Here is a 57,671-nt window from a genome sequence, read left to right as displayed (position 1 = left end):
TGCAGTTATAAATTTGACTAAAGACGCCTGATTGCTATTGTGGCTTGCATGTTGGTAGGGCCTTACAAATAATCCTGCCAACATAATAATCAATTTGTAAGCACAATAATCGGTCACTAATGAATACTGTATTTTCTTCTCAGCCTCAATCGCGTCAATTTCAAAAGTTAAAATCACCTATAAGCCTTATGGTTTCTACTTTGGCCTTTGCGATTGCGCTGCAATCAAATGCCAGCAACGATGACATTGAACAAGTTATTGTGAGTGCGGAGAAAACGCCGCGCCTGCTGTCTGATCTTCCTCTAAGCGTCAGTCAACTTGGTCAGCAAGAGTTGCAGGGAATTGACGCTGTACACCTCAATGAAGCATTGGCTCGCGTCCCTGGGGCTTGGATTAGCCGTGGTAATGGGCAGGAGCAATTAACGTCTTTACGCTCTCCTGTGTTAACGGGCGCTGGCAGTTGTGGTGAGTTCTTTATCGCAGAAGACGGTATTGCCTCTCGCCCAAGTGGCTTTTGTAATGTAAACCAGTTATTCGAGTTAAACACTGAACAGGCCGCGGCCATTGAGGTAATTAAGGGGCCGGGTACCGTTTATTACGGTGGCAATGCACTACATGGAGTAATCAATGTTATTTCTCCAGAGCCAAGGGCCGGTGGTGAGTTAAAGCTTGAGGCTGGGCCCGACGATTTCGCTAGGGCACAAATGCGCATTGGCCATAAGGCCGATGAGCAGTCCATTGAACTACGTTTTTCAGGCAGCCACGATGGCGGCTATAAAGACGATTCTGGCTACGATCAGCAAAAGCTAGGCTTACGCCATGATTACAATGGTGATCAGTGGTCGGTTAAAACGCTATTTTCAGCCAGCAATCTTAATCAGGAAACTGCTGGTTTTATTTTGGGTAAGGACAGTTTTAAAGATTCCGATTTAAAGCGCAGTAACCCTAATCCTGAAGCCTATCGTGATGCTAGCTCTTGGCGTTTGAGTAGCGCTTGGAGTCGAGCTATTTCTGATGATGCTCAATTGACTATTACCCCTTATGCTCGCTCCAGCGAAATGGAATTTATTCAGCACTTTTTGCCGGGGCAGGCTTTAGAAGAAAATAAACAAACGAGTTTTGGTGTGCAGGCAAAATGGCAGCAAACCCTTAGTCGTGATTTAATTTGGACTCTTGGCTCTGAATTAGAATACGCGGATATGGAGTTGCGCGAATTTCAAGAGAACGACACGGATCATCCGAGTGCTTTTTTACGGGCCACGATTCCAGCAGGTCTTCACTATGATTACCAGGTCGATAGCAGTTTACTGGCGCTTTATAGCCAGTGGCGCTGGCAGTTAAGTGAGGATACTCTACTTGATGCGGGTGTTCGTTATGAGCGTTTAGAATACGATTACGATAATTTAACGACTGATGGAACATTGAAAGTAGATGGTAGCCAATGTTTGCTATTCGGCTCGCCTCGTACTTGCCGCCATGCTCGCCCTTCAGACCGAGAAGATAATTTTGACAATGTGAGTTATCAGTTAGCATTGCAGCAGGACTTTACTGAGCAGCTTAGCGCTTATGTAAGACTATCGAACAGTTTCCGTGCTCCGCAGACGGCTGAGTTGTACCGTTTGCAAAAGGGCCAAACCGAGGCAAATCTAGATTCTGAATCTTTGCAGAGTTTAGAGCTTGGTATGCGTTATTTCTCGGAGCCACTTAGTTTGCAGCTAGCGGCTTATACTATGCGCAAAGATGATTTTATCTTCCGTGACGGTGATGGTTTTTATATCGATGAAGGCAAAACTAAGCATAAAGGTGTTGAGCTTGATGCTAAGTTAAAGCTATCAGATCAGTGGCAGTTAGCTGTGGCTGCTAATTGGGCTGAGCATCTTTACGATAATAACCCTGATCCAAGTTTGGGTGAGATTAAGGGCAATGACATCGACACTGCGCCGAAAACTCAATTCAATACTCGTTTACGTTGGCAGCCTAATGCGCAATTAAGTACGGAGTTAGAGTGGCTCTATTTGGGCGACTACTATTTAGATCCTCAGAATTTGCATAAGTACAGTGGCCATTCCTTGTTAAACCTTCGTATGGCATGGCAGCAAGATGAATGGCGTTTAGCCGCTCGTTTAACGAATTTAACGGATAGGGATTATGCTGAGCGAGCGGATTTCGCTTTTGGTGACTACCGTTATTTTGTTGGGCAGAGCCGTGGTTTGTATTTGAGTGCGGCTTATAGTTGGTAATTTCCACTTTCAAGTTCTGTGATAGTGCGAGTGCAGACTGACCGTATGTTGTGGGTGGGGGAGGCTTTGCTGGGTACGCAAAATGCGGCATCCATGCCAGCTCGGCTCCTCCTCCAAGTCGGAGACGCCCCTGCAAAGCCTCCCCCACCCACAACATACGGCTAAATTGGCTTTCTCAAAATATTATTAGTTAGATTTCACTGTTTGTTTTTCTGCTGCCAAACCTAAATTAGATCCCCTTTTTGTGGTATCAAGGTGGTTTATGTCGTGAGCCATACTCTGTAAAGATCTGCCTTTGAAGCATAGAGAATAAAACTAAGTAGAATGTCATGGTTGGGATGGACTGTGTATGGACGTCTCCGACTTGACCAAATCCCCTGGAGGGATTTTGGGCTTGGCCGAAGGCTGAGCGCATGGACAGCGCGAATCCAAGAGGAGCCGAGCTGGCATGGATGCCGTATTTTGCGTTCCATACACAGTCCATCCCAACCATGGCAGGCGGTCAGGAATCGCTAACCTTTCAGAACTAGCTATACGGACTTGGCTAGCAATAAACCCTCCAAGCCAGCTATAATCGCGCTTTTGCCAGTTTCCCTTATGAGTCATACCCCCAGCCAGAACCCTGAGCTGCAATCCCTATTTGAACAGCTAAGTAACACTATGGATCGTGATGTCCATCGTTTGCGTCGACAGTTGCGTGATCTTCAAGCTCGCCTGAAAGACGACAAAGACATCGACCAGGGCTTAGCAAAACTGCATAAGGCTGTGGCCGCTTCCTGCGTGCTAAAAGAGCAGCGCCAGCAGGCAGTACCGGAAATTGAGTATCCAGAAAACCTACCCATTGCCGAAAAGCGCGAAGATATTGCCAAAGCCATTGCTGAAAATCAGGTGGTGGTGGTAGCGGGTGAGACTGGCTCGGGAAAGACTACTCAGCTGCCTAAAATTTGCCTAGAACTTGGGCGTGGTATTGGTGGCTTAATTGGCCACACTCAGCCAAGGCGAATCGCCGCAAGAACCGTTGCGAATCGTATCGCTGAAGAGCTTAATACGCCTTTGGGTGAAAAGGTGGGTTATCAGGTTCGTTTTAATGATCACTCAGGCCCAGATACCTACATCAAATTGATGACCGATGGTATTTTGCTTGCCGAAATTCAGCACGACCGCTTTTTAAATAAATACGATACCTTGATTATCGATGAGGCTCACGAACGTAGCCTTAATATTGATTTTCTATTGGGCTACATTAAAACCCTATTGCCTAAGCGCCCAGATTTAAAAGTTATTATTACCTCAGCGACCATTGATGTAGATCGCTTTAGTAAGCACTTTAATGATGCCCCTGTGATTGAAGTGTCTGGTCGAACTTACCCGGTAGAGGTGCACTATCGCCCCATGGGGGAAAGTGATGCCGATGATCTCGATCTAAATCGAGCCATCATTGATGCTATAGAAGAAATTCAGGATATCGAACGCAGTACTCAAAAGCGCGGTGGCGATGTTTTGGTATTTATGAGTGGTGAGCGAGAAATTCGTGAAGCTGCCTTAGCGATTCGAAAAGCCAATATTCCGCATTTTGAAGTGTTGCCTTTGTATGCTCGCCTGAGCTTAGCAGAACAAAATAAAGTTTTTCAAAACCATAAGGGCCGCCGTATTGTTTTGGCCACCAATGTGGCTGAGACCTCGATTACTGTACCAGGTATTCGTTACGTTATCGATCCGGGTACCGCTAGGGTATCTCGTTACAGTTATAAAACCAAAGTACAGCGCTTACCTATTGAAGCGGTTTCACAGGCTAGTGCCAATCAGCGTAAAGGCCGCTGCGGTCGAGTTAGTGAAGGCGTTTGTATTCGCTTGTATAGCGAAGAAGATTTCCTTTCCCGTCCTGAATTTACTGATGCCGAAATCCTGCGAACAAACTTAGCCGCGGTTATTTTGCAAATGTTGCAAATGCGTATCGGTGATGTACGCCATTTTCCCTTTGTCGATAAACCAGACTCTCGACTAATCAGTGACGGCTTCAAATTACTGCAAGAGCTGCAAGCTATTGATGCTAAGGGCAAGCTGAACCCTATGGGGAAACAGATTGCCAAGCTTAATGTCGATCCGAGTTTGGCGAGAATGGTATTGGCCGCAGGGAATTTAGACTGTTTGGAAGAGGTGTTGATTATCGTCAGCGCTCTTTCTATCCAAGACCCCAGAGAAAGACCAGCGGAGAAAAAGCAGCAGTCAGATGAAAAACATCGCCGCTTTAATGACGAGCATTCGGACTTTATTAGCTTGGTAAACCTCTGGAAGTACGCCGAAGAACAGCGTCAGGAGCTTTCCCAAAACCAGTGGCGCAAGCAATGTAAAAAAGAATATTTATCCTATTTACGCTTGCGCGAGTGGCGAGACATTCATCACCAGCTCCGTTTGGCGGTAAAAGATCTAAAACTCAAGAGCAATGGTGAACAAGCGGCCAGTTATGAAAATGTGCATCGTGCATTGATCAGTGGATTGCTTGGGCGGGTGGGTTTTCACGATGAAGAGCGTACCTATATCGGTGCACGTAATCGGCGTTTCACAATCTTTCCGGGCTCTGGACAATATAAAAAGCGCCCTAAATGGATGCTTGCTGCCGAGTTAATTGAAACCTCACAGCTATTTGCCCATACGGTCGCTAAGATTGAACCTGAATGGGTGTTGGCAGCCGCCAAGCACTTAGTAAAACGAAGCCATTCAGAGCCCCACTATGCAGGGCGCAGTGGCCAGGTTATGGCTTTTGAGAAAGTGAGCCTATATGGCCTGGTTTTGGTTGAAAAGCAACGGGTTAACTACAGCCAAATAGATCCGAAACTCAGTCGCGAAATATTTGTTCGTGAAGGTCTAGTGGAAGGAAAGTATCCGCAAAACCGTAAAGTTCAAGGCAACAAGGCAAAGTTCTATCAGCATAATCAGCGCTTAATAGCCGAGCTACATGAACTTGAAGCGAAAAGTCGTAGGCGTGACCTTTTGGTGGATGATGAAGTCATCTACGAGTTTTACGAACAGCGCTTGCCAGAATCGATCGTGAATTTGGCGGGTTTTGAGCATTGGCGTAAAGGTATTGAAAAAGAGCAGCCCCAATGCTTGTTCTTGCAGCGCGAAACTTTAATGCGCCATGCCGCCGAAGGCATTACTGAAGCACAGTTTCCCGATGAGTTGAATTGGGAAGGCCTAGGCTTTTTACTGAGCTATCATTTTGACCCTAAAGCGAATGATGATGGCGTTAGTCTGCATGTGCCGGTTGCTGCGTTGCACCTTGTGCCAGAGCATCGTTTGGATTGGTTGGTGCCAGGCTTGTTGCGTGAAAAATGTATTGCCCTAGTAAAAACTTTACCAAAGGCTATGCGTAAGCATTTTGTGCCAGTCCCCAATTTCGTGGATAAAGCACTAATGGGAATGGAAGCGCAAAACCGACCACTCACCGAGGTGTTGGCCGAGCAGCTTAAGCGGCATACCGCCGTTGATATCCCTAAGGAAGATTGGAAGGTCGATTCATTAGATGCCTACTATCGCTTAAATATTAAAGTAGAAGATGAGCGTGGTAAGTTGATTGAAGAGGGGCGTGATCTACTTGAGTTGCGCGAGCGTTATAAAGGCCAAGTTCAGGAACGTTTGGCTGATGCAGGCAGTAGTATCGAGCGTGAAACTATTGAAGAGTGGAATTTTGGTGAGTTAGCCAAGAGCTGCGATCTAAAGCGTGCCGGAGTTAGCATTCGGGCTTACCCGGCCTTAGTAGATGAAGGCAAACAGATTGCGCTGCGTTTACAAGATAATCCTGTTGAGGCCGAGGTGCTTAGCCGGCAGGGGATTCTACGCTTAGCCTTAAAAAGCATGCCTGCAACGGTTAAGTATCTTCATAAGAACACTTTAAAGCAAGGTAAGGACATCGGCTTGAGTGTGGCCAATATGGGTTCGCGCGATGGGGTTATTGATGATTTATTGCTTTGCGCCCTAGCCGAGCTTCTACCCACAGAGCTACCGCGCCAAGAGCAAGACTTTAAGCGATGGTTAGAACATGCAGAGCCCGCGCTAACGGCCAAAACCAATGAGCTTGCGGCAATATTTGAGCGTGTTCTTAAGGCCCTGGTAGACGTTAAGAAAACCCTTAAACAGCACAAATCCCAATTGGCGATGGCCTATGCGACCGCGGATATTAACGAGCAGATAAATAACTTGTTTTATCCAGGTTGCCTCTATCTTAATGGTGCCGAGCGGATTGCTGATTATTTGCGTTATCTTAAAGCGATTAGTCTTCGATTGGATAAAGTGGTTTTAAATGTGCAGCGTGATCGAGTGCATATTGCTGAGCTGCAACCCCTATGGCAGCAACACCTTGAGCGAATCAACAAGCTTGGCACGGCCAGTTTTAGCCAAGATACCAAATGGCAAGAGTATCGCTGGTTACTAGAAGAGCTGCGTATTTCACTGTTTGCACAAAGTTTAAAGACCCGCGCCCCAGTTTCCAGTAAGCGTCTCAATAAACTGTGGTTAGAAATTATTCAATAAAGTGGTTTTATCCTTCTATTGCACTCTTGTCGCTTATTCCTTTTGAGGTATTGGGTGACAAGATTGTTTTAGTGAGACCATTTTACTGCCTGAAAGCCGCACAAGCGTTTAGCTTTTATAGATAGACTTGTGCTGTGAAGGGTTTTTCCTCTATTCGTTAGTGGCTTGTGATAGAACCGTGACAACTTTTCCCAGTATCTTGAGTCATACTTCACACATCGCAAGTTTTTGCAATCGCCAAGCGCTTTAACTCGTTATACAGTGGCTTGGCAGAGTTAAAGCTTTTACTTATTCTGGTTTTGTTCTAACCTTCTAGAGCTGCTTTAGCCAGTAATGATGTGTAATTTCAATAACATGCGCCTTGTCGCATAACAGAACAGTACATACGCATATACAGAGGAAATGAATTATGTCTAAAAAAACTACAATGACTCCTATCGCTGCGGCTGTTGGTGCGGCAATGTTAGCATCAGCTTCCATGAGCACCGTAGCGGCTACTGAAAACCCATTTGCAGCTACTGAGCTAAGCAGTGGTTATCAGCTAGCTGCTGCCGATATGGAAGGCAAGTGTGGCGAAGGTAAGTGTGGCGAAGGTAAAAAAGCCGGTGAAGGTAAGTGCGGCGAAGGCAAATGCGGCGGCGACAAAAAAGCGTCTAAAGAAGGTAAGTGCGGCGAAGGCAAGTGCGGCGGCGACAAAAAAGCTTCTAAAGAAGGCAAGTGTGGCGAAGGCAAATGCGGTGAAGGCAAGTGCGGCGGCAAGAAAGCCGGTGAAGGTAAGTGTGGCGAAGGCAAGTGCGGCGGCAAAAAAGCTTCTAAAGAAGGTAAGTGCGGCGAAGGCAAATGCGGCGGCGACAAAAAAGCTTCTAAAGAAGGTAAGTGTGGCGAAGGCAAATGCGGTGGCGCTGCCTAAGCTTAGCTGAATAAATTCATTATTCAGTCTAAAAAAGCGCCGCAATAGCGGCGTTTTTTTATGGTCATGGATGACCTGTATCCAGCGGGCGCCTGAGCAATTCCCCTGGAGGGAATTTCGGCTTGGCCGCAGGCTGGACACCTTGGATGGTGTTCATCCACGGCGCAGGAGCAGGATATGGTCAGGACGACCGGCCTAAATTTGCTCCTGCAATTTAGGCATTCACCACATGCCTGTGGTTCGTATCCAGCGGGCGCCAGGGCGCTGTAAATAATAACAAAACATTCATCTAGCTTGTGAGATTAGCGCTGCTAAGGCAGCATCAAACCATTACCAGGAGACTAATATGTCAGTAATTGAAAACTTTCCTGTGCAAGGTGTCGGCGTTGGCTTGCGCCGCAGTATGCTAGATGATGCGCAAAAACTTAGTTTAGATGATGTGCAGTTTATGGAGGTCGCTCCTGAAAACTGGATTGGCGTCGGCGGCCGTTATGGTCGTATGTTTAAGGAGTATAGCGAACGCTTTCCTATTATCTGCCATGGGCTCTCCCTTTCAATTGGCTCTCCAGACCCTGTCGATGTCGATTTGGTGAAATCAATTCGCCAATTTATGAACGAGCACAATGTTCCATATTACTCAGAACATTTAACCTATTGCAGTGAGCAGGGGCATCTATACGATTTACTCCCCATTCCATTTACCGAAGAAGCTGTGCACTACACTGCTGAGCGAATTCGCCAAGTGCAGGATATTTTAGGCGAGCGCATTGCGATGGAAAACGCATCTTACTACTGCGCTCCCGGGCAAGAGATGAGTGAGATTGAGTTTATTCGTGCGGTGTTAGAAGAAGCTGATTGTGATTTGCTATTGGACGTCAATAATATTTATGTAAATAGCATCAACCACGGCTATAAGCCTGAAGAATTCCTTGATCAGCTTCCGGGCGAGCGAGCCAAGTATATCCATATTGCGGGCCATTACGATGAGGCCGATGATTTAAAAGTCGATACTCACGGTGCCGATGTGATTGATCCGGTATGGGGCTTGTTGGCTCGGGCTTATCAAAAATTTGGTGTATTGCCGACACTATTGGAACGCGATTTCAATATTCCCCCTGTTGATGAATTAATGATTGAAGTGGATAAAATTAAATCTATTCAGGCTGGTGCCGAGGCTGCCGCTCTTGCTACTACAAAGCAAGCAGCAGCGTCACTTGGAGGCAGTCAGCATGTCTGAGCAGAACTTAAGACAGCTGCAACATGAGATGGCCAGCCACTTGCGAGATCCCCTCAATGTGGCCGGCCCCCAAGATGTTGAACGGCGTCGTTTGAAAATCTACCAAGATCTTATTTTTAATAACATCGAAGGTTTTATATCTGGTGCCTTTCCGGTATTGCGCGAACTATATAGTGAGGAGCAGTGGCTCAACTTGATGCGTAAATTTGTTATCCAGCATGAGAGCCATTCGCCGTACTTTCTCCATATCAGCCAGGAGTTTCTTCGCTTTTTAGAAAACGAGTATGAATTGGGCCCCAATGATCCGCCATTTATGCTGGAACTTGCCCACTATGAGTGGACCGAGTTGGCACTGGATGTTTCCGAAGAGGAAGAGCCTGCGAACAGTGATTTACTGACAATGGTTGACGAAGCTTTACTCGACGCCCGCCCGCAGCTGTCGCCATTGGCCTGGCCGCTGTCTTATCAGTTTCCTGTGCATCAAATAGGGCCTGATTTCCAGCCTGATACATTGCCGGCAGAAAATACTTTTCTGGTGGTTTATCGCCAAGGCGAGGAAGTGAAGTTTATCCAATCTAATGCGGTGACAGTTCGCTTATTGTTGTTATTGGCTGAGCATGATGAAAAAAGCTTAAGGGATATTCTTTTACAGCTGGCTGATGAAATGCAGCATCCAGACCCTCAGCAAATATTAACTTTTGCGCTTGGTCTAGTTCGGGATTTACTGTCAAAGAATATCCTGTACTAGCCAAAATCTAGGCAGTTTGCTTTTTGATCAATCTTGCTCTATTCCTAGCTTTTTGAGTATTTTTTTGCTTTTCAAAGCGCATTCCGACAAGTGGTGCATTATTGAACGATTCGCAAAATGGCGCCTAAATTTTTAATTTTTGAAATTTAAGGCGTCAAGTTGCTGAAATAATGCGATTAGTTCCTTCTGTTCGATTTTCAAGCACCGTTTGTAAGCCCCTGATTTTACAGCTAATTTAATTTCTTCTAATTCCCCCACTAATTCCTTGCTTTGGTCATATAACTGAAATATTTCGCGAGTAGATTAGCTGCATTCATTTTTTGAGTCAGAGCCGGGCTTTAAAAAATCTGTAATGTTTCTGTCATAAACGCCGATAGCGGGCTTAAATGATAGTAGGTGGGCTCTGAATTGAGTTTTAGATGTACCGGGCGCCTTCACTACGGTGGCGCTTAAAAATATAAAAGCGCGTTAACTAGCGTTTGAACAGATAGCTGAAATAATCGATATAGGGGACTACTCCATGAAAAAAGCACTTTTGCCTCTGGCTATTGCTGCTGCACTGCCAATGTCAGCTCTAGCTGATGTAACCGTTTACGGTAAAGCAAACGTTTCTCTTCAGTCTACTGACGAGAAAGGTGATCGCACCACTGAATTAGTAAGCAACGCTTCTCGCATCGGCTTCAAAGGCAAAGAAGACCTAGGTAATGGTCTGAAGGCTATCTACAAGTTTGAATACGAAACTCAAATCGATGACGGTGACAAAGACGGTCAAACTTTCACTCAGCGTAACATCTACGTTGGTTTGGAAGGTGGTTTCGGTCAGGTTATCGCTGGTAAGTTCGACACTCCTCTGAAGAAAGCTCAGAAGAAAGTAGACCTATTCAACGACTTAGAAGGTGATATCAAGTCTATCATCACTAAGAGCGACAACCGTACTAGCAACACTGTTCAGTACACTTCTCCTAAGTCTTGGGGTCCAATCCAAGCTAAAGTTGCTTACGTTGCTTCTGAAGACGACAACGTAGATAACGGCATCTCTTCTTCTGTTGCTTATAACGACAAAGACGCTGGTGTTTACTTGGCTGTTGCTTACGACCAGGATGTTGAAAAAGAAGGCGCTGAAGTTGTACGTGCTGTTGGTCAGTTCAAGTTGAGCTCTTTGCAGTTGGGCGTACTTTGGGAAGATCAGGACGCTGGCCCATCTTCTTTGAATGACGGTGACGGCTGGGTTGTTTCTGCTAAGTTGAAAGCTTCTAAAGACGTTGCTCTTAAAGCTCAGTACGGTCAGTCTGACATCGTTAAAGACGATGCCAAGACTTGGAGCTTGGGTATGGACTACAAACTGTCTAAGAAAACCAAGTTGTTCGGTTTCTACACCCACGAAGAAGCTGATAACCTAGCGGAAGATAACGATTACGCTGGTATCGGCATCGAAATGAAGTTCTAAGATCCCTTTGTGATCAGTTCAGTACTCTAAATACTGAGCACTTCGTTTTAGAAAATGCCACTTGTATACAAGTGGCATTTTTGTATCCACTTTATAATAACTCTCTTTAACTTCGCTCGGAGTATCAATATGAAGCCCCTTCTACTCAGTCTATTATTGGCCATTAGCCTATCTTTTCCGGCCTGGGCCATAGCTCAAGAAGATGATGAAGACTGCGTATACGCTGTTGATATCGATGACGAAGATATGTCTGACTACAATATTTGCGGTAAGAATAGCGGCATCAATAAGGTATTGAACGATCTAATTGATGGTGGTGAAAAGAAGTCCACTGCATCAAAAGAATTTAAGCAAAAGGTCGAAAAGGTCGAGGCTGTGAAGATTGATTGGCTAAAGAGTGCCGATGCTCTGTCCCAGCGCCGTTTCGAACTTCTACAATTGATTGCCCAAGAATGCCCAAATGGCTTTGAGGTAAAGGGTGAAAAATATGCAGTTGGCCCAAATAACGGTCTAGATCTGCAGTTTGATTATCGTTGTAACTGATTTCCCCCTGAATTGTATACAATTAGCTCACTCATTGTCTGCTGAGTCGCCCCGCCTGTTGGAGTGAGCTATTAACAAATCTTATTAGAGCTATAGCGGAATCCTTACAAACTCGAATTGTCCAAACTGCCTAAGCAACCTACAATAGTTTAACGGTAAATATTAGGTGAAATAACGTGACGATTCGCAAAATGGCCGTTGCAGCACTACTCAGTATGGGTTTGGCTGCCGGCGCTTTGGCCGAAGAAGCCAAGCAAAAGGAAAATCCCGCCGATCCATGGGAAGGTTTTAACCGAGGTGTCTTTGCTTTCAATGACACCATTGATGGTGCTGTAGTGAAGCCCCTGGCCAAAGGCTATAAAGCGGTTACTCCAGATGTTGTGGAAACCGGGGTTAGCAATGTATTTAGCAACCTTGGTGAAGTAGGCAATATTGTTAATGGTTTGCTGCAATTCAAATTAGGCCAGGCCAGCAACGATACCGGCCGCTTATTGATCAACTCTACTTTCGGCTTGGCGGGTCTATTCGATGTTGCCAAGCATATGGGTTTAGAGAAGGGCACCGGGGAAGACTTTGGTCAAACATTAGCCGCTTGGGGCGTAGATTCTGGTCCTTATATCGTATTGCCACTTTTAGGCCCTACTACACTGCGTGATGGTGTTGGCTTGCCGGCAGATAGCTACCTGAACCCGGTAACTCATATTGATCATGTGCCAACTCGTAATACGACATTTGCAACAGAATTGCTTGATACTCGTGCATCCTTACTAGGAGCCGAAGGCGCAATTTCTGGCGACAAATACAGCTTCATTCGTGATGCTTACCTGCAGCGTCGTGAATACCTGATCAATGACGGCCAGGTGGAAGATGATTTTGGTGCTGATCTAGATGATGAAGAAGATTTTTAAGAATTATCTGCATTAGTGCTTTAAAAAAGCTCGTCCAATGGACGGGCTTTTTTATTGTCTATTGTTTAAGGGCGCTTAGACTATGTCGGTAAGCCTGCACCGCAGGTAAGCTAGCTGCGAGAATGGCCGCTAGCAAAATCCAAGCTGCCAGCATGATTGTTTCATACCCAATAAAATTCGCGCTGATATAAATTCCATACTCGCCGCTTAAAAGGCTCTGCCCTAGGCTTAATGCAATAAAAAGCATAAGCGCTCCGAATGCCATGCTTGTTACTGTGAGCAAAAGTGTTTCTAGCTGAACCAGTGAGAATATATAAATGGGCGAAGCGCCAATTACTCTTAGTAATTTTATTTCCTGCTTACGTTCACGTGCATTGGCCATCTGTAGGGCAAGTAAGCCAAGAAGAGCTGATATCAGCACGAGAGCTGAAACTAAGCGCAGGATATTTTCCAAGCTTCCCATCATATGCCAGAGTTCTTTTAAGGTGACTCCCGGTAAAATAGCTAACAGGGGCTCTTTGGGGTAGCTACTAATTAGCCTTTGCAGCTTGAAGATATCAATCTTTCTTTCTAAGCCCAGCATAAATGCGGTAATGCTGTGGCTCGTTATGTTACTATTTTCTAGTTTTAAGTGACTTAGATCCAATGAGTTTGCCAGCTGCTTATCATGAATAATCTCAATGCCGGCTAAGCTGCTAATTAAAGATTTGTCTACGGCAGTACCGGTAGCTTTGAGTATGCCACTTACGGTAAAACTGTAATCATCGTGTTGGTGAAAGCTGCTGGAACCTATGCCGTGGGCAATATGAAGTTTGTCTCCGACTTTATATCCTAGGCGTTGCGCAACTTCAGCCCCTAAAACCACATCCAAAACAGTCTCGTATGCATGGCCCTGCTCAAATTGCAGGGTTTGGTTTTGGCCATATTGGAAGTATTTAAAATAATCTTGATTGCTGGCGATCACACGATATCCCCGGTGTGAGTCACCCATCGATAGAGGAATAGACCACTTCACTTTTGGGTGCTGGGCTATCTCCTGATAGCTTTGCCAACTCAAATTATTATTAGGTGAACCGATATGGAATACAGAATACAAAAGAAGATTCAGTGGGCCACTGCGCGCACCGACTATAAGATCGGTACCTGAAATGGCCTTGGCAAAACTTTCTTTTGATTGTAGCCGAATATGCTCAACCCCCAGCAAAACAAAGATGCTTACACTAAGAGCGATGAGGCTGACGATTAAAGATTCTTTTCTATTCAATAGGCTCTTATAGGCTAAGCTGATAAACATTACTCGACGCCTCGCTGAACGATATTCTCAAAAGCTTGTATGTTTTTAAAATGCGCTTGCAAGGCCTCATCGTGACTCACCATTATCAAGCTGCAATCGCACTCCTCGAGTAATGACTTCAATGTGGTCATGAAATCATCTCGATTTTTCGCGTCCAGCGCAGAGCTTGGCTCGTCGGCTAAGAGCAGCTTTGGTTTTTTTAGTAGGGCGCGCGCTATCGCAACGCGTTGTTGCTGCCCTATACTGAGTTCTCTCACCGCTTGCTGCCAGCAAGGGTTTGGTAAATTTAAACGCTCAAGCATCTTTCCAGCAGAGTCATTGCTAGTCGGCTTATCATTGCCCGAAAACTGAGACTCCAGCTCAATATTCTCTATGGCGTTTAGGTAAGGAATTAAATTGAACTGCTGAAATATATAGGCGGTGTGCTGTGCTCTAAAGTGATCTTGCTGCCTACTGCTGAGCTTGGTGATATCTTGCCCCAGCATACAAATTTCACCTTTTTGCGGGGTAAGCATTCCGCTTAGTAAGTTGAGAAAAGTTGACTTGCCACAGCCTGAGGGGCCATGAATAAGCACTTGCTCGCCCTGCTTTAGCTGCCAATGGGGGATCTCAATAAAGGGCTTACTTTGCCTCGGGTGACGAAAGCTTAAATCTCTTATCTCAATCAAGACTGTCTACCGTTTGCTCAAAATTGTCTTACGCATGGCCTATTTTCACAGTGGCTATGCATTGTTATAGTGATGTTATAACATAACATATTGTGCTTGATTTGAATGCCTTTGATGGATTCATTAGTGGAATTTGGCGGTACTTATGCAGAGTGAAAAATGTACGGATTGATAACTTCAGTATTTTCTTTTAGTAAGCGCTTTGTTTTGAAGCTGACTCTCGCTTGTGTGGGATTTATATTGGTTTCGGCCTGCTCGACTGAGCGAGATGATAAGGCCGATGTGGCCGTGATTATGGAAGCTGGCGAGCTAAATAATGAACTGGAGGGGGAGTTGAAATCAGCCTCCAAAGTGTCGCAAGGCAAGGTTGGCGCAAAAAAAGTCGACTATTTTAAGCCCGTTGAGTGGATGGATCTGATTCCTGAAGACGATCTTAAGGTCTTAATGAGCCCGCCAGAATATATCGCAGATATAGAAGAGGGCAGTGAGGAAGATAAGTTTAGCTTATCTATTGAGGGCGCCTTAAAGGATGCCATGGATGATGACTACATGCGCGCCATGACATCAACAAAAACGGTCGCCGAGCTAGATGGTCTGGCAGTACGAATACCGGGCTTTATTGTACCTTTAGATATGGATGAGGAGCAGAGAGTAACGGAATTGTTTTTGGTGCCGTATTACGGCGCTTGCCTACATATGCCTCCGCCCCCGCCAAATCAAATGATCTATGCCAAACTAGATCGGGGTATAAAAATGGATACGCTCTATGATCCATTTTGGTTGTCAGGCGTTTTGAGCTCCTCAGTAGTTGAAAATGATACGGCGACCTCGGCCTATCAAATGGAGGTGTTGGACTATGAAGAGTTCGACCTCTAAGAATTGATAATGGGGCAGTCTAGCCCATAAACTCCTTTCCCAAAGGGTGGGTGGTTTACACTAATGAAAGTACAGTTTTTTCTTCTTGATGTTCAATTCACTATGTCCCTGCTTTTGATTTTTAATCCAGCTAACATCAGTTTTCTCAATGGCAGGAAATATCTCGTTTATGTTTATGCTCAAGCTTTTTAGACTACCAATATTTGTGCATTTAAAATGATAGTGCGCACTAATATCACTATGTTGCTTGGCTTCGGGAATATTGATGTGGGTGGTATGTATATGATCTGCAATATTGCTTATTTTATCTTCGACCGCAGAAAAGTCGGAGCTTTGTTCAAGCAGTTTGCAGTCGCCGCCTTCGAATTGAAAAATCGAGCGAGCGGCTTGAAGTGTGAGCTTTGCCTGAGCTAGCTGCAGTTTCTCATCTTCCTTATGCGCTTTATGTTCAAAGCCTACAATATCGGCAGCAGAGCTTTGTAAATCTATTTCAACATCTTCACCCTCCATGGCGATGCTCATCTCAGCTTCGCCATGTTTATGTGCGCTAATGGTTTTGTGATGGTGCTCGCTATGTCCATAGCAATAGCTGGATATAGCGAGCACTAAAGAACAGACCTTGGCAAAAAATATAACAGTGGCAGGCATCTCGAAATCTCTACAATTAATCATCAAGCGAAGTCTAAGGTGAGTAGTAAGCGTTTTTCATCAGCTTTAGGTGAGCGATGAATTAAGGCAGGGATCATCGAACCTTCCCAAGAGCCACCTTTGAGTAGGGCGACATCGCCAGCATTTAACTGCTGTATTTTGTTGCCGTCATGATTACGATTATCACTGCAATCACTAGTTAGAGCGTTAATAGCCTTTAGATCTTTATGGTCGGCAATCCACTCTGTTCCTGGGCCGCAGTAGCTGTGTACCAAGCGGCAGGGGACTTGGTCGACATGAAAGCGAGGGCACATGGCATGATCGAGTACACACAGCCGCATTCCTGCTTGTTGCAGCCCAAATAAACAGCAGAACATATCGATAAGCTGGGCTATATCTTGGCTCAATTTAGCGCCCAAACTTTTTCGCATTAGCATAGCTTCGGCATTCTCAGGGCTCACTATTTCACGCATCTCAAGCGCGTGCTGGCGTGCCAATAGTGTTGCTAACTCTTCGTTGATAGCCGGGCTGATCTCTCGTTGCCAAACGGCAATATTGCAATGCTCTTCATAGATCTTTGCGAGAATGTCAGCCCTATCCGATATCTCTGGGCGAGCTAATGGCAGGCTTAGAACTTGAGCTGATTTCATGGCATTCCTATGTGTTGATGCTTGTTTATCGGTTTGTTTTCACATATGCTCTTCTGGATGATATGTTATATCATTGCATATTTGCAGTGATAAAAACAAGCTTATTTAGCTCTGTCCATAGGGGGTGGTTGAAATGGCTGCTCTAAGGGCTCTTTGCTAGCGGCTTGTTGATTAATGGGGTACAGTGCTGGCTTTTATGGTGGGCCTTCAATCGGGGGCATTAAGAGAGGTGGCTCGTGGGAGTTCAAGAAGTGCAAGCCTGTTTAGACAGCGCTCATCAGCGTTGTAGCGAATCGGGTTTGCGTTTAACGCAAAAGCGGGAACAAATTCTTAAGCTTATGTTGGAGGCCGAGGCACCTTTATCTCCTTATGAGGTGGTAGATCTATATAATGCCCAGACCGAGCAAAATATGCCGCCGAATTCGGCCTATCGTATTTTGGATTTTTTGGCTGAGGCCAATTTAGTTCACAAGCTTAACTCTGCAAATAAATACATTGCTTGTTCTCATATTGCCTGCTCGCATCCACATAGCGCGTCCCAGTTCTTAATCTGTAGCCAATGTAAAACAGTAAAAGAAGTTATGATGGAGCCGAAGTTGCTCAAGGAGATTCAGAAAAATGTAAGCTCTGCAGGCTTTAAAATGCGGCACCCAAGTGTTGAGTTGGAGTGTTTATGTGGAAATTGTTCTGAGTTGTAATTTTTGTATCAATAGAACTATTTAAAAAACGGCAGCGTGCAAAACACGCTGCCGTTTTTACTTATAAGCCGAGTACTTGCTTACCTTGCTTAAAGGTAATATCGACTGGGATATTGGCTTCTTGCAGTCGGGCTAAATCAGCCGCCAGACCTTTACCGATATTTCCTTTCTCTTCAAAAAGTTTACCAACGCCTTGGTAATCGCCTTCACCTTGTAAGCGTAATATCAGCTCGGATAGTGACGCCATGGCCTTGCTCATGTTATCCATGTTTACGCCATACTGGCCTTTGTCGTTACGATAAAAAGCGCCTTTTTCGGCGAAATAATTAAAACGAATCATATTGGCTTTACCATGGGCAGAGCTGGCACCAAAGCGAACCGAGCGGAAAATGCCGGCTAGGAAGGTGGTGTAATAATCTTCCAGCTTGCCTTCGGTGATCATGCCGTCTTTTAATAGCTGGCTAACCATGTATAAACCTAGGATGTCGGCCTTACCTTCTTCTAGAGCAGAAGCATGCTCTTTTAGTGCTTGGCGTACTGTACCTTTACCATTGATGGTGTTTTTAATGCCAAGGCCGTGGGCTACTTCGTGGAACATGGTGTTGCTAAAGAAGGCATTAAAGGTAATATTTTTGCGCTGCTCGGGAACGATCAATACTTCAGAAATTGGCTTTAGAATATGATCGAACTTGGCTTGCATAGCATTCTTAAGCTGCAAGCGACGAGTCCCTTTCGATAGCTGTACTTCTTCGTCATTGGGTAGGTTGATGGCGATGGTTTTACCACCCGCATTAGAATGCCCTGCATAGTAAATGACATCGTAGGCGTTTAGGTCAGCATTGCTGCCTGGCATTTCTTGCTTGTATTTTTCAGGTACAGGTAAGCCCTTTTGCAGAGCAGGAAGTGTGCTTGCAAACTTTGCTAAGCGCTTACTCCAGGACATGTCTTTTACAAGGACATAGGCCTCATAGGCGGCGCGGTATCCATAAAGCTGATCTTCATAGGTTTCGATCGCACCGATCACAACATCGATCGGATTATTTTTCATATCCATCCATGCCATATCAGAAGGCTGGTAGTCATCGCTGGTGATAGCCTTTGCACGCAGGCGTAAGTAGTTGGCGAAGTCTTTATCTTCGGCAAGGTTTGCTGCACGTTCTAATAGCTTGGCGGCCTCGCTAAGCTGTTTGGTATAAGCTTGGCTATACGCTTGGGTTTCTAATTTACCGTCTTTTTCTTTAACCAGTGAGTAGAGGCCTTTTTTATCAGCAAAGCTTTGTTTCTCGAAACTTTCTTTGCTCATGCTGTGTGGGTAAAACTCAGCACCTAGAGCCTTCTCTTTGTAACCGCTCAAGAAAGGCTGGTCGGCTTGTAGGCGATCCCAAGGGCCATAGTTGATGTCGGCAAATTCGCGAACCTTTGGATCTTTGATGCTGGCAAGGAAGCTCTCTTTGTCTTGATAGAATGCCTGCTGCCAAAACAGATCATCCATAATTTTTGAGGCATCAATCAACACGGCCAGCATTTTCTTTTGATTGGTACTTAGGTGGCTAAGATCGCTGTTTAGAGTAACCTCTTGATAGATATCCAAGCGGTCTTTGAATTCGGGCAATAGTTCTGGTTTGAGTAGCTGGGATTCGGCGGCTAGGGCGCTATGACTTATCGCTAAGCTCAATAGGGCGGCACCGGTTAATTTTCGGCCCAGTTTGCTGATTGGGTTCATCATCCACTCCTGTAGTGTCTTTTGTTTACTTAGTTAAGACGCTTGGTGGGAGTGTTCCCTGAAGATTTGATGAGAGAAAGATGTTTGAAGAGAGTGCAGGTCTGACCGCATGTCTTGGGTGGGGGACTCTTTGCTGGGTACGCAAAAAGCGGCGTCCATGCCAGCTCGGCTCCTCTTGGATTCGCGCTATCCATGCGCTCAGCCTTCGGCCAAGCCCAAAATCCCTCCAGGGGATTTGGTCAAGTCGGAGACGCCCCTGCAAAGAGTCCCCCACCCAAGACATTCTGCAATTGCATATATTTCCTTTGATCGGGCCTCTTTCAGCCATTCAAAAGCAACTGATAATGCAAAGGTGTAGGATTTAGCCCCTATAGTAGCTGACCAGGAACCGTAAAGCGGCATGGACGCCGCGACCCGAGCGCCCTGGATGGTTTAAGCGTGTTCCAGGGCAGCTACTATAGGGGCTAAAGCCGGCAAGTCTGTACAGTGTTCGATCTAGAGTTGAGCAGGTTGTGACTTCATTTATAAGGTTTAAGTACGAGTAGACTTCATTGCCTTTTGACTTAAATGTTAAGCTGCTAGAATCTGTTCAACAGACGCCAACTTAACCGCACACACAAACACCTGCATAGCCAAATCAACTTCATCTACCTTAGGCACGCTCGGAGCAATACGGATATTACTGTTCTGCGGATCATTGCCATAGGGGTAGGTGGCACCGGCTGGAGTCAGTTTAACACCGGCCTCAGCGGCCAGCTCAACCACACGCTTGGCAAGCCCAGGGCGAGTGTCGAAAGAAACAAAATAACCACCAGCGGCCGATTGCCACTGGCCCAAATCGTTATCACCAAAGGCTTCCACTAAACGACTTAACACAACCTCAAAGCGTGGGCGCAGCAAATCGGCATGCTTCACCATATGCGCTTTCAGGCTCGCCATATCTGGGAAAAGCTTAGCATGGCGCAATTGGTTCACCTTATCTGGCCCAATGCTCGCAACCGAAAGAGTAGCCTTAAATGCAGCAAGGTTAGCAGGACTTGCCGCCATAAAAGCCACACCGGCACCAGCAAAGCTTACCTTAGAAGTAGAAGCGAATTGCAGCACAGAATCTTCAGTACCGTGTTGCTTACAGAAATCAGCGATAGCAGGCAATGCGGCAGCGTCGGCATTTAGATCATGCAGGACATAGGCGTTATCCCAGAATACCCGGAAGCCTTCACCTGCGATGTTGCCTAGCTTAGCGATGCGCTCAATAGTCTCGCTGCTGTATACCGTGCCCGTCGGGTTCGAGTACTTAGGTACGCACCACATACCTTTAATGCTCGGATCGGCTGTTACCATGGCTTCTACCTGATCCATATCCGGACCGTTCTCATCCATGGTTACAGTGAGCATCTCAATGCCGAAATGCTCACAGATGGTGAAATGGCGATCATAGCCGGGAACGGGGCAGATAAACTTAACTTTTTCCTGCGTCTGCCAAGCACTGTTTGGGCCAGCATAACCGAAGCTATAGGCTTGCAGCATGGCTTGAAACATCAGGGTTAAGCTGGAATTGCCACCCACTAAAATCATGTCCTGGGGTACTGATAGAATCTCAGAACCTAGGGCCTTCATCTCGGCAATGCCATCAAGGCCACCATAGTTACGTACATCGGTACCGTTACTACTGCTATAATCACCGCCCAAAATGCCATCCAAGTGATTGGATAAGTCTAGCTGAGCACTAGATGGCTTGCCGCGGGTAATATCCAGCTTTAAGCCCTGGGCTTTAAAGTTTTCAAAGTCCTGCTGCAGCTGGGCTTGCCACTGTTGCAGTTGTTCTTGGCTGGCTTGATTAAGATCCACGGAAGGCTCCTTAAATTAAATGCTGTGCTATATGGCTGCTGTGTTATATGGCGCTAGTGGCCGAGATGCTATTCGCCAAAAAAGGCGACCGCATTATATCTTAAAGGCTGGCACAGCGTCTTGATAACCATCAGTTAGGTAGACCAAAGTGGACATAAAAGTTTTAGCCACCGTATTTGTAACTATTTTTCTTGCCGAGTTGGGTGATAAAACTCAATTGGCCACCCTGTTATTTGCAGCGGATAAAGAAGTCAGTAAATGGACAGTGTTTATTGGGGCTTCTCTTGCTCTCGTGGCCTGTGCAGGTATTGGGGTGCTATTAGGGCAGTACGCCTCCCAATACCTGAATGAGAAGTACCTGAACCTAGTTGCCGGTGCAGGCTTTGTTATTATTGGAGCTTGGACTTTGTGGCGAGCCTAATCGCCTTCTTAGCTGCTTGCGTTTGCAGCTAAGGCGCGATATCAGATAGCTTGATTTGCAATATTTTGGGTTGTTTATCCTCAGCTAGCTTTTCGCCTAAAGGTATTATTCTTTCACTCTTTATTTCCGGGCTTAACTTAATCGGGTAGGGCTTGGGGCTCGCTAGTTGAGTGAGCCCCGGTGTTTTTCAACAAGCTTGATAGTATGCTCAAGTAACTCTTTACCACCTGGGGCGCCGTGGGTAGGAATTACAGAATCTATTGCTGGAAAGCTTTGGGTAATATTTTTGACTGAACCGTCCCAGCTATTTACATCGCCATCTTGAGTGTTGCCCATGCCCTTGGCATTGCCTGGGCGAATTAAGCAGCCGCCGTAGAGCATCTTTTCATCGGGTAGATAGACCACGATATTATCGAGAGTGTGTCCTGCGCCGGGTTTAAATACGACTAAGGGGTTAATGTCACTGCTTTTATTGTGGCTGTCAAAACTTAGATCAAACTCTGCCGGCAATAGCTCATTGCTCGGGGCGAGATCATTAGAGTGAGGGTTTGCCCAAGTTTTTACACCGTAGCTTCTTACGGTTTCGACGCCACCCATTTTATCGGAATGGGCATGGGTAAATACGGCGCGGGTGATTGGGCGCTTAAGGCTTGTTTTTGCCCACTCCAAAATGGTTTTGGTTTGGGCATTGTTCCACGCCGTGTCGACTAGGGTAGAGTTTTGCTCATCAAGAACGATTAAGCCATTAGCGGGAATTGTTCCCCATTTATCAAAATTCTTGTAGCTGGTATGCATCCAGACATTTTTAGATAATTGGGTGAAGACAGCGTCGGTTTCAATGTTTTCAGGGTGAGCCCTGCCCGCATGGCTGTTTATGGTAAAAGCACTGAGCATTGCTATGCATAGGCTAACAAGAATAAATTTTGCCATATTGCTGTCTACCTCTTCCTATCCTTATTCACCCATATGATGTTGCATCAATGGACTTTTCTATTTGCTTTTGTCTGCTTGCTTTAATCGAGCCCAATCCATTTGGAAAGTTCCAGCAAAATTAATTTATTTGGCAAGGTAAGGCATCATTTGCATAGGTGGCCCGGCTTGCTGCTCTAGATCGTCGTTGATGTCGAAACGTGGATCACGACTGCTTACCCAAAGATGGCCTTCAGGTTTGAAATCAGCTGGATCGTCGAGGGTAGATGCTAGGCATACAATGACATTGTCCAAAACGGTAATGTCAGAATATAGGGCGTCACCGCAGCTATCACAGCGATGTTCGATAAGATCTTTCCCTGAGCCGCCTTTGCCATGATAAGTGGCTGTATTGCCACTTATGTCGATCTGGCTTTTCTGAATCAAAAATAAGCTGACACAAGGTGCGCTATTGCGCTTTTGACAAGCGTGACAATGGCAATACCCAGAATATAGAGGTTGGCTTTTAACTTGGTAGTTAACTTGGCCGCAACGGCAGGCTCCACGCATAGTTTTTCACTTCTTATTATGAAAGGAGCAATGATTATAGGGGGCTTATTAGGTCAGTGCATTAATAAAAGTCAGTGAATATAAATTCGCCTATAAATTATCTTAGCCCGGTTATCTATCTCAGATATTTTATGACTTTTAACGCTATTGCTTTACCGGTCGCTTTTGCAATTTACGCTGCAAAGTACGGCGGTGCATTCCCAGTGCGCGGGCAGTAGCAGAGATATTACCGTCGTGTTCGCTCAGTACTCGCTGGATATGTTCCCACTCTAGGCGATTTACTGAAGGTGGCTGCGTGCTGATTTCCACATCAGCATTACCTTGGCCTTGTTCAAAGGCATTTAGAATGTCGTCGGCATCGGCTGGTTTGCATAGATAGTTTTGTGCGCCGAGCTTAATGGCTTCTACCGCGGTACTGATGCTGGAGTAGCCAGTTAGCATCACGATTTTTAAATCCTGCTGTTGCAGCTTTAGCTTTTCAATTAACTGCAAGCCCGATTCTTCGGCCAGCTTTAAATCGACAACGGCTTTGGAAAAGTAGTGAGCTTGGCACAGCGCTAACGCATCTGCGATGGTGCAGGCTGTGTAGACATCAAACTCTCGCTTTTTAAAAGCTCTATGTAAAACCTGTAAAAAGACCTCATCATCGTCCACTAGCAATAGCTTTTCAATTTCATCACTCATGAACATTCCTCGATCTTTCTTCACCCAGTGGTAGCCGTAGTTCGGTATGGGTGCCCTTGCCATCGCGATTATACAGTTTGATTTCGCCGCCGTGTCGGCTAATGCTGGCATGACTTAAAAACAAGCCCAGGCCAAAGCCCTTACCTTTGGTGCTCACAAAGGGCTTGCCAAGCTGCTCGGCGATTTCGATGGGAATGCCAGGGCCATTGTCATCGATGGTCAGCATAAACTCTTTATTGCTCCAGGCCATTGTGACCGCAATACCCGTAGGGCAGGCATCGGCGGCGTTGTTTAGCAGGTTTAACATGGACTGCCCAATCGTCGCATCAAAGCTGATGTGTTTTTCTGGGCAGTCTTTGCCCAGTTGTATGTCGGCTTCAACTTCGGGGCGCATAATTAGCCACTGCTCAATAATATCGTCGCAATAAGCATGCAAATCTTGCTGGCTTTGGGTGCCGGCTTGGCTTTGTTCAGCGCGATTGATTAGGTTTTTTAAGGTGCTGTTACATTGGCTAACTTGTGATTGCAGCAGTTCTATATCGGCCTGTAGCTCAGGGTTGTCTGGGTGATCATCACGCATTTCGCTGAGCAGCGTTTTAATGGTAGACAAGGGCGTGCCCAATTCATGTGCGGTACCTGCAGCGAGAGTTGCTACGGCCATAAGCTGTTGGTTAAGCATCTCTTCTTCACGAAGTCTCGTCAGTGCTTGGTCTTGGCCGCGAATATTGCGTGCCATTTGCACCACAAAATAGCTAATCAGCAGCGCACTCACCATAAAGTTAATCCACATCCCTAAGGTGTGCATATTCCACTGTGAACCACCGTGATTATTATGGCCTTCGTGCACCATGGTAAGTTCATGGTGTTGGCTCATTGGTGAAAGCTCTTCAATGGGAATGTGGTAAATCAGTAATGCGGTATAAGCGGCAACACTCATGGCGGTGAGTATAGCGGCATAGTTCCAGCTTAAGGTAGCCGCTGCTATACACAGTGGCACCAAATAATAAGAGACAAAGGGGTTATTGGCCCCGCCGGAAAAATACAGTAATAAACTGATACACAAGGTATCGAGTAAAAGCTGTGAGAAAAACTCTAACTCGGTTACAGGCCAAGGCTTTTGCAAGCGCAACCAAGTGAGCAGATTAATGGCCGTAATGCCTGTTAGAATTAAACCAAGTACGCTGTAGGGCAATACTAGATCCAAGGCGAAATAGCTGCTGACTAAAGCAATAGACAGTGCGCAGATAAGTAAGCCGCGAATCACCATTAAGCGGCGTAAATTATTGGTCGGGGCAGCCAGGCTGAAGGAGTGGTCTTGAATCATATTGCTTGTAATAAACTCGTTGGCGAAAAACCGGTGGCGCCCTTAAATGTGCACCTTGTGTTTCAACACTGCAAGCGGTGCTGGGAGCCACCTTTTAAGCTATGAGTAGATAGAGTAAGACAGAGCAGCTCGTTTGCCTACTGCTTACCACTATCAATTTAGCCCCATAGCCCAAAAGAAACAATGTGACATGATGTCGCACAATAAAAGGGAAGTGAATTTAGGCAGGATATAGCTCAGCAAGCACATTCCTGATGACATGAACTTTACTGTGCATCTTATTGGCCGCTGTATTGGCAAAGCCCAACACTAGGCCATTAAGATCTTCTCCACCGTGACAATAATCGCTAAGGGCGCTGGCGTAGAGTTTCCGTTGTTCTAACTCGCCAACTAAGCGCCGATCGTCAATACCTTCCTTGGCAATAAACACAATATGCATTCCTGCCTGTCGTTCTAGCGTTTGCCCCCAAGGCAATAAGCACTGCATCGCATCTTGTAGCGCTAAAAGCTTTTCTTTGTAGGCAATACGCATGCGACGTAAGTGGCGATTAAAATGCCCTTCCTCCATAAAACAGGCCACCTGGGCCTGGCTAAGCAACGGTGGCTGGCCATAGCTAGCAAAGCGAGCTTGGCTAAAGGTCTTAACGAGTGGCTCTGGTAGAACCAGATAACCAAGCCGCATGCCCGGGTAGAGTGTTTTACTAAATGAACCCATATAGATCACTCGCTGATGCTGATCCAAGCCTTGCATGCAGGCCAATGGGCGATGCTGATAGTGATACTCACTGTCGTAGTCGTCTTCGATTATCCAGCTATCATTCTCGGCGGCCCAACTAAGCAGCGCCATTTTCCGCTCGAGAGACAAAACCTCGCCCATGGGGTATTGATTGGCCGGGCTGCAATAAATCAGCTTGGGTTTTTGTTTCGCTTTAAAAATGACTTCGGGGTTCAAACCATACTGATCGACAGGGCAGGGAATATGCTCATTACCTGTTAGCCGCAAGGCTCGCATAACACCCCGGTAACCAGGGCTTTCCATCGCCAAAACATCGTCAGTGGATAACAATAAACGCATACAAAGATCGAGAGCCTGCTGTGCCCCCGCGGTAATCATGACTTGCTCTGGCTGGCAATTTGCAGCACGTGATTGCTGCAAATATTGAGCGATGGCTCTTCTTAATGGCCAAAAGCCAGCCTCGTCTCCATAGCCCATATAGTCTTGACTGTGCTTGCCCAACTGCTGTGCTATGCGCTGCCAAATCTTATGGGGAAAGGCGCTAAGATCTGGCACCCCCACACAAAAACTCTGATTAATATCATCAGAGTTTTGACTGCTGTGACGTGTGACTTTTGTTGCCGGAGAACTTTCCAGAATTGAAGCCTTGGCGCTATGCAGCTGATCAGGCAGGGGGCTGGCAACAAAGCTTCCGGCACCGCGTTTACTGCTGATATAGCCCTCAGCCTGTAATTGCTCATAAGCCGCCATCACCGTGTTGCGCCCCAAATTCAGTTGCTCGGCAAGATTACGGCTAGAAGGGAGTTGGCATTTAGCGGGCAACTGGCCATTTAGCATCAACTGACGCAAGCCAATATACAGCTGCTGGCTTAGGCTCTGCTTGAGTGACTTATCGAAACTAAGCTGTCGTATTTCTTGTAGGCTGCTGGGAATAGCCATACTGGCCCCTAATTCACCAATTAAATTGGTTCCATTAAATTACAAAAATTGGATCTCAACAAGGGGCCAATTGCTGACTAAGCTACACCTCTATATTAGCCGAGCGCCATAGCTCATAAGACATAGTAATAGAGAAATATCCAGATAAGGAGTCAGCGTGTCTGAGAACAGTAACAACGAACAAACCCTAGAACCTTTAAGCCAAAGCCCGAAAACTCGACTGAGACGCTCACCCAAAAGAGCCGTTTTTGATCGCCAAGCTTTGTACAACATCTTCGATGAAGCCATGGTGGCCCACGTGGGCTTTGTACAGGATGAACAAAGTTTTGTTATTCCTATGCTGGTATGGCGCTGGGAAAATCGTTTATTTATTCACGGCAGCAACGGCAGCCGCATGATTAAAGCCCTGTGTGGCGAGCAATCAATTTGCATCACTGCCACCTTATTGGATGGCATGGTAATGGCCAAATCGGCTTTTCATCACAGCAGCAATTACCGCAGCGCGATGGTAATGGGATCTTGCTATGTGGTGGAAGATAAACAAGAAGTCGAGCAAGCACTTGAAGTCTTTATGGAGCTAATCGCCCCTGGCCGCTGGCCCCATCTGCGACCACCTACAACAAGTGAAATAGCGGCGACTACCGTGCTTGCGATTGATATCGAAGAGGCCTCGGTAAAAATTCGCAGTGGTGGCCCGATTGAGGATGAGGGCGATTTGGAGTGGCCTGTGTGGACAGGCGAATTACAACTACGCCAAAAGGTAACGGCCGCTGTTGAAGATCAATACAGTGTGGGTGAGATGAGTGATTATAGTGAAGCCTGGGGGGAGCGTTGGAGTTTGTAGTATGCAAGTGAGCGTAGATCTACAATTCATATATGAAAGGCGCTAGTCGAAGTCTTTAAAGGATGCACACTGCAGCTTTGCTCTCTATTCCCTTCTGATCAGGAACCGTGGAGCGGCATGACAAATCTCTCTGGAATAGATTTGGGCTTGGCCGAAGGCTGAGCACCTGGATGGTGCGAATCCACGCCGCGAAGTCGAGCGCCCTTGGATGGTTTAAGCGTGTTCCAGATCAGAAGGGAATAGAGAGTAAAGCGCTCCGGCTTAGTATTACTTACTGGTAATTGCTAAATTTCCATAATTGGAGTGCTTAATTACTTAGTATTTTTACTATGAAACCATTAAGGTGAGCTCGTGGGTATAAATCGATCGTCGATACCTGACCGCTTTCAGCCCAGATGATCGCTGCTCAGAAACGCGCTTAAACCATCCGGGGCGCTCGACTTCGCGGCGTCCATGCCGCTCCACGGTTCCTGATCAGCGATCATCTAGGCTAAAATCTACTTTGCGAAAATTCTGAACAACAAGAAAAGGTGGAAGTGTTGTAGTTGATGGGGCTAGCTCAACACCGAATAAATGCTAAGCCCTACTAAAACCTACAACTCCCGGTGACGCTCCAACGTTTGCCAATGCTTCTCGCATTGACCTTCCATCAGCGGCAACTCTTTCTCCAAACGATCAACCACAAAATCACGCAAGGCCTTAATGCGTGCTGTATTACGCAAATCAATATGACTCAAAACCCAAAGCCCCATACCTTGGTAAAGCGGAATACCCGGAACACGAATCAACTCCGGAGTGGTATCACCAAGACCACAGGGCAAGCGCGCCATACCGCAGCCAGCTCTAGCCAACTCATAAATGCCATTAATAGTAGAGCAGTAATGCCTAACCTTTAGCCCCGGCATATATTCCTCAACCCAATCTGGCGTATTAGGCCCATTTTCTGTCCAATCGATCGCACAAATAGATTGCGGGTCTTGCTGATACTGCTGCCACACATCCTCAGTGCAGTAGACCGTCATCGCAAAACGGCCGAGTCGCTTACCCACCAAATCCGGTGCCGGATTATCCGTCGCACGAAAAGCCAAATCGGCCTCGCGTGCACCGAGATCTAAATTCTCATCCTGTAAAATTAATTCTAAATCGATATGGGGGTGTACATCCAAAAACTCCTTTAGCACCGGCGCCAACACCCGACGGCCAAACATATCTATAGCCGTAACCTTAATAGTGCCAGCGAGCTCTTGCTTATCTGCCGTGACCAAGCGATCCATAGCGTTAACAGACTCACGCATATTTTCCGCATAGGGAATCATGCTTTCCCCAAGTGGGGTGATACTTAAACCTGTCGCAGTTCGCTCAAAAAGTGGCGCGGCTAGCTGCTGTTCTAAGGCAGAGATACGACGTGAAACCGTAGTGTGATTGACTTTTAATTGTTTGGCTGCTGCGGCCATGGAGCCACTTTGCACCGTGGCTAAAAAATAATTAAGATCGTTCCAGTCAATATTTTTCATGCTGGTTCCTTAGGCGGCAAGCATATTTTATTGGTATTTTTCGCCGAAAAAGCAGTCATTGTGTGCTTTTTTTGCTCGGCTTTTTATCTCGGCTAGCAAGCAGTTTACCCAGCCTCATCGCAACGGTTTAGTGATTTTCCTATTACTTATCGTATCTTTACGCAGCTTATCTATTATTAACTGTGCAAAAATGCAAACCATATTTGCCGTTTCTGTCATTGTTGCAGCCTCCCCTAAGCATTAGCATGGCCATGCTTATTTTTGAGGAGAATATCATGAACCGTTTTGTTAAAGCTGCTGCATTTATCGCAGCCGCACAGTTGGCTTTAGTTCCAGCTGCCAGTGCCGGTAAGAAACAAGAGTACATCAAACTAGCCGAAGAAACTGCTGCACAGCAGTTTGAAGTTGCTGCTGACAAAGTTCGCTTTAAGCAGATTAGCACTACCGGTGGTTTTGCGCGTGTTTATCTGAAAGTTCACACTTCAGATACTGAAAAGAAAACTGTTTTCTGTAAGATTCGTAAAAAGAACAAGAACGTAGAATTCTGCAAAGAGAAGTAATTTTTTTATACTTCTTTGAATGGGGGCTCGTGGTGTAGCCCCTTTTTTTTGCCTTAAACACTTACTTTTGATATTTCTCACCTGGTAGTAACCAATACAAGCCTTGAGTTAAAACCGTAGGATAAGTTAGCTCATGGTGGGCCTGTTCGACAATTTGCTTGTTCAAGCGCAATGATGGGTAGTTGCGCTGTTCCAATTGATCGTAGAGTAGCCCGAAATCTTTCACCATATTAATCGGGGTGGGTTTATTGTAATCGTCATTACTGCCTGCTGGCCGTTCAAAAGCGCCAACACCCATAAACAGCTCCGCATTGATATCCATGGTTTCTTTAGCCACGGCCAGTTCTTTTTTAAGCACCCAGCGATTAGAAAACCAAATAGAAGGGCTGGAGATTAAATAGTAGCGAAAACTGTCACTGTGCTCGAAGAGAGCGTACAACCCAAAAATTCCACCTAAAGAGTAGCCCGCGTAAGCGCGACGCAAACTGTTTATACGGTAGCGGTTCTCGACTAAAGGGAAAAGTTCTTGCTTTAAAAAGCCAAGGTATTGCTCGGCTTCACCATTGGGGTTGTCTTCGGTTTTGGGGGTGAAGTCTCGTCGCCGGCTTTCAAAAGGGCGATCGCTCGGTGAATAAGAGATGCCCACCAGAATGTGATGCTCCATTGCGCGATTGATCATCGCTGCATGGGTAATGCCGGAGGCGAGCTGAAAAGAATAGAGCCCATCATTGAGATAGACCACAGGGTATTTGCGTAGCTGATTGCCTTTATCAAAGTAGCTAGGCGGAAGCTTGATATAAATATCGTAGCTGCGCCCTAATTGCTTTGATTGGATTTGTAAAACCTCGGAATCTGGAATTTCAAATCCAGAAGGGCTTGGTTTGTTTGTAGCACTTGCACTTATGCTGCAGAGCATTAATAAAGTAAGCAGGAAGCCTGTATAGCTCCGTCTTGTTGTTAACAACATTTTTCACCCTAATCCCTTAATTATGTTGGGCACCGTCTTGGTACCCATTGTGCCGTTTTAGGCGACAGTCGTGTCTCGCCGAAAAGCACTATTTTTTGCATAGCCCAATAACTGTGGCTGGCGCTCTAGCGGCGCCGTTTAGCCATTGTAGGGCAGCGCGGGCTTTGGGTAAAACGGGTGCTTATTTAAAGCGTAGTAAAAAACTGTGCTCTAGGGCGACAATTCCCTTCACTTCTTCGGGGGCCTGGCCCAGGGGCTCGATCTGTGCCGATGCCAAGATCAATCCATCGAGCATGGCCGGGCTGATACTAAAAGGTGGCCCCGACTTTAAGCTTTGATCGTATTCCAAAGTGATCAGTAAGCTTTGGCAGGGTCTTGGCAGCGTATTGGCCAGGAACGCGCAATACTGGCGGCGCATCTCCAAGGGCAGGGCGATCATAGAAGCTCTATCATATACCCAGCGGCAGGCGCCGAGTTGTTCAGAATCGAGGGCGAAAAGATCGCCGCAATACAGAGTGTAGTTTGCCGCTTGGTATTTTTGCAAAGCGCCGACCTGCTCAATATGGGGCTCTAGTCCCTGTTCTTGGAAAAATTCTTCCACGGCAATTTGGCTAAGTTCTACCCCAATTACCTGTAGGTTTTGCTCGGCTAAAAAGACCATATCGAGGCTTTTGCCACATAAGGGGACAAAAACCGTATCGCCTGCGCGGGCATTAAGTGTAGGCCAATGTTTAAGTAAGCTATTGTTAAAGCGTCCTTCATGAAATCCAATTTGCTGTTCTTGCCAGCGCTGCAACCAAAATTCTTTTTCCATTATTTGCCCCTCTCATTGCTTGATGCCCGCTGTGTATCGATTTACTGCCCCAATTCCTGCAGGGCGGCAATGTATCAGATGAACCGTTAGAAATCAGGTACGGAATTGCAAAGCCTTCGGCTTTCGACTCGGTAGCAGTGCTATAATGCCCGGCTTAAATTTGTATAGGTATATTTATGTCATCGGCAATGCAAGCAACCTTAACCCAGGGCTCGGTCGCAAAAACCTTGCGAGATATGGCCGCGCCTATGGTGATCGGCTTATTGGCGATGATGTCCTTCAATGCTGTCGATACTTTTTTTGTCGGGCAATTGGGTGAAGATGCCCTAGCGGCGATGAGCTTTACCTTTCCGGTCGTTATGGTTTACACCAGCTTGGCGATTGGCCTAGGCGCCGGTACCTCTTCCTGTGTTGCCCGTGCAATTGGCGCTGGCGATCAAGCGATGGCCAAGCGTTTATTAACCGATGTATTGACCATTGCGCTGCTAATGTCGGTAATTTTTGGGGTGTTGGGTTGGTGGTTTATGGAACCCATATTTTATGCTTTGGGCGCCTCTGAAAAGCTGATGCCGCTGATCCGCGAATATATGGATATCTGGTTTTTAGGTATCCCCATGGTCATTATGCCGATGGCGGCCATGGCCGGCTTGCGCGCTATGGGGTTAAGCAAGTTACAAGGCGTAGTAATGGGAATCTCCGCCATTGCCAATGGCCTGTTAGACCCCTTGTTGATCTTTGGTTTATGGGGCTTTCCGCGATTGGAGTTAGCTGGCGCGGCTTGGGCTAGCTTTATCGTTCGTATTGGTGTGATGCTGGCGGTGGCGCATATTTTAATTGTGCGATTGCAGGTCTTAACTAATCCCTTCGCCAAATTAAATGAGTTGCTTGCTTCATGGCGACAGGTCTTTCATGTGGCCATTCCCGCAATGGGCACCAATGTGATTATCCCGCTGGCCAGCGCCATCGTAGTTGCTATGGTGGCCAGTCATGGAGAGGCTGCGGTTGCCGGCTTGGGAGTCGCGCTGCGTGTAGAACCCATGGTGCTGATTTGCTTTTACGCGCTATCTGCAGTGATGGGGCCGTTCTTTGGTCAAAACCTTTCGGCCTCGGCAATTGATCGTGTGCGTGAGGCGCAAAGTGTGGCCATGCGTTTTTGTTTAGCGATGGGCCTCGCGGTAGCTGTCTTACTAGCTCTGGGTGGCGAATGGCTGGCCAGCTTATTCAGTGATTCACCTGAGGTGATCGCCGTGGCTAAAGACTATCTACTGCTAGTGCCAATTAGCTATGGCTGCTACGGCATGGTGATGTACATTAATGCTGCCTTTAATGGCATAGGTAAGCCAATGCCGGGCCTAGTGATTTCCAGCTTGCGGGTAATAGGTTTATATCTACCGATCGCCTGGTTGGCCATGGAATTTTGGGGGCTAAAAGGCTTGTTTATTGCCACGGCGGTAACCAATGTGGCTGTAGGCCTGATCGGCTATATTTGGCTGCGCAGCCATATCGAAAAGAGCGCCGAGGCCCTTTGCCCTAACAGCTAGCCGCTGCTTATATCCTCCTGTTGTTCTGTTTATAGCTTCTGCAATTTAGCTTAAAGACCGTGACATCATCGGTCTTTGGGTTCTCCTGCATGGTTTTCTCTTCTTTACTCACCGACCGGTCGTTCCAGCCTTTACAAATAATTTATATTAGTAAATACTAAATTAACTTTTCATTATTTTGGTATGGCTATGAAACACCGGTTAATGGAGTGGTCGCTAGATCACCCTAAGCGCATCTTTTGGCTGACGGGCCTTTTATGTATTTTGGCTTTGGCCATGTTCCCGCGTATCTCGGTGGATACCGATCCTGAAAACATGTTGCCCCATGAGCATCCAGTACGAGTATTGCATGAAGAGATAAAACACCGCTTTGGGCTGTCCGATATGGTGGTGCTTGGAATTGTGAATGAGCAGCACGATCAAGGCATCTACAATGCACGTAGCTTGTGGAAGCTTTCTCAGTTGAGTGCTGCTGCATTGGCCATGGAAGGGGTGATTGATGATGATCTAATGAGCTTGGCTGAAAGCGATAACATCACCCAAGGTAAAAATGGAGAAATTGCTTTTAATTGGATGATGCGAAGCCCCCCGGTAGATGACGAGGCGGCCCAGCTTATCGCTCAATGGGTAGAACGTTTACCGCTACTCAACAACACCTTGGTGTCCGCCGATCAAAAAGCCGCCGCGATTTATATTCCTATCGTCGCAAAAGATCAAAGCTACCGAATTTACCAAGAGCTGCTTGCGGCCATCGAGCAATTACCAGCTGGCGATGAACAATTTCACATTACCGGTTTGCCAGTCGCCGAAGACACCTTTGGTGTAGAAATGTTTAAGCAGATGGCGGTATCGGCGCCAGCGGCTGGCTTATTGATCTTTATTCTAATGCTGTTTTTTTTCCGCTCAATTCCTTTGGTAACTGCACCTATGATTGTCGCCATGGCGACGGTGATTATTACCATGGGCGCGATGATTGGTATGGGCTTTCCTGTGCATATCATGTCATCGATGATACCGATCTTTTTAATGCCGATTGCCGTGGTTGATTCGGTGCACATTCTATCGGAGTTTAATGATCACTATCGTCCGGGTATGGATAAAAAAGCCTTGGCAGCAAAAGTGGTCAATAATCTTTTTCAGCCGATGCTGTTTACCTCGGTAACTTCTATGGTGGGTTTTGCATCACTGAATACCGCCGACATTCCACCGGTAAAAGTGTTTGGTAGTTTTGTGGCTATTGGTATTGGTGTTGCATTTTTGTTGAGTATCACCTTGGTGCCAGCCTATATGTCTAGTCTGTCGGATCACACTTTAGCAAGCATGGCTAAGCGGGTGCATAGTGATGAAAAACCCAATAGTTTACTGGCAAGGTTTTTACGCTTACTGCCTAATTTTACAAGCTCATTCCGTTTGTTGATTGTGCTCGTCGCTATGGGGGGGCTGCTTCTATCTGGTTTAGGCATCAGCAAAATTAATATTAACGACAACCCCATGAATTGGTTTGAGCCAGAGCATCCAATCCGCAATGCCGATCGGGTTTTAAATAGCCACTTTGCAGGCACATACGAGGCGTACCTCAGTTTTAGTGCACCGGCTAGCGACGCAGAAAATGGTAGCAAGCTACGGGAAATTTTGGCGCGTTCGCCAGAGAAAATTCAAACTGAGTTTGCAGATTTACAACTTGCAGGTGAAGACTTGGCTACGGCGCTATTTGATAAGCAAATGGCCGCCAGCGATGAAGAGCTGCTTTGGTGGGATGAGTTATCGTTGGCTTTGGATAATGCTGGCGAAGAACATCGCTTGTTCTTGCAAAGTGAGTATCTCAATTACTTAGAAAGAGTGCAGGCCGCTTTAATGGCCAATGGCTATGTGGGTAAAACCAATGGCCTTGTCGATCTGCTAAAAACGGTCAATCGGGAACTGCACGGTGGCCAAGCTGAACATTATCGTTTACCAGGAACGGCGGAAGCCGCAGCCCAAGCGATTTTAACCTTCCAAGGCTCTCACCGCCCTGGGGATATCTGGCATTTTGTCACACCTGATTACCGCTCTTCACTCATTTGGCTGCAGCTAAAATCTGGCGATAACCAAGATATGAGTGCAGTGCTGGAGGCGATGGATAAGTGGTTTATCGATAATCCACCGCCTAAAGGTCTTGAGGTCAATTGGAGCGGTTTAACCTATATAAATGTGGCCTGGCAAGACGCCATGGTGAGTGGCATGTTGCAAAGTTTATTGTCTTCCTTTGTGATCGTTGCACTCATGATGATGTTCCTTTTCCGCTCGGTCATCTGGGGCTTAATCGCCATGTTACCGCTGACCTTAACCATCAGTTTGATTTACGGCTTAATTGGTTTTACAGGCAAAAACTACGATATGCCGGTTGCTGTGTTATCGGCTCTTACCTTAGGTATGAGTATCGATTTCGCGATTCACTTTATCGAGCGTTGCCGTGCCTTAATGAAAGAATATGGCAATTGGCAAGAAACGTTGCAAGCGATGTTTGAAGAGCCTGGCCGCGCCATCAGCCGCAATGCCATCGTAATTGCATTGGGTTTCACCCCCTTGTTGCTAGCGCCACTCGTTCCGTATCAAACCGTGGGTTTATTTTTAGCCTCCATTATGGCGATCTCCTGCATCAGTAGCTTATTACTACTACCGAGTGTGATCTCCTTTGCTAGAAAAATTCTATTTAAATCATCCGAGCAAAGCGCTTGATAGGAGCGTATTTAATGAAAAATATTTTAACGACACTAATGCTGATAACGCTCTGCGCACTGTCAGGCATCAACGCATCAGCACAAAGCAATGCCTCAGAACTCAGCGTAAAAGATATCGTTTACCGATCTAATCTTGCCACGGTATACGCGGGTGATGATGGCCGCGCCCAGGCACGGATGTTGATCGTCGACAAACAAGGTCGCAAGCAAATGCGCCAATTCACTATTTTGCGTCGTAATGTAGAAAAGGGTGGCGATCAACAATTTCTATTGGTCTTCTCGCGCCCGAGTGATGTAGCCAAAACCAGCTTTCTGGTTGAAAAGCACCCCGGTAAAGATGACGATCGTTGGTTATACCTACCCGGTTTAGATCTGCTAAAACGTATTGCAGCCGGTGATAAGCGAACAAGCTTTGTGGGTTCTACTTTCTTTTACGAAGATATCTCTGGCCGTGACATCAATGCCGATAACTACCAGCTAATCGCCCAAGACGAAAAACAATGGCTGCTCAAAGCAACACCTAAAGACAGCGCCAGCGTAGAGTTCGCCTACTATCAAGTCAGTATCGATAAGCAAACCATGCTGCCTATCAAGGCCGAGTATTTTGATAGCGGCAACGAAATGTACCGCCGCCTTTCCGTGCGCAAAACCGCCATGGTTCAAGGTCTGCCCACAGTCACAGAAATGAAAGCCGAAAACTTGCGTGATGGCAGTTTTACCATCAACCAAATGCGTGGCATCGAGTACGACGTAGGCTTGCCACAAAACATCTTTAGCGAACGCTCACTACGCATGCCACCTAAAAAATGGCTAAAAGGCCGCTAAGTACAATGGGCATAGCAAACAAAAGAAAGGCGAAAATTCTAGCCGCATTACTGACACTATTTGCCGTCACACAGGGCATAGCAGCACCTGCTCAGCCGAGCCCAACGCCGAATAAAGAAATCGACGCCAAGAGCCAAGATTTCTTAGAAGATGATTGGGCTAGCGATGGCCGTGGCGAAGACAGCTGGGCCGATGAGCCATGGGGCGAAGAAGAAAGCTCAGCCATCGAATGGCGAGGCTTTAGCGAATTCGGCCAAGGGGTTTTTCGCAGTGCAAGCCCAAGCCCAGATGGCAACAGTTTAAATGAGTGGCGCAATCAAATATCAGCCTCTGGCTATCTTGGCGAACATTATCTAAGCAGCAAAGTAGAATTACTTTACGACGATGTGGACGATAACAATCTACAAATAAAATGGCGCGAGCTTTATATCGACTCGCCCATTACAGAAAACATCAGCAGCCGAATAGGGCAGCAGGTACTCACCTGGGGAACGGGCGACTTTGTTTTTCTAAACGACTTCTTCCCCAAAAATTGGCAATCCATGTTTTCAGGTCGAGACGACGAATACCTAAAAGCCCCCTCGGCCAGCGCCAAATTCAGCTACTACAGCGATAGCTTCAACGCCGATATCGTTTGGACACCAGAATTCCACTCGGATATATACATCCGAGGAGAACGCTTCGCCTATGCCCATCCAGCGTACCCCGAGCCCACCGTCGAGCGCCTTCAAGTAGAACAGCCTAAACGCACAGCCAGCAATGGCCAGCTAGCAGCAAGACTATCCAAAACCCATCAAAGCATAGAATACGCCGCCTACTTTTATCGCGGCCTATACACTCAACCGAACAGCTTCAACCCAGAAACCGGCCAACAATACTTCGTCGGCCTAAATGCCTATGGCGCCAGCATACGCAGCCCACTTGCAGGCGGCATCGCCAATGCCGAATTCTCCTACTGGCAATCAAGAGACGACACAGATGGTAGCAACCCCTTTGTACCCAATAGCCAAATCAAAACCTTAATCGGCTTCGAGCGAGAAATCATCGCCAACTTCACCGCCGGCATACAATGGTTCAGCGAACTCAACCTAGATCACCAAGCGGCCAAACAAAATTCATTAGACAACGGCAGCCTACCCAATCGCTGGCACCACAACCTAACACTAAGGCTCAACTACCTAGCCATGCAACAAAAGCTAACTTGGTCACTGTTTGCTTTTTACTCGCCCGACGAAAACGACTTTTACCTAAAGCCCAAAATTAACTACCGCCACAGCGACCAGTGGAACTTCACCCTAGGTGCCAACGAATTTAATGGCGACTCACAACAACAGTGGGGCCAATTCGAACCATCCAGCAACGTCTATTTCCGCATTCGCTACAGCTTCTAAAAAAAGGAATCACCATGACCGTCAACCGAGTACTCCACATCATCGCCGGCAGCTTCATCATGATCAGCCTAGCGCTAGGCCACTACATAAACCCATGGTTCTACGCCTTCACCTTCTTCGTCGGCGCCAACCTATTTCAATCCGGCTTCACAAACTGGTGCTTAATGGCTGATATCTTGAGAAAGTTGGGTTTAAAAGATGAGCTTTGAGCTACTTGGGTCGAACTCTGTCTGGAGAGCTGAGGGCTGTCTAGATAATGCATCGGTTAAAAGACTTCGTTCGAGTTAAAGGGGCAATTCAAACAACACTAGTAGCTTTTAGCCCCCTTAGGGTTTGACCAGGAACCGTAGAGTGACACGGACGTCACGACCCGAGCGCCCCGGATGGCTTGAGCGAGTTCCAGGGCAGACCCTAAGGGGGCTAAAAGCGGCCAGCCATACAGAAGCAATGAAAACCTAAAAGCGGTCAGACTTTTGCATCTCTGGGCTAAAGGCAGATCAACCAGACGAAAAATTAAAAATACCCTTAAGAAACAACCACAACACTTTAATAATTCCAAAAATTGACCTAGCATTAAACCATCATAGGTTCTTGGATAAATAGGCATGCGGCTTGTTTACATGGCCCTAGCCTATCTCTGCGTAGGCCTAGGCGTAGTGGGTATCTTCCTACCCGTATTACCCACAACCCCCTTCCTACTACTCGCCCTCTGGGCCGGCAGCAAAGGATCGCGACGCTTCAAATGGTGGCTACTACGCCACCCCAAATTCGGCCCCGGCCTAAGACTCTGGTACCGCGAAGGCTCCATCCCCCTAAAAGCCAAAATCATGGCCGTACTCTTTATCAGTGCCAGCTGGTGCATACTGTTCTTCAAAGGCACCAGCGCCAACCTACTTATTGTACTCAGCCTAATCCTACTGGGCTCCGCCAGCTTCATCATCAGCCGCCCCACCGCCAAATAAAAAACTAATAGCCAAAAACAAAAGCCAAAAACAAAAAAGGCCCTGCCACCGAAAGTGACAGAGCCTAAATTTAAAACAACTAGCTTAAAAGCTGCGCCCTAAGCCGTAACGCTTTCCTTCGCGGTAGCATCAAAACCAGTAGCGGCTTCGTCATTCACCGCCGCAACCTGGCCAGAAAGATCCTTACCCAAATAGTGGTAAATCACCGGCAAAACGACCAAAGTGAAGACCGTACCAATCAACATACCGGCAACCAAAATAATCCCAATACTATTACGAGCTTCCGCACCAGCGCCGGTAACCAAAACCAAGGGGAAGTGGCCCAGCACGGTCGCTGCCGTCGTCATCAAAACAGGACGTAAACGCGTAGCGGCGGCTTCCTTAACCGCCTCAATCTTGGTCCAGCCTTCCTCCTGCAATTGCTTAGCAAACTCCACGATCAGAATACCGTTCTTAGCAATCAAACCAATCAGCGTAACCAAGCCAATCTGCGAATAAATATTTACCGTGGTTAAGCTTAAGAAAGGGAACAGCATGGCACCGGCCAAAGCCAGTGGTACCGAGCCCAGCAAAATAACCAAAGGATCCCGGAAATTATTAAACTGAATAGTGAGTACAAAGTAGACCACTATCAGCGCAATCATCAACACACCCATCAGTGTATTGCCTTCCTTACGTAACTGACGTGACTCACCGGCATAATCCAAAGTAAAACCAGCGGGCAACACCTCCTGTGCAATTTCCTCAATAGTACTTAAGCCCTGCTCACGAGTCGTGCCCGGCAAAACACCACCAAAGATACGGAAGGATTTTTGCTGATCAAACTTACCCAGCAAACGTGGGCCGGTAACCTTCTCTAAACTGGCTATACTAGAAACAGGAATCATATCGCCGCTGGGCGTGCGCAACTGCAAATTCAAAAAGCTCTCCGGATTCCCGCGAGCCGATTCCTTCAGCATAGGAATCACCCGGAAAGCCTTACCATTGCCATCAAAGCGATTACTGTAATTAGAAGACAGCAAGACACTGAGCTGCTCGCTCACCGATGACAAGCTCATACCCAAATCCGCAATGCGGTCGCGCTTTAAAATAAAACGTACCTGGGGTAAATCGATATACAGATCGGTATCGGCAAACATAAACTTACCGCTTTGATAAGCCTTGCCAATAATTTGTTCGGCATAGCCGCGCATCTCACCGTAGCTGGCCGGGCCTTGAACGACCAGCTCGACATCAAAGTTACCTGCGGTAGGTAAAGAAGCCGACAGAATAGGCAGTACTTTCAGCTCGGCAATGCCACCCAATTTACCAAAGACCTCAGGCAATAACTCCTGATTGCTACGGCTGCGTTCATCTACATCGCCTAACAACAAACCGCCAAAGCCACCACTGGCGCGCAGCACCTGCCACATACCGTGGGAAGATTCAGTTGTCAGCAGCGTATCGACAACCTGATACATATTGGTATTGGTGTACTCTAGGGAAGACTCAGGCGGTGCAGTAATAATCGTATTAATACTGCTATTGTCTTCAATAGGTGCCAGCTCTTTTTGCGAGAACATATAAAAGGGCACCGTTAGCAGCGCAATGAAGATGGCCGCAAACACCAACTGGCCACGCCAGTTAAATACGTGACCTAAAAAGTTGCGATACCAGTGTTGGGCTTTATCGAATTGCTGGTTAACCCAAACCGTCATGCGGCTTTCTTTACCGCCTTCTGGGCAAACCGTAGCACTCATAATGGGAGATAGCGTTACAGCCACCAGGCCAGAGATTAAAACCGCAATAGCTAGCGTAAAAGCAAACTCTTTAAACAAAACCCCAGTTAAGCCCGAAAGAAAGCCAATGGGTGCATATACCGCCGCCAAAGTAATGGTCATCGCCGTTACTGGTGCTAATAATTGGCGCGAGCTAGTGAGAGCGGCTTGGGTGCGGCTCATACCGTTGCGCATATGACGCGCCACGTTTTCAACCACCACAATAGCATCATCAACCACCAAGCCTACCGAAAGCACCACCGCCAACACAGTAAGCAGGTTTAAGGTAAAGCCCATAATGGCCATAGCGGCCACAGCGCCTAAAATAGAAATAGGAATGGTAATGAGCGGCACCAAGGCTGTGCGGAATGAGCCCATCAAAGCAATCACCACAATGCCCACCAAGAATACAGTCTCCAGTAAGGTGGTGAAAATTTCCTTTAGCGCAGCGCGCATATAGAGCGTGCCATCGTAACCCATATCAATGGTGACGCCATCCGGCAAAGTTGGGCGAATATTATCGAGTTGGCGATAAACCTCATCACCAATTTCGATTTCATTAGCGCCCGGCAAAGGCCAAATAGAGATAAATATAGTAGAGCGCTGTAAAAAACGGCCGCTTACCTGGCCTTCGACTTCACCTAGTTCGATGTCGGCAATATCTTGCAAGTAAATTAATCCATCGCCCGTATCGCGTACCACCAGCTGCTCAAAGTCCGCAACAGTTTTTAAAGTGCTATCGGTTAATAGATTAATGCGGTGGCGAGCATTCTCACTTTCACCAATGGTGGCAATAATATTGTTATCGCGCAGAGCCGTAAGTACTTCATTGGCACCAATTTTATAAGCTGCCAAGCGACTTGGGTCTAACCATACTCGCATTGCTGGATCGCGACCGCCTTCCAAGCCGATACGCTGCACTCCATCGATAGAAGATAGGATAGGGTTTACCCGGCGTGATAGATAATCGTTAAGCTCGGAGCGGCTATAGTCTTCGGCATATACAGGCAAATAAAATACCGCATTGGCGCGATCGGCTCGGCTAACGGAAACGGCCGGATCTTCAGCGCCTGCAGGCAACTCAAAACGAATCTGGCTTAAGCGTGCATTTAGCTCGGCCAATGCTGCAGTGCTGTCTTCATTGAGTTTAAGCCAACCGGTAACGGTGCTGGAGCCAGCAACGGTATTGGAATCGACATAATCAATACCGGGCACGGTAGCAACAGCGCGCTCGATTGGGTCGGTAATAAAACCCTGCACTGTCTCGGCATCGGCGCCGGTATAAACCGTGCTAACCACCAATGAAGCGCTTTCGATTTTCGGGTACTGCAGTATCGATATCTCCTGCGCGGCGCGAATGCCGGCCAGCAGCAAAATGGCAGAAACCACAACGGCTAGGACAGGCTTTCTAACAAAGATGTCCATTAAGTTGGGGCGATCATGTGAGTTGCTCATTGTGCCCCCTCAGTATTAGCTTGCTCATCGGCACTGGCTTTTGATTCTGCAGTAACCGTTGGCTTGGTTTGAATAAATACTTTTAGCCCTTGGCGCAGTTTGAAGCTGCCAATGCTGGCCACTAGGCTACCTTCGGCAATACCATCGCGAATAATAAAACCGTTGTTACGGCGCGGGCCTAGCTCAATGCGTACGCGCTCAGCGCGATAAAAGTCACCTGCAGCATCTGGGTTTAGGCGATACACATAATCGGCGAATTGATCGCGGCTGATGCTCACATCTGGCACCCAGCTAGCCGCTTCAATAGCGCCTGCACTTAACTTCACCTCTACAATGCTATTGCTGTTGAGGTTTGTGTTTTCCGGCTGCTCGATGCGGCCACGATAGCGTAGCTGGCGTGAGCTACTATTAACTTCGGCATCACTGGCAACAAGCTGGGCCATTACAGATTGACTAGGCTTAAGCTGTACTTCAATCTCGCTGTTAGCATCTAAGCGAGGGAAATCCTGAGGTACAGAAAAATCGACCCAAATAAAATTATTCACACCCACCAAGCGAGTGATCATCGTATTGGGGTTCAAGTACTGGCCGGCCTCTAAAGTGTGCAAGCCAACATGGCCTTTAAAAGGCGCCACAATGGTCTTCTTGTTGATAACCGCTTTTTGTGCGGCAATTTCGGCCAGGCTGGTTTGGTAGTCGGCCTCGGCGCGATCCAGCGCTTCGGCGCTAACGCGGTTTTGTTTGCGTAGCTTTTTATTACGATCCAAAGTGATTTTTGCTAGACGCGCACTGGCATTGGCTGCACGTAAGCGAGCTTCTTCTTCGCTAACATCCAGCTGTAGCAAAACTTGGCCGGCTTCAACAAGGCCGCCCGAGGGTAGGTTTAAGGTTTTAATTTTACCGCCCAGCTCAGTACGTAAATCCAGCTGCTGCGGCGCAATAAGCTCACCGCTAACGGTAAGCTGCTGGCGAAACTCGGCGGCTTCTACAGTAACTGCTTTTACAGTGGCTGATGGCTCAGGGAACGATTTACCAATCGCAATGGCTTCTTTAATCTGTAAGAACTTCACTGTGCCAAGGCCGGCAAAAACCAGCAGGCAAAGTACGATAGTGATTATCCAACGGCGAAGATTCATGGTATGTAATCCAATAATATTAAAATAATTGTTTAGCGTAGTCCGGCGGCGTTTACCGCCGCCAATGCGCGTTGTACGCCGGCATCGTCAACTTTTTGTTGCCAGTCATAACTATTCAGTAGGCGCGTAAAATTTTTGATTAGTAGATCATCGGCGGGCAGTGGGTAAGGCAATGGCTCGGCTAATTGAATGGCGCTGCGATTATGTTGGCGCAACACCACCTGTGAATAACCCACATGCATAGACCAGGTTGCTGTGCTGAGCTCGGCGATAGTGGTGTTACTGGATTCAATATCCAATTCGCCTTTATCAATGGCGTTTTGCCAAAGTTTTTCAAACAGTGCGCCGCAGGCTTCAATGCTTTGAGACATATTCTCTAGCCAGCGTGGTGAGGCTCGGCGCAAAATCGCTTCGCAATTTACCAAGGCATCAAGGTGGCTATCGAAGTCGTAGCACTGGGTTTTGTTTGGGTCTAACAGGCCTAGCGCAATGATCTTTTCGGGGGTTGTTAAATCTAGGCTTAAGGTTTGAGCGAAGGTGTCGTGCAAATGCCGTGACATGCGAGTGCCTAGGGCCACCAAAACATCTTCCTTGCTTTGCACGTGCTTATATAGGGTGCCAATAGAAACTTCGGCCTCTTTGGCAATGGCCGACATAGTGAAATCCAGTAGAGAGGTTTGCTGCACGCACTTGGCGGCGGCGTGAAGGATCATGTCTTCCTGTTCTTGGGGGCTGTGTTTTGGGGCTGGTGGCATAGCGTTCAACCATATTTAGCTAGTGTGAAATTTATTCGAACATCATTCGAATGCTGTGCGATTCTACGCTGCAAGGCCTTAGAGTCAATAAAATTGCCGCTATTAGGGCAATAAGAATTGTTAATCCTGTGTCTGTTTTTACGCTTGTAGGAGGCTGCTAGATCTTTAGAAGGTGGCGGCAGTGGTTCAGTAATCAGTTAAATTAGGCTTAGTTTGTAAGTGCCAGCTTGCTCCAGGCGCTAGGGGCATGGCCGGTCCAGCTTTTAAAAGCGCGGCTAAAAGCGGCGCTATCGGCAAACCCAAGCTGCTCGGCAAGCACCGCCATGGATAGCCCGCCTTTGCGTAGAGCTTGCTCGGCGCGGCTTTGTTGTACTTCACGGCGTAGCTCTTTAAAACTGGCGCCTTCGGCTTCCAGTTTGCGGGCTAGGGTGCGGGGGCTGACGTGCAGAGCTTGGGCTAGGGTTTCTCGGTCGGGGATGATCGCTTGCAGTTGTAGCTGGCGCTTTACCAGCTCTACATAGCGGCTTTGGCGGCGCAAATCCGCCGAGACTCTTTGCACCAGTTTTAAATAGGCCCGGTAAATCGCTTGGTTTTGTCGCAGGGGCGCGCGATCAAAGTGGCCGGGGGCACACAATAGGCTGGCGCTATCTTGCTGGTAAAGTACGCAGTCACCAAAGTGTTCCTGAATCATGGCTTCTTCTGGGCCGGGAGCAAATGGTAGGTGGACGGCTATCGGGGTGCAATCTGGCCCGGCAATATCTTCTATCAATGTGGCAGAAGAAACCAGGTCTCTTAGCAGGCAGAATTCCTGCAGCTGCTGACCTTTATGGCCCAGTTTAATATCGGGTTCTAATTCAAATCGGCAGTAATCGTGATCTTTATTACGCCCTAATTCGATATGGCTCTGCCCCCAGGTAAGCTCTGGAAAGCTCAATATGGTTTGCACGGCATGTAGCACTGTATCGGCATGCATGGCGGTAAGGCCCAGCAAGCCAAATAAGGTGATTGAAGCATTGGCGCCGGCCTCCAGGGCCAAGAGGCGATGGCTATTGGGTTGATGGGCTGCAATGAGTTTTAACAGCAAGGCTTGTTCTTGCTCTTGTTCAATCGGGTAATCTGGATCTTCTAAGGCTATCGGCGGTATTCCGCAGGATAGCGCAATCGCTTCGCCGTCTTGGCCCATCTCTTCAAGTTGTTGCAGCTCTAGCTGAATACCAAAAGCACTGCGCTGGCTGACAAGTAGGTCACCTCGGGCCAGTACTTGCTTTGCTTTGTTTGCTGTCGACATTGGGGCTGCGCGGTAGTCTGCCATGTTTTAGGTCTGTGCTGGTTTGAAAGTGTAAAGCTTGGCAAATCGTACCACTGTGGCTCAAAATATCAAAAGCCTGGCAGCGCCCATCATCGCTAAGCGGGGGTGGCTATGGCACAGTTTGTATCTATGAACTCATACTCAAAGCGGCCCAGCGTTAATTTAGGGTTGAAGAATCACGATAAAGAATCTTGATATAAAAATAATGTAGCGAGGCGATTGTGGAAGCATTAGACGTTCTGATTATTGGTGCGGGCATTTCTGGTATTGGCATGGCTTGTCATTTAAAGCAAAAGTGCCCCGATCAGAAGTACGCCATTTTAGAAGGCCGAGAAAATTTTGGTGGCACCTGGGATCTTTTTAAATACCCGGGTATCCGTTCTGATTCCGATATGTATACCTTTGGTTACAGCTTTCGCCCATGGACTAATGGCGCTGATATCGCTTCGGCCGAATCCATTCGTGAATACTTGGATGAAACCGCTTCTGAATATGGTGTGCATGAAAACATTCGCTACAGCCATCGGGTAGAGAAACTGCAATGGAGTAGTGATGAGGCATGCTGGTTTGTGCATTATCGCCACAAGGGCGGTGAAGAGCAGATTCTAAAAACCCAATTTTTGGTAACTTGCACGGGCTACTACAATTACGAGCAGGGCTATTTGCCGGAATTCCCCGGCTATGAAAATTTCAATGGCTTAAAAGTTCATCCGCAGCAGTGGCCTGAAGATTTAGATTATAAAGATAAGAAGGTGCTGATTATTGGCAGTGGTGCCACGGCGGTAACTTTGGTGCCGTCTATGGCCGATGAGGCTGCCCATGTCACTATGCTGCAGCGCTCGCCCACTTATGTTTTTACTCGCCCAGCACGCGATCCTATTGCTAAGTGGCTACACAAATTTATGCCAGATAGCTGGGCGCATTATCTTACCCGCGCTAAAAATATCTTCCTTAGCTGGTATATCTTTTCCAAATCTAAACGAAGCCCGGATGGTGTGCGCCAATATTTGCGCGATATGGTCAAAGATGAGGTGGGTGATTCGGTAGATGTTGATGTGCACTTTAACCCAAGCTATAACCCTTGGGATCAACGTATGTGCTTGGTACCTGATAGTGATTTGTTTAAGTGCCTAAAAGAAGGCAAGGCTTCTATTGTTACTGATCATATTGAAACTTTTACCGAAAGCGGTGTGCAATTAAAATCGGGCGAGTCAATCGATGCCGATATTATTGTGCCGGCGACGGGTTTGGATTTGCAGTTCTTGGGTGGCATTGATCTTTATAAGGATGATCAAAAAATTGAATCCGGTGAGTTGGTCAATTACAAGGGTATGATGTTTGCCAATTTGCCGAATATGGTTTCGGTATTTGGTTATACGAATGCTTCTTGGACTTTGAAAGCCGATTTAACTTCGGACTATGTATGCCGTTTAATTAAGCATATGAAAACCACGGGCCGTAAGCAGGTGATGCCTAAGCTAGATCTAGATGGTTTTGCCCAGAGCCCGATGATCGATTCTTTGAAATCCGGCTATATTAGCCGTGCTGAGAGTATTATGCCTAAACAGGGTGAGGCTTATCCTTGGCGTAATCAGGATAATTATTATCGAGATTATTTTGCGATTCGGCATGGTAAGTTAGAGGATGGGGTTTTGGAGTTTGTTTAATATGTGCCTAGGTTCGGGTGTTTAGCTTTTTAACATCTGACCGCTTAAAGGCCAGGTTGCCCCTAAGCCACGATCGGCGGCCCTCCCGGCTTCCCTCCTTCCTAAAAAAGCCTCACAAAAAGACGTGAGTCTTTTTTACTCTCTCGGCGCTCGCTCTGATTGTGGCTTAGAGGCAACCCGGCCTTTAAGCTGCTTTGGTGGTTTTTTCATTGTGTTGGTTTTACGAATCTAGGAAGAATTGAGGTTTTAGGTGTCAACCCCTTAAGTCTTGATGTGAATTTGCAGGTGCTTGTAAAAGTTTTGGTAAAGCAATAGATTAGAGTTTTAGGCAACGGAATGCAGATAGATGTTAAAACGGTCCATCCTATCTTTCCGTATTATTGAGATGCGTCTACTTGGTGCATATTTATCTCTGCCTCTCGTTTGAGCTGGTGAATAGAATGGCGATAAATTATCGACACGTAAGGAACTATGTAAGAAGTCTGCCAAATCAAACGGTGGTCCCCGATAGGCTATTGAGAAAGCCACAGAACCTGAAGGTATTGGAGCTGTTAGAGTTTGCTATGGCTGCTTTCTTTTTGTTTTTATGGTTTGCATTAGATGTTAGCTGGAACTCTCTGCAATCTATAGCCTATTTGTCTAATGCTTTGTTTTGGGCGGGGGCGTCTGTATTGTTAGGTATCGAAGACTATAGGTACAGAGCTGCAACTTCTATCGCTACTTTCTCAACTGTGGGGCCAATGTTCTATGTGGGGTATGTGCACTCGGCCTACTTTATGTTTGCAATGGGGCTTGTTATATCTCTTTACCCTCTCAGTTTATATCTGATTAAGTCAAATATAGCTTATTACAAATGGACTAGAGAGTGTGCTGGTAAAGATCTATAAAAAGCAAGGGTGTGGCACCCGGTGCAAAGACGAACTGGTACGGCAATCTATTCTGTGCTCGTTCGTCCGTATTAATAGCGTTAAGATTCTATGAATACTCTAGTAAAGAACTTAATTCTGATGGGAACATCCCTAGTCTTTATGACTTTATTTTTTGTTTACTCTGAAATATATAGAGCTCAAAGCCTAATTGATATCGCTGAGGATCCAAATGTTTCTACGATTCGAGGCTTTGAAGATGCCGAGCGAGAATATGAAGCGGGCTATGCATACTTTCAGCGCCACAACGGCAAGTATCTTGGTGTCTCCCGTAAAGAAATAGCGGCTTTAGATGATAGACAGTCTGGTTTTGTAAGGCTTGTATGTGTGTTGGGGGGCTTCACCGAGACTATAGCGCTCAAAATTAGCGAGTATGAGTATAATGAATATTATGTATTGGCCTACAATACGCGCTTGAAAACGCTACTTAGCAAGGATTTGAGAAACCAGAGGTAACCGCAGCGAAAGGTTTGCTTAGATTCATAAAAATTAAGCTGCGCATAAGCACTGCAGGTGTTAGCAAGAGTTGCTGTTATGCCTAGTTAGACTCTAGGTTCACGTGGTGGAAGTAGCGAAAAATGTGTAAGGGTAGGTCTATAATGTCAAAGTAAATGTTTCTAGTTTTGCTGGTTTCATTCTCCTCGTATGGGCTAGAAGAGTACTCTAGGCCAAAAAACTCAAACTTGGTGTATTTGGAAAGTAAATATGGGGGGTGTGGGATTACTTTGTCGGTGAAGAACTGATTCGATCTGTATATGTTGTGCAGCGATCATTTGATTCACTAGATTCTAGTGGCCTGAGTGTGATTCTTACGCCTACCCAAGAGGAAATGGAGAGGCTTCCAGCAGCGATTAAATTTAAACCTATTCCTCCTAAGAAAATTCAAGTTAAGAACGCAGGAAAAGTTGCAAAGCTGCTACTTACAGACCAACAGCTGGATGCAGCTTTAAAAGGTCGTGAAGTTATATCGGGTAATGCTGAATTTCTTATTTCTTCATATGCATCTGGAATTGAGTGCGACTATAGGGAGTATCATATTACGGTTAAGTCAGTAGTAGAGATTATCAATGTTGCTGAGTTAGGCGGGAAGAAGCAGAGTGTTTGCTAGCAGGAATAATTTGAGAGGTTAGTGAGTTTTATTGGTCATTGATTGCTGTCGTGTATTCAGCGCGTTGAGAGTTTAATGGTTGGATTTTTTGTTTTAGCTGCTGTTATTTTCGGTGTTGTAGCAATGATTCCATATTGCGTTGCTATTTTCACTGATTCTCAGCAGAAAGATTCCGAGTTCCGAGAGATATTTTGGCGTGAAGCGGGGTGGAGAGGCCACCGGATTGTTTGTTCTTTGGGGTGTTTTTGGCCTATTTCATTCTTTTCAGGTTTGCCAAGCAGTGCTGAAGGCTTTGTAGTTTTTGGGCTCTTCTTTGCTTATTGTGTATTTGAACATTCGAAGTTATATAGGGGTGTAAAGGTATTTAATGCCAAGTTGTCTGCATGTCTATTGGGGGTTGTTCTTCTTCATGTGGCTCTACACTTGCTTTTTCGATTTCATGTTATAGACCTTTTTCTAGTGGTACTTGTTACGAGTTTGAGCAGCTTATATTGGGGCTGGTTTGTAACCTTTAAGCGCAGCAAGGTAATTGCTGCTGCTCAGAGCGTATTGGAGGATTAGAGTGTCTAGCACAATAATATTTGACCTAGACGGAACCATTAGTGACCCTAAGGATGGTATCGTTCGATCTATCAATTATGCTCTTGAGGCGCATGGTTTTGATTCTCGTGCTGAAGCTGAGCTTTTAACTTGTATAGGGCCGCCACTTGATGCTTCGTTTAGGGAGTTGTTAGAAACTGCTGATGAGTCACTGGTAAATTCTCTAGTCAAAAAATATCGAGAACGCTATGCAGATGTGGGGTTTTCTGAGAATTATTTGTACGAAGGTGTGTTTGGCTCTTTGCGCTCTTTGTATGATGAACATCCCTTGGCGGTTTGTACTTCAAAGCCTGCTGCTTTTGCACGCAAGATTATCGAGATGTTTGATTTGGATGGCTTCTTTGAGTTTATCGATGGCGGGGATGTTGGTGTTAGTAAGGTGACTCAGTTATCGAATCTTCTCTCTATGGAGCGTGTTGGTCCCGGTTCCGTTATGGTGGGTGATCGCATGTTCGATTTGAAAGCAGCTCATGAGAATGGTTTGAGTTCTGTTGGGGTGCTTTGGGGTTATGGTAGCTTTGGGGAGTTGTCCGCGCAAAAGCCTGATATTATGTTGGATAAGCCTCAAGACTTGTTTCGAGTGGTGGAATTACTAGATTAATTTAATGAGCGATGTTGTTGTATTATTTTTATTAAGGAAGATATCTTTGATTATATTAGAAGATTTCAAGATGGTGCTGAGGGTAATGGAGCGGGCGCGCTTATATTGAAGTATCAATAGTGTTAAATGGATTCGAGTTGGCGTGCTGTGCTCGTTAATGTTTGGGGGCGTTGTTTTTAAAAGAGATCATTATGTTTAAATTAGTTCCGATTACGTTGCTTTTATTCCTCTCTGCCTGTGTTTCCAATGAAATACATCAGAGTTATCGAGATTCTGAGAGAATTAGTATTTATAAAACGACCTGCGAAAAACCGTATAAACTCACATTGGGCTGCCACCCTGAAGGGCAAGAGAAAAATCCTAGGCGACTGGCAGCAGCCTCGATACCCCTGGATATAAATGGCGCTAAAGTAAGATATTCATCTACAGCAGATGGTAAAGTGATCTACCTGGGTCTTGGTCGGGCGCTCGATATGGGGTTTGCAATGACGGAAGGGGGTACATTTGGTATGTATGATCCGAAGAGGGAGAGGCTTGAGGCGGCTATTGATGGGATTGTGGAAATGTTGAAGCAAAAGCACGCTTCTCTTATTGAGGTAGTTCCTGTGACGAATATTTCAGAGGTGGCAGGATATTACATTGTAAGCGATATCAATATCCGCCACTTATTTCCCGGAGATGACGTGACTCCTTAAATGTAATTTCTCTCGTCTTTGGTTTATTTGGGTTCTCTATTTAGATAATTGTCACATTTAAGTAATGATTAGCAGTGATAGTTTGATCTAGATCTAGGATTAAACTATTGAATTAGAGAACAAGGCTGGGCTTAGCTATATAATACGTCGGCTAATTCTATAAACCGCTGGTGGCGGTGTAATACCTTTGATTTAATTTTGTGGTAAGGAAATTTTCATGATACTACGGATGTTTTTACTTCTTTCAATCGCTTTGATTTCAGCATGTTCATCGAACCCAATGGCGATATCATCTCAGCAAGAGCTTCAAAGCCCAACAGCCGAAGAGGCTCAGGTAGTCTTTCTACGATCAAGCTTTGTTGGTAACGCTATTAACGCTTCTTTGTACGAAGTTGATGGTGATAAAGTGAAATTTATTGGCGTGCTTGCTAATGATACTAAGATTCCCTACAAGACTACGGCAGGAAAGCATGTTTTTATGGTGGTCTCAGAGGCAGCTGATTTCATGGAGGCGGATTTAAAGCCTGGAAAAAACTACTTTAGTATCGCTACGCCAAGAATGGGAGCCTGGAAAGCTCGGTTTTCTTTATGGCCTATTAAGAGTGACAAGGGCGCAAAATTCAACACGTCAGATTCACGTTTTAAGAAGTGGGTAGAAAAAACAAAGCTCGTTGAAAACACTGAAAAGTCTCTTGCTTGGTACGAAAGCAATAAGAACAGTGTAAAGGAAAAATACAAGAAGTACTGGCCGGTTTGGCTGGAAAAAAGCAAGGAAGATATAATGAAGCGTACCCTTTCGCCTCAGGACGGTATGTAATCTCCTAGAATAAAAGGCGTGTCTCGCACGTCTTTTTGTCTTTTCTGGATGTTTCTCTTTGCTTTCTGGTCTTGATTGTACGCAAGCTGTATTTTAAATATGTAAAATGAGAAAGTTAAAACTTCTAACAAGGCGGTAGTCTCGTATTGTCTGGCAATATGTGCGCGTAGAATTTATCAGGCTATATGCATATGAAAGTGTTGTTAGTGATGCTATGAATATACTGCCATATGAGCGCTACCGCTTGCATACAGATTTAAAGCAAGAAGAGCTCTATAAAGCTATAGATGAAGCTTGCCGTTCAAGGGGGTTTTCTGGCCCTCGTAGATCTATCCATGGGCGCCGAAAGGGTGATGATTTTAAGGTTTATCGCGCCATTCGTTATCAAAATACCTTTTTGCCTTACGGCTTCGGTACCATTTCCTATGACGGTGCAAGGGTGTGTGTTGATATCACTTTAAGAATGAATCTATTTGCTATCGTCTTTATGCTTGTTTGGTTAGGCGGTACTTTTGGCATTGCATTGGTGGAGATGCGCGATATTAATGGCGGAGAGCCAAAAGTCCCCTTTATTATGTGTGGGGCTGGCTATCTTTTAATGCAAGCTGCCTTTTGGTATGAAGCATCCCGTATTAAGTCGCTTGTCGAGAAAATGGTGCATGGCGAAGCTCTATAGCGCCCCTTACTTTATACCAGTCCAAAAAATAGTCTCAGGGAGTCTTAGCAATGAAAATGAATTATTTTGTCTTCGGTACTAACAATAAGCAAAAAGCCGTAGCTTTCTATGATGCATTTTTTGAAGATTGCGGTTTAGTAAAAGCCCATGATGAGGGACGCATGACTCTGTGGGCCAACGAAGAGATGATGTTTGCCGTAGCTGAACCTTTCGATGAGCGGCCCGCCACTCACGGCAATGGCACCATGCTAGGCCTTAATCTTGGCTCTGCGGCCGAGGTGGATCGCTTACATGGGCTGGCGCTGGAGCTTGGTGGTTCGAGTGATGGCGAGCCCGGTGTGCGATCGGGCCGATATTCTGCGTATATTCGCGATTTGGATCGGAATAAAATCTGTTTGTTTGAATAGCTTGGTATCAAAGTGGAGCCTCTTTGCCTGCTGACACGACACCTATTCACGAAAAGCCTCGTCAAAGCTAAGGAACAAAAAGCTCGATTATACCGGCGAGCTGCTAAGCTAATACATAGCCTATCAAGGCTTGGAGGATAAGATGGATTGTAAGAAAGCCAAGCAAGTCAATATTGCGATTTCAATACTGTTCGCCCTTGCCATGTTGCTAAGCTCATTCTTTATTGCAGATAAGGATGTGTCGCAGAATGTGGTCTTTGTGCTAATTGCCGTTTGGCTAGTGCCATTTTTTTATCTTAGTAAAAGACAACGTTCAAAGGTTTAGGGGTTAATACATGGAACATATTGATTTATCTGGCGCCATTTTGGCTTTCGGTATTGTCTTTTGGCTAGCGGGTGGCGCCAAATGGTTGGCTGAAAAAACTCGGCAGCTTAGGTTGGATAATGATTTGAAGGAAGCTGAATTGAAAAAGAAGAATGTTTGATCGCTGTTTCCCAGGTGTGAAGAGGTAGCTTTAGCTGGTTGCCTCGGTTTCTCTTTCCTGTATTGTCTTTAGCTTCATTTCTTCGTGCTCTGCAAACCACACAATCAACGGCAATATCACTCCCCACAAAAGCGCACAAATAAACCCCGTTAGCAAAAGCTCGTAGCCAAAACTGACTGCGCCGAGTTTATTGGCGGCGATGTAGCTGCTGGCCCCACCGAATGCCCCCAGAATGGGAAGTAATAGTTTGCGCTCCCATAGAGGGCGAAAGCTGTGCCTTAGGGTGGCGCCGAAGCATAGCCAGATACAGCCCAGCCAAATTGGGGCCGGTAGAAGGCTGTTTTCAAATTGCCATACCGAGGCTGTCGCTAATACATTGTCTAGAGCAAAGCCAAGAATGCCCACGATAAGAATGAGTTTGAGATCTAGTTGGCGCTCGGGCGTAAAAAACAAATGAAGGGCCAAAAGCAGCAGCGCGAGCGGCACTGCTAAGTTGCCGTAGAGAACAAGGCTCCACCAGCACAGCTGAAAACCGATCATATTGGCCCCAAACCAAAGGGCGCTGCTGCTATTGGGCATGTCTTGCTCCTGCATATATTCCCTGTGTTTACGGTTGGCCAACGCTTTCAGATCAACATTTATCGAGAAGAATACCTAAATTTGATTCTTGAGCATGTTCCGCAGAGCGGAATTAGTTGCTAGTATAGCGGAATTGATTCTGCATAGGTGTGTGTTGTGATACGAGATCAAGAGAGCCACAAGGCCCTGTTAGAAGCCCTGGGGCGTTATGTGAATGAGCGTCTGCGTCCACTAGAAGACCAGGTGGCTGAGGATGACAATATCCCTGATGCGGTTGTGCAAGAGATGCGCGAAATGGGCTTATTTGGGCTTACCATCCCTGAGGAGTACGGCGGCCTTGGTCTGACTATGGAAGAAGAGGTACAGGCGGCGATGACTCTAGGGGGCACTTCGCCAGCTTTCCGCTCCTTGATAGGCACCAATAATGGCATTGGCTCTTCTGCGCTAATCTTTGATGGTAGCGACGAACAGCGACAGCGCTATTTGCCGAAATTGGCCAGTGGCGAGGCCATTGCATCATTTTGTCTTACAGAGCCAGATGCTGGCTCGGATTCAGCCGCTTTAAAAACTCGCGCCCGTAAAGAAGGTGATCAGTATATTCTTAATGGCAACAAGCGCTTTATTACCAATGCGCCACGTGCCGATTTTTTTACTGTGTTGGCCAGAACTGATGCCGAGCAGCCTGGCGCTCGCGGGATTTCAGCATTTATCGTGGATGCAAAAAGCCCAGGCATTAGCCTAGGGGCGAAAGACAAAAAAATGGGACACGCGGGCTCTCACACCTGCGATGTAAACTTTGATGATGTGGCCGTGCCCGCTGAGAATCTAATTGGTGGTGTTGAAGGTAAAGGCTTTTATACCGCCATGAAAGTGTTGGATCGTGGCCGTTTGCATATCGCAGCATTGAGTGTTGGTATTGCCCAGCGCTTACTGGATGACTCGGTACGTTTCGCTTCAGAACGTCAGCAGTTTGGTAAACCCATCGCCGAGCATCAAATGATTCAAGCCATGTTGGCGGATTGCAAAACCGAGATCTATGCTGGGCAGGCGATGGTAATGGACTGCGCTCGTAAACGAGATGATGCACTGCCACACAGTACCGAAGCGGCTTGCTGCAAATTGTTCTGCACAGAGATGGTCGGGCGCGTGGCGGATAAAGCTGTCCAAATTCATGGCGGCAGCGGTTATATATCAGATTATGGGGTTGAACGTTTTTATCGCGATGTGCGATTGTTCCGCTTGTATGAAGGCACCAGCCAAATACAGCAGATGGTGATTGCAAGAAATTTAGTGAAGGAAGCCCAGTAGCAGCCGAATCACACCGGGGTCAGAACCCAAGGGTTCTGACCCCACTTTTAAGTGGTAGGTGTATAAAGGCCTGCAAGGTTTCTAGAAGAAAGCTGAAGCAGATGATTGGGATTTGGTACGGAATTTAAAACCGTGCATGAACCTGGGGTCAGAACCCACGGGTTCTGACCCCGATGGTGCCGTATGAGAATTTTGGAAAGAAAATAACAGAGGAATAATAATGAATATCGACTTTTCCCCAGAGGAAAAAGCCTTTGAGGCTGAGGTACAGCAGTTCCTTGCTGACAAGCTACCCAAAGAAATCAGCGAAAAAATCTTAGCGGGCACTCCCACCAGCAAAGACGATCATGTACGCTGGCAGAAAATTTTAGCCGAGCAAGGCTGGGCGGCGGTGAACTGGCCTGTGGAGTATGGTGGTACTGGTTGGACACCTACTCAAAAATACATCTGGGCTAATGAGTGCGCCAAAGCAGGTGCGCCTGATGTGGTGCCATTTGGTATGAAAATGGTTGCCCCTGTTATTTACACCTACGGTAATGAAGAACAAAAGCAGCGCTTTTTGCCTGATATTTTGAACAGTAATGTGTGGTGGTGTCAGGGGTATTCTGAACCTAATGCCGGTTCTGATTTAGCATCCTTAAAAACCACTGCCGTACGCGATGGTGATCACTACGTAATTAACGGTACCAAAACTTGGACTACCTTGGGCCACTACGCCGATTGGATTTTCTGCTTAGTACGCACCGGTGATGCCAATACCAAAAACCAAGAAGCAATCAGCTTCGTGTTAGTTGATATGGATGACCCGGGTATCACAGTTTCTCCTATCATTACTCTAGATGGTCATCGTGAAGTTAACGAAATTCACTTTGATAATGTTCGTGTACCTGTGGAAAACCGAATTGGTGAAGAGGGTAAAGGTTGGACTTACGCCAAGGTGTTGCTAACCCATGAGCGTACCGGTATCGCCCGCGTTGCCCATTCTAAAGTGCGTTTGGAAAAACTTAAGCGACTTGCCGCAGAGGCCTCTACCGGCTTGGGCAGTCTTGCAGAAGATTCGCGCTTTCAGGCCAAATTACTGGATGCTGAGATTGAGTTGCAAGCTTTAGAGTTTACAGAGCTACGTACCTTAGCGGCGGTAAGCACCGGTAAAGCACCTGGTCCGGAATCTTCCATTTTAAAAATTAAAGGTACCGAAGTCGCTCAGGCAATTGATGAGCTGTATATGGATGTTGCGGGTTACTATAGTTTGCCCTTTGTAAAAGAGCAGTTTATGCCAGAGTATGAAGGTGAGCATGTCGGCCCGGGTACCGCTGCAAACACAGCGCCGAAGTATTTCAATAATCGCAAAGCTTCCATTTACGGTGGCAGTAACGAAATTCAAAAAAATATTATCTGCAAAGCGGTATTAGGTTTATAAGGAGCGCGACATGGATTTTTCTTTATCTCAAGAGCAGCAAATGCTGCAAGACAGTGTCGCTAAGTTTGTACAAAACGATTACGACTTCGACACTCGTATGGCAACCGTAAACAGCGATGCCAATTTTAATCAGGATTTTTGGAATCTGTTCGCCGAGCTAGGCTGGTTGATGGTGCCGTTTTCAGAAGAAGATGGCGGCATGGGTGGTGGTGCTGCTGATGTTATGGTGTTAATGGAAGAGTTTGGTAAAGGCATGCTAATGGAGCCTTACCTAGCCAATGTGATTTTAGCTGGTGGCTTGTTGGCTAAGTGCGGCAATGAATCCCAAAAGGCCAATCTTGCTGAAATTATGGCAGGTCAGCAGCAGTGGGCTTTTGCCTACACCGAAGCTGATAGCCGTTACTGCTTGCATAAAGTTAGTTGTCAGGCAGAGAAGGCTGGTGGTGGTTTTAAGTTAAATGGTCAGAAGTCGGTAGTATTTAATGGTGCTGCGGCCGATCACTTTGTTGTTTTAGCTCGCACTTCTGGCGATTCTGCTGAAAAAAATGGTTTGAGTCTTTTTCTTGTGGATGCCAATGCTGAAGGCGTTAGCCGCAAGGCTTATAAGTTACAAGATGGCAGTAATGCTGCGGAGGTGAGTTTTAATAATGTTGCGCTTACTGCCGATAGTGCACTGGGCGAAGAAGGCAATGCTCTTGCCGCCGTAGAGGCAGTGATAGATCAAGCTACCTTAGCTGTTTGTGCAGAAGCTGTAGGCGCAATGGGCGTTAGCTTAGAAAAAACCGTTGAGTACACCAAAACTCGCGTTCAGTTTGGCGTGCCGATTTCTAAGTTCCAAGCCTTGCAGCACCGTATGGCCGATATGTTTGTAGAGCATCAGCAAGCTAAATCTATGTTGCTACGTGCCGTGATGTTAAGTGAACAAGATCCTTCGATGGCGACCAAGGCTATTTCGGCTGCCAAATACCGCATTGGTACAGCGGCTCGCAATATTGGGCAGGAGTCCGTGCAGATTCACGGTGGCATTGCCGTTACCGATGAGCTAGATGTGGGTCATTACTTTAAGCGTTTAACCATGTTGGAAATGATGTTCGGCAATAGCGATTATCACGCCCAGCGTTATCAGGCGTTAGCCTAAAGCGAGGAACGGGGTCAGAACCTAAGGGTCTGACCCCGCCTTTAAGTGGTAGCTGTTTCGGATCTTACCCAGTCTATAAAAATTAGCTGAATCAAAATGTTGGGCTTAGGCGCAGAATTTTAAATCGTGCAGGAACCTGGGGT

The 57,671-nt window shown here is 46.5% G+C and carries 54 protein-coding genes (1 of these 54 running past the window's edge); 35 read left to right on the top strand and 19 right to left on the bottom strand.

Features of this window, described 5'->3' with window-relative positions; genetic code table 11:
* From purT to Q1A41_RS17485, 9 genes are all read left to right on the top strand, one after another.
* Positions 1–11 carry the final stretch of a formate-dependent phosphoribosylglycinamide formyltransferase gene (purT, locus tag Q1A41_RS17525; protein WP_299981615.1) on the top strand. The gene continues 1,177 nt to the left of window position 1, outside the view, so only the last 11 of its 1,188 coding nucleotides appear in the window; its start codon lies off the left edge, out of view; it ends in the stop codon at positions 9–11.
* 108 nt (positions 12–119) lie between these two features.
* A complete protein-coding gene (locus tag Q1A41_RS17520; RefSeq protein WP_299981613.1) occupies positions 120–2,240 on the top strand; it encodes a TonB-dependent receptor in 2,121 nt (706 codons plus the stop codon).
* A 597-nt stretch (positions 2,241–2,837) separates the two neighbouring features.
* On the top strand, positions 2,838–6,770 hold the full coding sequence (gene hrpA, locus Q1A41_RS17515; RefSeq protein ID WP_299981611.1) for an ATP-dependent RNA helicase HrpA: 3,933 nt from the start codon (positions 2,838–2,840) through the stop codon (positions 6,768–6,770).
* A gap of 409 nt (positions 6,771–7,179) precedes the next feature.
* A complete protein-coding gene (locus tag Q1A41_RS17510) occupies positions 7,180–7,680 on the top strand; it encodes a hypothetical protein (RefSeq protein WP_299981609.1) in 501 nt (166 codons plus the stop codon).
* A gap of 346 nt (positions 7,681–8,026) precedes the next feature.
* Entirely contained in the window at positions 8,027–8,917 is an 891-nt protein-coding gene (locus Q1A41_RS17505) for a DUF692 domain-containing protein (RefSeq protein ID WP_299981607.1), read from the top strand.
* A complete protein-coding gene (locus tag Q1A41_RS17500) occupies positions 8,910–9,665 on the top strand; it encodes a putative DNA-binding domain-containing protein (RefSeq protein WP_299981606.1) in 756 nt (251 codons plus the stop codon). The genes Q1A41_RS17505 and Q1A41_RS17500 overlap by 8 nt, the downstream gene beginning before the upstream one ends.
* Before the next feature lie 520 nt (positions 9,666–10,185).
* Positions 10,186–11,112, top strand: a complete 927-nt coding sequence (locus tag Q1A41_RS17495) for a porin (RefSeq protein ID WP_299776088.1) — start codon at positions 10,186–10,188, stop codon at positions 11,110–11,112.
* A gap of 129 nt (positions 11,113–11,241) precedes the next feature.
* On the top strand, positions 11,242–11,655 hold the full coding sequence (locus Q1A41_RS17490; RefSeq protein WP_299776090.1) for a hypothetical protein: 414 nt from the start codon (positions 11,242–11,244) through the stop codon (positions 11,653–11,655).
* A gap of 176 nt (positions 11,656–11,831) precedes the next feature.
* Positions 11,832–12,563, top strand: coding sequence for a VacJ family lipoprotein (locus Q1A41_RS17485; protein WP_299981604.1), 732 nt, complete (start codon positions 11,832–11,834; stop codon positions 12,561–12,563).
* 58 nt (positions 12,564–12,621) lie between these two features.
* Here Q1A41_RS17485 and Q1A41_RS17480 read toward each other — a convergent pair whose 3' ends face one another.
* Together Q1A41_RS17480 and Q1A41_RS17475 are read right to left on the bottom strand one after the other, a co-directional pair.
* Complete coding sequence (locus Q1A41_RS17480) at positions 12,622–13,857, bottom strand: FtsX-like permease family protein (protein ID WP_299981602.1); 1,236 nt, start codon at positions 13,855–13,857, stop codon at positions 12,622–12,624.
* Entirely contained in the window at positions 13,857–14,525 is a 669-nt protein-coding gene (locus Q1A41_RS17475; protein ID WP_299981600.1) for an ATP-binding cassette domain-containing protein, read from the bottom strand. The genes Q1A41_RS17480 and Q1A41_RS17475 overlap by 1 nt, the downstream gene beginning before the upstream one ends.
* 159 nt (positions 14,526–14,684) lie before the next feature.
* Between Q1A41_RS17475 and Q1A41_RS17470 the strand changes: the two genes are divergently transcribed.
* Positions 14,685–15,401 carry a DUF3299 domain-containing protein gene (locus Q1A41_RS17470; protein WP_299981598.1) on the top strand — a complete coding sequence of 239 codons (717 nt, stop codon included), beginning with the start codon at positions 14,685–14,687 and terminating at the stop codon, positions 15,399–15,401.
* A gap of 60 nt (positions 15,402–15,461) precedes the next feature.
* On the opposite strand, the gene Q1A41_RS17465 is transcribed toward Q1A41_RS17470, so the two are convergent.
* Positions 15,462–16,049, bottom strand: a complete 588-nt coding sequence (locus Q1A41_RS17465) for a DUF2796 domain-containing protein (protein WP_299981596.1) — start codon at positions 16,047–16,049, stop codon at positions 15,462–15,464.
* 23 nt (positions 16,050–16,072) lie between these two features.
* Complete coding sequence (locus Q1A41_RS17460; protein ID WP_299981594.1) at positions 16,073–16,699, bottom strand: DUF1826 domain-containing protein; 627 nt, start codon at positions 16,697–16,699, stop codon at positions 16,073–16,075.
* Between the two features lie 236 nt (positions 16,700–16,935).
* Between Q1A41_RS17460 and Q1A41_RS17455 the strand changes: the two genes are divergently transcribed.
* Positions 16,936–17,397: a Fur family transcriptional regulator gene (locus Q1A41_RS17455; protein WP_299981592.1), complete on the top strand. Its 462-nt coding sequence runs from the start codon at positions 16,936–16,938 to the stop codon at positions 17,395–17,397.
* Between the two features lie 61 nt (positions 17,398–17,458).
* Here Q1A41_RS17455 and Q1A41_RS17450 read toward each other — a convergent pair whose 3' ends face one another.
* Positions 17,459–19,120, bottom strand: coding sequence for a Zn-dependent hydrolase (locus tag Q1A41_RS17450; RefSeq protein WP_299981590.1), 1,662 nt, complete (start codon positions 19,118–19,120; stop codon positions 17,459–17,461).
* Between the two features lie 570 nt (positions 19,121–19,690).
* On the bottom strand, positions 19,691–20,968 hold the full coding sequence (locus tag Q1A41_RS17445) for an aminotransferase class I/II-fold pyridoxal phosphate-dependent enzyme (RefSeq protein WP_299981588.1): 1,278 nt from the start codon (positions 20,966–20,968) through the stop codon (positions 19,691–19,693).
* A 148-nt stretch (positions 20,969–21,116) separates the two neighbouring features.
* Between Q1A41_RS17445 and Q1A41_RS17440 the strand changes: the two genes are divergently transcribed.
* Positions 21,117–21,389 carry a TMEM165/GDT1 family protein gene (locus Q1A41_RS17440; protein WP_299981586.1) on the top strand — a complete coding sequence of 91 codons (273 nt, stop codon included), beginning with the start codon at positions 21,117–21,119 and terminating at the stop codon, positions 21,387–21,389.
* 162 nt (positions 21,390–21,551) lie between these two features.
* Here the strand turns inward: Q1A41_RS17440 and bla are convergent, their stop codons facing one another.
* The 5 genes from bla to Q1A41_RS17415 form a co-directional block, all read right to left on the bottom strand.
* Positions 21,552–22,319 carry a subclass B1 metallo-beta-lactamase gene (gene bla, locus Q1A41_RS17435; protein ID WP_299981584.1) on the bottom strand — a complete coding sequence of 256 codons (768 nt, stop codon included), beginning with the start codon at positions 22,317–22,319 and terminating at the stop codon, positions 21,552–21,554.
* 126 nt (positions 22,320–22,445) lie between these two features.
* The gene (locus tag Q1A41_RS17430; RefSeq protein ID WP_299981582.1) at positions 22,446–22,868 is read right to left on the bottom strand and encodes a GFA family protein; all 423 of its coding nucleotides are present in this window, start codon (positions 22,866–22,868) and stop codon (positions 22,446–22,448) included.
* Positions 22,869–23,012: 144 nt separating this feature from the next.
* Complete coding sequence (locus Q1A41_RS17425) at positions 23,013–23,552, bottom strand: response regulator transcription factor (protein WP_299981580.1); 540 nt, start codon at positions 23,550–23,552, stop codon at positions 23,013–23,015.
* Positions 23,545–24,876 carry an ATP-binding protein gene (locus Q1A41_RS17420; RefSeq protein ID WP_299981578.1) on the bottom strand — a complete coding sequence of 444 codons (1,332 nt, stop codon included), beginning with the start codon at positions 24,874–24,876 and terminating at the stop codon, positions 23,545–23,547. Before Q1A41_RS17420 ends, Q1A41_RS17425 begins: the two co-directional genes overlap by 8 nt.
* A gap of 220 nt (positions 24,877–25,096) precedes the next feature.
* Positions 25,097–26,551 carry a PLP-dependent aminotransferase family protein gene (locus tag Q1A41_RS17415; RefSeq protein ID WP_299981576.1) on the bottom strand — a complete coding sequence of 485 codons (1,455 nt, stop codon included), beginning with the start codon at positions 26,549–26,551 and terminating at the stop codon, positions 25,097–25,099.
* Positions 26,552–26,708: 157 nt separating this feature from the next.
* Here Q1A41_RS17415 and Q1A41_RS17410 point away from each other — a divergent pair, with 157 nt between their 5' ends.
* Positions 26,709–27,395, top strand: a complete 687-nt coding sequence (locus tag Q1A41_RS17410) for a pyridoxamine 5'-phosphate oxidase family protein (RefSeq protein ID WP_299981574.1) — start codon at positions 26,709–26,711, stop codon at positions 27,393–27,395.
* Positions 27,396–27,988: 593 nt separating this feature from the next.
* On the opposite strand, the gene Q1A41_RS17405 is transcribed toward Q1A41_RS17410, so the two are convergent.
* Positions 27,989–28,909, bottom strand: coding sequence for a LysR family transcriptional regulator (locus tag Q1A41_RS17405; RefSeq protein WP_299981572.1), 921 nt, complete (start codon positions 28,907–28,909; stop codon positions 27,989–27,991).
* 275 nt (positions 28,910–29,184) lie between these two features.
* Here Q1A41_RS17405 and Q1A41_RS17400 point away from each other — a divergent pair, with 275 nt between their 5' ends.
* Positions 29,185–29,469, top strand: a complete 285-nt coding sequence (locus tag Q1A41_RS17400) for a hypothetical protein (RefSeq protein ID WP_299981570.1) — start codon at positions 29,185–29,187, stop codon at positions 29,467–29,469.
* A gap of 61 nt (positions 29,470–29,530) precedes the next feature.
* Here Q1A41_RS17400 and Q1A41_RS17395 read toward each other — a convergent pair whose 3' ends face one another.
* Both Q1A41_RS17395 and Q1A41_RS17390 read right to left on the bottom strand, forming a co-directional pair.
* On the bottom strand, positions 29,531–30,436 hold the full coding sequence (locus Q1A41_RS17395; protein ID WP_299981568.1) for an alpha/beta hydrolase-fold protein: 906 nt from the start codon (positions 30,434–30,436) through the stop codon (positions 29,531–29,533).
* A gap of 181 nt (positions 30,437–30,617) precedes the next feature.
* A complete protein-coding gene (locus Q1A41_RS17390) occupies positions 30,618–31,250 on the bottom strand; it encodes a thiopurine S-methyltransferase (RefSeq protein WP_299981566.1) in 633 nt (210 codons plus the stop codon).
* 176 nt (positions 31,251–31,426) lie between these two features.
* Between Q1A41_RS17390 and Q1A41_RS17385 the strand changes: the two genes are divergently transcribed.
* The 6 genes from Q1A41_RS17385 to Q1A41_RS17360 all read left to right on the top strand — a co-directional run bounded on the left by Q1A41_RS17385 (position 31,427) and on the right by Q1A41_RS17360 (position 38,689).
* Positions 31,427–32,791 carry an MATE family efflux transporter gene (locus Q1A41_RS17385; protein WP_299776118.1) on the top strand — a complete coding sequence of 455 codons (1,365 nt, stop codon included), beginning with the start codon at positions 31,427–31,429 and terminating at the stop codon, positions 32,789–32,791.
* 189 nt (positions 32,792–32,980) lie between these two features.
* Positions 32,981–35,509, top strand: a complete 2,529-nt coding sequence (locus Q1A41_RS17380; RefSeq protein WP_299981564.1) for an MMPL family transporter — start codon at positions 32,981–32,983, stop codon at positions 35,507–35,509.
* A 14-nt stretch (positions 35,510–35,523) separates the two neighbouring features.
* On the top strand, positions 35,524–36,336 hold the full coding sequence (locus Q1A41_RS17375) for an outer membrane lipoprotein-sorting protein (protein WP_299981562.1): 813 nt from the start codon (positions 35,524–35,526) through the stop codon (positions 36,334–36,336).
* A 5-nt stretch (positions 36,337–36,341) separates the two neighbouring features.
* Complete coding sequence (locus tag Q1A41_RS17370; RefSeq protein WP_299981560.1) at positions 36,342–37,727, top strand: DUF1302 family protein; 1,386 nt, start codon at positions 36,342–36,344, stop codon at positions 37,725–37,727.
* 14 nt (positions 37,728–37,741) lie between these two features.
* Positions 37,742–37,936, top strand: a complete 195-nt coding sequence (locus Q1A41_RS17365) for a DUF2892 domain-containing protein (RefSeq protein WP_299981558.1) — start codon at positions 37,742–37,744, stop codon at positions 37,934–37,936.
* Between the two features lie 396 nt (positions 37,937–38,332).
* Positions 38,333–38,689 carry a YbaN family protein gene (locus Q1A41_RS17360; protein ID WP_299981556.1) on the top strand — a complete coding sequence of 119 codons (357 nt, stop codon included), beginning with the start codon at positions 38,333–38,335 and terminating at the stop codon, positions 38,687–38,689.
* A 98-nt stretch (positions 38,690–38,787) separates the two neighbouring features.
* Here Q1A41_RS17360 and Q1A41_RS17355 read toward each other — a convergent pair whose 3' ends face one another.
* The 4 genes from Q1A41_RS17355 to Q1A41_RS17340 form a co-directional block, all read right to left on the bottom strand.
* Positions 38,788–41,901 (bottom strand): efflux RND transporter permease subunit, encoded by a 3,114-nt coding sequence (locus Q1A41_RS17355; RefSeq protein ID WP_299981554.1) that lies wholly within the window; start codon positions 41,899–41,901, stop codon positions 38,788–38,790.
* Positions 41,898–43,037: an efflux RND transporter periplasmic adaptor subunit gene (locus tag Q1A41_RS17350; RefSeq protein ID WP_299981552.1), complete on the bottom strand. Its 1,140-nt coding sequence runs from the start codon at positions 43,035–43,037 to the stop codon at positions 41,898–41,900. The genes Q1A41_RS17355 and Q1A41_RS17350 overlap by 4 nt, the downstream gene beginning before the upstream one ends.
* 32 nt (positions 43,038–43,069) lie before the next feature.
* The gene (locus tag Q1A41_RS17345) at positions 43,070–43,792 is read right to left on the bottom strand and encodes a TetR/AcrR family transcriptional regulator (RefSeq protein ID WP_299981550.1); all 723 of its coding nucleotides are present in this window, start codon (positions 43,790–43,792) and stop codon (positions 43,070–43,072) included.
* A gap of 208 nt (positions 43,793–44,000) precedes the next feature.
* Positions 44,001–45,104, bottom strand: a complete 1,104-nt coding sequence (locus tag Q1A41_RS17340) for an AraC family transcriptional regulator (protein WP_299981548.1) — start codon at positions 45,102–45,104, stop codon at positions 44,001–44,003.
* 218 nt (positions 45,105–45,322) lie between these two features.
* Here Q1A41_RS17340 and Q1A41_RS17335 point away from each other — a divergent pair, with 218 nt between their 5' ends.
* From Q1A41_RS17335 to Q1A41_RS17280, 12 genes are all read left to right on the top strand, one after another.
* The gene (locus tag Q1A41_RS17335; RefSeq protein WP_299981546.1) at positions 45,323–46,768 is read left to right on the top strand and encodes an NAD(P)/FAD-dependent oxidoreductase; all 1,446 of its coding nucleotides are present in this window, start codon (positions 45,323–45,325) and stop codon (positions 46,766–46,768) included.
* 563 nt (positions 46,769–47,331) lie between these two features.
* The gene (locus Q1A41_RS17330; protein ID WP_299981544.1) at positions 47,332–47,655 is read left to right on the top strand and encodes a hypothetical protein; all 324 of its coding nucleotides are present in this window, start codon (positions 47,332–47,334) and stop codon (positions 47,653–47,655) included.
* Between the two features lie 90 nt (positions 47,656–47,745).
* Entirely contained in the window at positions 47,746–48,150 is a 405-nt protein-coding gene (locus Q1A41_RS17325; protein ID WP_299981542.1) for a hypothetical protein, read from the top strand.
* Between the two features lie 304 nt (positions 48,151–48,454).
* Positions 48,455–48,802 (top strand): hypothetical protein, encoded by a 348-nt coding sequence (locus Q1A41_RS17320; protein ID WP_299981540.1) that lies wholly within the window; start codon positions 48,455–48,457, stop codon positions 48,800–48,802.
* A 75-nt stretch (positions 48,803–48,877) separates the two neighbouring features.
* Complete coding sequence (locus tag Q1A41_RS17315) at positions 48,878–49,363, top strand: hypothetical protein (RefSeq protein WP_299981538.1); 486 nt, start codon at positions 48,878–48,880, stop codon at positions 49,361–49,363.
* Position 49,364: 1 nt separating this feature from the next.
* The gene (locus tag Q1A41_RS17310; protein ID WP_299981536.1) at positions 49,365–50,003 is read left to right on the top strand and encodes an HAD hydrolase-like protein; all 639 of its coding nucleotides are present in this window, start codon (positions 49,365–49,367) and stop codon (positions 50,001–50,003) included.
* 191 nt (positions 50,004–50,194) lie between these two features.
* Complete coding sequence (locus tag Q1A41_RS17305) at positions 50,195–50,698, top strand: hypothetical protein (protein WP_299981534.1); 504 nt, start codon at positions 50,195–50,197, stop codon at positions 50,696–50,698.
* A gap of 229 nt (positions 50,699–50,927) precedes the next feature.
* Positions 50,928–51,515 carry a hypothetical protein gene (locus tag Q1A41_RS17300; protein ID WP_299981532.1) on the top strand — a complete coding sequence of 196 codons (588 nt, stop codon included), beginning with the start codon at positions 50,928–50,930 and terminating at the stop codon, positions 51,513–51,515.
* A gap of 214 nt (positions 51,516–51,729) precedes the next feature.
* Positions 51,730–52,191, top strand: coding sequence for a hypothetical protein (locus tag Q1A41_RS17295; RefSeq protein ID WP_299981531.1), 462 nt, complete (start codon positions 51,730–51,732; stop codon positions 52,189–52,191).
* A gap of 50 nt (positions 52,192–52,241) precedes the next feature.
* The gene (locus Q1A41_RS17290; RefSeq protein ID WP_299981529.1) at positions 52,242–52,598 is read left to right on the top strand and encodes a VOC family protein; all 357 of its coding nucleotides are present in this window, start codon (positions 52,242–52,244) and stop codon (positions 52,596–52,598) included.
* 142 nt (positions 52,599–52,740) lie between these two features.
* Positions 52,741–52,923, top strand: coding sequence for a hypothetical protein (locus Q1A41_RS17285; protein WP_299981527.1), 183 nt, complete (start codon positions 52,741–52,743; stop codon positions 52,921–52,923).
* Between the two features lie 10 nt (positions 52,924–52,933).
* On the top strand, positions 52,934–53,083 hold the full coding sequence (locus Q1A41_RS17280; RefSeq protein ID WP_299981525.1) for a hypothetical protein: 150 nt from the start codon (positions 52,934–52,936) through the stop codon (positions 53,081–53,083).
* A gap of 30 nt (positions 53,084–53,113) precedes the next feature.
* On the opposite strand, the gene Q1A41_RS17275 is transcribed toward Q1A41_RS17280, so the two are convergent.
* Complete coding sequence (locus Q1A41_RS17275) at positions 53,114–53,662, bottom strand: DUF2878 domain-containing protein (protein WP_299981523.1); 549 nt, start codon at positions 53,660–53,662, stop codon at positions 53,114–53,116.
* A 156-nt stretch (positions 53,663–53,818) separates the two neighbouring features.
* Between Q1A41_RS17275 and Q1A41_RS17270 the strand changes: the two genes are divergently transcribed.
* The 3 genes from Q1A41_RS17270 to Q1A41_RS17260 all read left to right on the top strand — a co-directional run bounded on the left by Q1A41_RS17270 (position 53,819) and on the right by Q1A41_RS17260 (position 57,528).
* The gene (locus Q1A41_RS17270) at positions 53,819–54,970 is read left to right on the top strand and encodes an acyl-CoA dehydrogenase family protein (RefSeq protein ID WP_299981521.1); all 1,152 of its coding nucleotides are present in this window, start codon (positions 53,819–53,821) and stop codon (positions 54,968–54,970) included.
* Positions 54,971–55,190: 220 nt separating this feature from the next.
* Positions 55,191–56,390 carry an acyl-CoA dehydrogenase family protein gene (locus Q1A41_RS17265; protein ID WP_299981519.1) on the top strand — a complete coding sequence of 400 codons (1,200 nt, stop codon included), beginning with the start codon at positions 55,191–55,193 and terminating at the stop codon, positions 56,388–56,390.
* 10 nt (positions 56,391–56,400) lie between these two features.
* Positions 56,401–57,528 (top strand): acyl-CoA dehydrogenase family protein, encoded by a 1,128-nt coding sequence (locus Q1A41_RS17260; protein WP_299981517.1) that lies wholly within the window; start codon positions 56,401–56,403, stop codon positions 57,526–57,528.
* Positions 57,529–57,671 lie beyond the last annotated feature (143 nt).

Source organism: uncultured Pseudoteredinibacter sp., assembly GCF_947502065.1.
Classification (GTDB): Bacteria; Pseudomonadota; Gammaproteobacteria; order Pseudomonadales; family Cellvibrionaceae; genus Pseudoteredinibacter.
The sequence above is the reverse complement of the archived record's forward strand: the minus strand, read 5'-3'. Positions and strand labels throughout refer to the sequence as shown.

What these genes read in the sequence shown, in the direction of transcription:
- Q1A41_RS17520 (WP_299981613.1), top strand. Translation starts at nt 120, where the DNA reads ATGAATACTGTATTTTCTTCTCAGCCTCAATCGCGTCAATTTCAAAAG.
- hrpA (WP_299981611.1), top strand. Translation starts at nt 2,838, where the DNA reads ATGAGTCATACCCCCAGCCAGAACCCTGAGCTGCAATCCCTATTTGAA.
- Q1A41_RS17510 (WP_299981609.1), top strand. Translation starts at nt 7,180, where the DNA reads ATGTCTAAAAAAACTACAATGACTCCTATCGCTGCGGCTGTTGGTGCG.
- Q1A41_RS17505 (WP_299981607.1), top strand. Translation starts at nt 8,027, where the DNA reads ATGTCAGTAATTGAAAACTTTCCTGTGCAAGGTGTCGGCGTTGGCTTG.
- Q1A41_RS17500 (WP_299981606.1), top strand. Translation starts at nt 8,910, where the DNA reads ATGTCTGAGCAGAACTTAAGACAGCTGCAACATGAGATGGCCAGCCAC.
- Q1A41_RS17495 (WP_299776088.1), top strand. Translation starts at nt 10,186, where the DNA reads ATGAAAAAAGCACTTTTGCCTCTGGCTATTGCTGCTGCACTGCCAATG.
- Q1A41_RS17490 (WP_299776090.1), top strand. Translation starts at nt 11,242, where the DNA reads ATGAAGCCCCTTCTACTCAGTCTATTATTGGCCATTAGCCTATCTTTT.
- Q1A41_RS17480 (WP_299981602.1), bottom strand. Translation starts at nt 13,857, where the DNA reads ATGTTTATCAGCTTAGCCTATAAGAGCCTATTGAATAGAAAAGAATCT.
- Q1A41_RS17470 (WP_299981598.1), top strand. Translation starts at nt 14,685, where the DNA reads ATGTACGGATTGATAACTTCAGTATTTTCTTTTAGTAAGCGCTTTGTT.
- Q1A41_RS17465 (WP_299981596.1), bottom strand. Translation starts at nt 16,049, where the DNA reads ATGCCTGCCACTGTTATATTTTTTGCCAAGGTCTGTTCTTTAGTGCTC.
- Q1A41_RS17460 (WP_299981594.1), bottom strand. Translation starts at nt 16,699, where the DNA reads ATGAAATCAGCTCAAGTTCTAAGCCTGCCATTAGCTCGCCCAGAGATA.
- Q1A41_RS17450 (WP_299981590.1), bottom strand. Translation starts at nt 19,120, where the DNA reads ATGAACCCAATCAGCAAACTGGGCCGAAAATTAACCGGTGCCGCCCTA.
- bla (WP_299981584.1), bottom strand. Translation starts at nt 22,319, where the DNA reads ATGGCAAAATTTATTCTTGTTAGCCTATGCATAGCAATGCTCAGTGCT.
- Q1A41_RS17430 (WP_299981582.1), bottom strand. Translation starts at nt 22,868, where the DNA reads ATGCGTGGAGCCTGCCGTTGCGGCCAAGTTAACTACCAAGTTAAAAGC.
- Q1A41_RS17425 (WP_299981580.1), bottom strand. Translation starts at nt 23,552, where the DNA reads ATGAGTGATGAAATTGAAAAGCTATTGCTAGTGGACGATGATGAGGTC.
- Q1A41_RS17420 (WP_299981578.1), bottom strand. Translation starts at nt 24,876, where the DNA reads ATGATTCAAGACCACTCCTTCAGCCTGGCTGCCCCGACCAATAATTTA.
- Q1A41_RS17415 (WP_299981576.1), bottom strand. Translation starts at nt 26,551, where the DNA reads ATGGCTATTCCCAGCAGCCTACAAGAAATACGACAGCTTAGTTTCGAT.
- Q1A41_RS17405 (WP_299981572.1), bottom strand. Translation starts at nt 28,909, where the DNA reads ATGAAAAATATTGACTGGAACGATCTTAATTATTTTTTAGCCACGGTG.
- Q1A41_RS17400 (WP_299981570.1), top strand. Translation starts at nt 29,185, where the DNA reads ATGAACCGTTTTGTTAAAGCTGCTGCATTTATCGCAGCCGCACAGTTG.
- Q1A41_RS17395 (WP_299981568.1), bottom strand. Translation starts at nt 30,436, where the DNA reads ATGTTGTTAACAACAAGACGGAGCTATACAGGCTTCCTGCTTACTTTA.
- Q1A41_RS17390 (WP_299981566.1), bottom strand. Translation starts at nt 31,250, where the DNA reads ATGGAAAAAGAATTTTGGTTGCAGCGCTGGCAAGAACAGCAAATTGGA.
- Q1A41_RS17385 (WP_299776118.1), top strand. Translation starts at nt 31,427, where the DNA reads ATGTCATCGGCAATGCAAGCAACCTTAACCCAGGGCTCGGTCGCAAAA.
- Q1A41_RS17380 (WP_299981564.1), top strand. Translation starts at nt 32,981, where the DNA reads ATGAAACACCGGTTAATGGAGTGGTCGCTAGATCACCCTAAGCGCATC.
- Q1A41_RS17375 (WP_299981562.1), top strand. Translation starts at nt 35,524, where the DNA reads ATGAAAAATATTTTAACGACACTAATGCTGATAACGCTCTGCGCACTG.
- Q1A41_RS17370 (WP_299981560.1), top strand. Translation starts at nt 36,342, where the DNA reads ATGGGCATAGCAAACAAAAGAAAGGCGAAAATTCTAGCCGCATTACTG.
- Q1A41_RS17365 (WP_299981558.1), top strand. Translation starts at nt 37,742, where the DNA reads ATGACCGTCAACCGAGTACTCCACATCATCGCCGGCAGCTTCATCATG.
- Q1A41_RS17360 (WP_299981556.1), top strand. Translation starts at nt 38,333, where the DNA reads ATGCGGCTTGTTTACATGGCCCTAGCCTATCTCTGCGTAGGCCTAGGC.
- Q1A41_RS17355 (WP_299981554.1), bottom strand. Translation starts at nt 41,901, where the DNA reads ATGAGCAACTCACATGATCGCCCCAACTTAATGGACATCTTTGTTAGA.
- Q1A41_RS17350 (WP_299981552.1), bottom strand. Translation starts at nt 43,037, where the DNA reads ATGAATCTTCGCCGTTGGATAATCACTATCGTACTTTGCCTGCTGGTT.
- Q1A41_RS17345 (WP_299981550.1), bottom strand. Translation starts at nt 43,792, where the DNA reads ATGCCACCAGCCCCAAAACACAGCCCCCAAGAACAGGAAGACATGATC.
- Q1A41_RS17340 (WP_299981548.1), bottom strand. Translation starts at nt 45,104, where the DNA reads ATGGCAGACTACCGCGCAGCCCCAATGTCGACAGCAAACAAAGCAAAG.
- Q1A41_RS17330 (WP_299981544.1), top strand. Translation starts at nt 47,332, where the DNA reads ATGGCTGCTTTCTTTTTGTTTTTATGGTTTGCATTAGATGTTAGCTGG.
- Q1A41_RS17325 (WP_299981542.1), top strand. Translation starts at nt 47,746, where the DNA reads ATGAATACTCTAGTAAAGAACTTAATTCTGATGGGAACATCCCTAGTC.
- Q1A41_RS17315 (WP_299981538.1), top strand. Translation starts at nt 48,878, where the DNA reads ATGGTTGGATTTTTTGTTTTAGCTGCTGTTATTTTCGGTGTTGTAGCA.
- Q1A41_RS17305 (WP_299981534.1), top strand. Translation starts at nt 50,195, where the DNA reads ATGTTTAAATTAGTTCCGATTACGTTGCTTTTATTCCTCTCTGCCTGT.
- Q1A41_RS17300 (WP_299981532.1), top strand. Translation starts at nt 50,928, where the DNA reads ATGTTTTTACTTCTTTCAATCGCTTTGATTTCAGCATGTTCATCGAAC.
- Q1A41_RS17295 (WP_299981531.1), top strand. Translation starts at nt 51,730, where the DNA reads ATGAATATACTGCCATATGAGCGCTACCGCTTGCATACAGATTTAAAG.
- Q1A41_RS17290 (WP_299981529.1), top strand. Translation starts at nt 52,242, where the DNA reads ATGAAAATGAATTATTTTGTCTTCGGTACTAACAATAAGCAAAAAGCC.
- Q1A41_RS17285 (WP_299981527.1), top strand. Translation starts at nt 52,741, where the DNA reads ATGGATTGTAAGAAAGCCAAGCAAGTCAATATTGCGATTTCAATACTG.
- Q1A41_RS17280 (WP_299981525.1), top strand. Translation starts at nt 52,934, where the DNA reads ATGGAACATATTGATTTATCTGGCGCCATTTTGGCTTTCGGTATTGTC.
- Q1A41_RS17275 (WP_299981523.1), bottom strand. Translation starts at nt 53,662, where the DNA reads ATGCCCAATAGCAGCAGCGCCCTTTGGTTTGGGGCCAATATGATCGGT.
- Q1A41_RS17265 (WP_299981519.1), top strand. Translation starts at nt 55,191, where the DNA reads ATGAATATCGACTTTTCCCCAGAGGAAAAAGCCTTTGAGGCTGAGGTA.
- Q1A41_RS17260 (WP_299981517.1), top strand. Translation starts at nt 56,401, where the DNA reads ATGGATTTTTCTTTATCTCAAGAGCAGCAAATGCTGCAAGACAGTGTC.